At 70.7% G+C, this 57,553-nt stretch carries 45 protein-coding genes, 3 pseudogenes and 2 CRISPR repeat arrays (1 of these 50 cut by a window edge); of the genes and pseudogenes, 28 read left to right on the top strand and 20 right to left on the bottom strand.

What is annotated here, in order from left to right:
* The 7 genes in view from ACZ60W_RS23105 to ACZ60W_RS23075 are tightly spaced (at most 1 nt apart) and all read right to left on the bottom strand, a layout consistent with a single transcriptional unit that may run on beyond the window.
* A protein-coding gene (locus tag ACZ60W_RS23105) for a CBS domain-containing protein (protein ID WP_469757237.1) crosses the window boundary here: on the bottom strand, window positions 1–376 show its 5' portion. 305 nt of this gene lie to the left of the window's left edge; the window shows 376 of its 681 coding nt (coding positions 1–376); the start codon lies at window positions 374–376; its stop codon lies off the left edge, out of view.
* Complete coding sequence (locus tag ACZ60W_RS23100) at window positions 376–645, bottom strand: phosphopantetheine-binding protein (RefSeq protein WP_469757236.1); 270 nt, start codon at window positions 643–645, stop codon at window positions 376–378. Before ACZ60W_RS23100 ends, ACZ60W_RS23105 begins: the two co-directional genes overlap by 1 nt.
* Window positions 642–2,036, bottom strand: coding sequence for a 2-oxo acid dehydrogenase subunit E2 (locus ACZ60W_RS23095; protein ID WP_469757235.1), 1,395 nt, complete (start codon window positions 2,034–2,036; stop codon window positions 642–644). The genes ACZ60W_RS23100 and ACZ60W_RS23095 overlap by 4 nt, the downstream gene beginning before the upstream one ends.
* A 1-nt stretch (window position 2,037) precedes the next feature.
* Window positions 2,038–3,048, bottom strand: coding sequence for an alpha-ketoacid dehydrogenase subunit beta (locus tag ACZ60W_RS23090; protein WP_469757234.1), 1,011 nt, complete (start codon window positions 3,046–3,048; stop codon window positions 2,038–2,040).
* On the bottom strand, window positions 3,045–4,109 hold the full coding sequence (gene pdhA, locus ACZ60W_RS23085) for a pyruvate dehydrogenase (acetyl-transferring) E1 component subunit alpha (protein WP_469757233.1): 1,065 nt from the start codon (window positions 4,107–4,109) through the stop codon (window positions 3,045–3,047). Before pdhA ends, ACZ60W_RS23090 begins: the two co-directional genes overlap by 4 nt.
* Window positions 4,109–5,911, bottom strand: a complete 1,803-nt coding sequence (gene acsA / locus ACZ60W_RS23080; protein ID WP_469757232.1) for an acetate--CoA ligase — start codon at window positions 5,909–5,911, stop codon at window positions 4,109–4,111. The genes pdhA and acsA overlap by 1 nt, the downstream gene beginning before the upstream one ends.
* Window positions 5,908–6,585 carry a CBS domain-containing protein gene (locus ACZ60W_RS23075; RefSeq protein WP_469757231.1) on the bottom strand — a complete coding sequence of 226 codons (678 nt, stop codon included), beginning with the start codon at window positions 6,583–6,585 and terminating at the stop codon, window positions 5,908–5,910. Before ACZ60W_RS23075 ends, acsA begins: the two co-directional genes overlap by 4 nt.
* Before the next feature lie 214 nt (window positions 6,586–6,799).
* Here ACZ60W_RS23075 and ACZ60W_RS23070 point away from each other — a divergent pair, with 214 nt between their 5' ends.
* The 3 genes from ACZ60W_RS23070 to ACZ60W_RS23060 all read left to right on the top strand — a co-directional run bounded on the left by ACZ60W_RS23070 (window position 6,800) and on the right by ACZ60W_RS23060 (window position 8,923).
* Window positions 6,800–7,084, top strand: coding sequence for a DUF1918 domain-containing protein (locus ACZ60W_RS23070; protein ID WP_469757230.1), 285 nt, complete (start codon window positions 6,800–6,802; stop codon window positions 7,082–7,084).
* A gap of 224 nt (window positions 7,085–7,308) precedes the next feature.
* Complete coding sequence (locus ACZ60W_RS23065) at window positions 7,309–8,232, top strand: universal stress protein (protein WP_469757229.1); 924 nt, start codon at window positions 7,309–7,311, stop codon at window positions 8,230–8,232.
* On the top strand, window positions 8,216–8,923 hold the full coding sequence (locus ACZ60W_RS23060) for a helix-turn-helix domain-containing protein (RefSeq protein ID WP_469757228.1): 708 nt from the start codon (window positions 8,216–8,218) through the stop codon (window positions 8,921–8,923). Before ACZ60W_RS23065 ends, ACZ60W_RS23060 begins: the two co-directional genes overlap by 17 nt.
* Before the next feature lie 62 nt (window positions 8,924–8,985).
* Here ACZ60W_RS23060 and ACZ60W_RS23055 read toward each other — a convergent pair whose 3' ends face one another.
* Entirely contained in the window at window positions 8,986–9,849 is an 864-nt protein-coding gene (locus ACZ60W_RS23055) for a universal stress protein (RefSeq protein ID WP_469757227.1), read from the bottom strand.
* A gap of 230 nt (window positions 9,850–10,079) precedes the next feature.
* Between ACZ60W_RS23055 and ACZ60W_RS23050 the strand changes: the two genes are divergently transcribed.
* The 6 genes from ACZ60W_RS23050 to ACZ60W_RS23025 all read left to right on the top strand — a co-directional run bounded on the left by ACZ60W_RS23050 (window position 10,080) and on the right by ACZ60W_RS23025 (window position 18,760).
* A complete protein-coding gene (locus tag ACZ60W_RS23050; RefSeq protein WP_469757226.1) occupies window positions 10,080–10,985 on the top strand; it encodes a universal stress protein in 906 nt (301 codons plus the stop codon).
* A 698-nt stretch (window positions 10,986–11,683) separates the two neighbouring features.
* Entirely contained in the window at window positions 11,684–14,086 is a 2,403-nt protein-coding gene (gene ppsA / locus ACZ60W_RS23045) for a phosphoenolpyruvate synthase (protein ID WP_469757225.1), read from the top strand.
* 62 nt (window positions 14,087–14,148) lie between these two features.
* The gene (locus tag ACZ60W_RS23040; RefSeq protein ID WP_469757224.1) at window positions 14,149–14,562 is read left to right on the top strand and encodes a CBS domain-containing protein; all 414 of its coding nucleotides are present in this window, start codon (window positions 14,149–14,151) and stop codon (window positions 14,560–14,562) included.
* 218 nt (window positions 14,563–14,780) lie between these two features.
* Window positions 14,781–15,242: an Hsp20/alpha crystallin family protein gene (locus ACZ60W_RS23035; protein WP_469757223.1), complete on the top strand. Its 462-nt coding sequence runs from the start codon at window positions 14,781–14,783 to the stop codon at window positions 15,240–15,242.
* Between the two features lie 181 nt (window positions 15,243–15,423).
* Window positions 15,424–16,011, top strand: coding sequence for an Rv1733c family protein (locus ACZ60W_RS23030; protein ID WP_469757222.1), 588 nt, complete (start codon window positions 15,424–15,426; stop codon window positions 16,009–16,011).
* Window positions 16,004–18,760 (top strand): cation-translocating P-type ATPase, encoded by a 2,757-nt coding sequence (locus ACZ60W_RS23025; RefSeq protein ID WP_469757221.1) that lies wholly within the window; start codon window positions 16,004–16,006, stop codon window positions 18,758–18,760. Before ACZ60W_RS23030 ends, ACZ60W_RS23025 begins: the two co-directional genes overlap by 8 nt.
* On the opposite strand, the pseudogene ACZ60W_RS23020 reads toward ACZ60W_RS23025, so the two are convergent.
* From ACZ60W_RS23020 to ACZ60W_RS23005, 4 genes and pseudogenes are all read right to left on the bottom strand, one after another.
* Window positions 18,730–18,855, bottom strand: a pseudogene (locus ACZ60W_RS23020) (DUF4389 domain-containing protein); the annotation flags it as partial. The gene ACZ60W_RS23025 and the pseudogene ACZ60W_RS23020 sit on opposite strands and share 31 nt — an antisense overlap.
* A 215-nt stretch (window positions 18,856–19,070) precedes the next feature.
* The gene (locus ACZ60W_RS23015) at window positions 19,071–19,724 is read right to left on the bottom strand and encodes a CBS domain-containing protein (protein WP_469757220.1); all 654 of its coding nucleotides are present in this window, start codon (window positions 19,722–19,724) and stop codon (window positions 19,071–19,073) included.
* A gap of 36 nt (window positions 19,725–19,760) precedes the next feature.
* Window positions 19,761–21,119, bottom strand: coding sequence for an MBL fold metallo-hydrolase RNA specificity domain-containing protein (locus tag ACZ60W_RS23010; protein ID WP_469757219.1), 1,359 nt, complete (start codon window positions 21,117–21,119; stop codon window positions 19,761–19,763).
* Between the two features lie 218 nt (window positions 21,120–21,337).
* Entirely contained in the window at window positions 21,338–22,060 is a 723-nt protein-coding gene (locus ACZ60W_RS23005; protein WP_469757218.1) for a CBS domain-containing protein, read from the bottom strand.
* A 248-nt stretch (window positions 22,061–22,308) separates the two neighbouring features.
* Here ACZ60W_RS23005 and ACZ60W_RS23000 point away from each other — a divergent pair, with 248 nt between their 5' ends.
* Genes ACZ60W_RS23000 through ACZ60W_RS22985 form a run of 4 tightly spaced genes read left to right on the top strand, consistent with a single transcriptional unit; the run spans window position 22,309 to window position 28,484 of the window.
* On the top strand, window positions 22,309–23,211 hold the full coding sequence (locus tag ACZ60W_RS23000) for a universal stress protein (RefSeq protein WP_469757217.1): 903 nt from the start codon (window positions 22,309–22,311) through the stop codon (window positions 23,209–23,211).
* Entirely contained in the window at window positions 23,208–24,068 is an 861-nt protein-coding gene (locus tag ACZ60W_RS22995; protein WP_469757216.1) for a universal stress protein, read from the top strand. The genes ACZ60W_RS23000 and ACZ60W_RS22995 overlap by 4 nt, the downstream gene beginning before the upstream one ends.
* A gap of 7 nt (window positions 24,069–24,075) precedes the next feature.
* Window positions 24,076–26,697 carry a cation-translocating P-type ATPase gene (locus ACZ60W_RS22990; protein WP_469757215.1) on the top strand — a complete coding sequence of 874 codons (2,622 nt, stop codon included), beginning with the start codon at window positions 24,076–24,078 and terminating at the stop codon, window positions 26,695–26,697.
* 50 nt (window positions 26,698–26,747) lie between these two features.
* On the top strand, window positions 26,748–28,484 hold the full coding sequence (locus ACZ60W_RS22985) for a sensor histidine kinase (protein WP_469757214.1): 1,737 nt from the start codon (window positions 26,748–26,750) through the stop codon (window positions 28,482–28,484).
* A gap of 5 nt (window positions 28,485–28,489) precedes the next feature.
* On the opposite strand, the gene ACZ60W_RS22980 is transcribed toward ACZ60W_RS22985, so the two are convergent.
* Together ACZ60W_RS22980 and ACZ60W_RS22975 are read right to left on the bottom strand one after the other, a co-directional pair.
* Complete coding sequence (locus tag ACZ60W_RS22980; protein WP_469757255.1) at window positions 28,490–29,167, bottom strand: response regulator; 678 nt, start codon at window positions 29,165–29,167, stop codon at window positions 28,490–28,492.
* Window positions 29,168–29,294: 127 nt separating this feature from the next.
* Entirely contained in the window at window positions 29,295–29,753 is a 459-nt protein-coding gene (locus tag ACZ60W_RS22975) for a Crp/Fnr family transcriptional regulator (protein ID WP_469757213.1), read from the bottom strand.
* A 575-nt stretch (window positions 29,754–30,328) separates the two neighbouring features.
* Between ACZ60W_RS22975 and ACZ60W_RS22970 the strand changes: the two are divergent.
* Window positions 30,329–30,888 (top strand): annotated as a pseudogene (locus ACZ60W_RS22970) (GAP family protein).
* A 374-nt stretch (window positions 30,889–31,262) separates the two neighbouring features.
* Here ACZ60W_RS22970 and ACZ60W_RS22965 read toward each other — a convergent pair.
* Window positions 31,263–31,667: a RidA family protein gene (locus ACZ60W_RS22965; RefSeq protein ID WP_469757212.1), complete on the bottom strand. Its 405-nt coding sequence runs from the start codon at window positions 31,665–31,667 to the stop codon at window positions 31,263–31,265.
* Window positions 31,668–32,780: 1,113 nt separating this feature from the next.
* Here ACZ60W_RS22965 and ACZ60W_RS22960 point away from each other — a divergent pair.
* Window positions 32,781–32,918 (top strand): hypothetical protein, encoded by a 138-nt coding sequence (locus ACZ60W_RS22960; protein WP_469757211.1) that lies wholly within the window; start codon window positions 32,781–32,783, stop codon window positions 32,916–32,918.
* Window positions 32,919–33,029: 111 nt separating this feature from the next.
* Here ACZ60W_RS22960 and ACZ60W_RS22955 read toward each other — a convergent pair whose 3' ends face one another.
* Window positions 33,030–33,521 (bottom strand): MFS transporter, encoded by a 492-nt coding sequence (locus tag ACZ60W_RS22955; RefSeq protein ID WP_469757210.1) that lies wholly within the window; start codon window positions 33,519–33,521, stop codon window positions 33,030–33,032.
* A 9-nt stretch (window positions 33,522–33,530) separates the two neighbouring features.
* On the opposite strand from ACZ60W_RS22955, the gene ACZ60W_RS22950 reads away from it, so the two are divergent.
* The 10 genes from ACZ60W_RS22950 (at window position 33,531) to cas2e (ending at window position 48,710) form a co-directional block, all read left to right on the top strand.
* On the top strand, window positions 33,531–34,307 hold the full coding sequence (locus tag ACZ60W_RS22950) for an FG-GAP repeat domain-containing protein (protein ID WP_469757209.1): 777 nt from the start codon (window positions 33,531–33,533) through the stop codon (window positions 34,305–34,307).
* A 323-nt stretch (window positions 34,308–34,630) separates the two neighbouring features.
* Window positions 34,631–34,870: a hypothetical protein gene (locus ACZ60W_RS22945; RefSeq protein ID WP_469757208.1), complete on the top strand. Its 240-nt coding sequence runs from the start codon at window positions 34,631–34,633 to the stop codon at window positions 34,868–34,870.
* A 250-nt stretch (window positions 34,871–35,120) separates the two neighbouring features.
* Window positions 35,121–38,139: direct repeats of the CRISPR family, unit length 29 nt; unit sequence CTGCTCCCCGCACGCGCGGGGATGGTCCC.
* A gap of 1,216 nt (window positions 38,140–39,355) precedes the next feature.
* Window positions 39,356–42,205 carry a CRISPR-associated helicase Cas3' gene (gene cas3 / locus ACZ60W_RS22940; RefSeq protein WP_469757207.1) on the top strand — a complete coding sequence of 950 codons (2,850 nt, stop codon included), beginning with the start codon at window positions 39,356–39,358 and terminating at the stop codon, window positions 42,203–42,205.
* Complete coding sequence (gene casA / locus ACZ60W_RS22935; protein WP_469757206.1) at window positions 42,198–43,901, top strand: type I-E CRISPR-associated protein Cse1/CasA; 1,704 nt, start codon at window positions 42,198–42,200, stop codon at window positions 43,899–43,901. The genes cas3 and casA overlap by 8 nt, the downstream gene beginning before the upstream one ends.
* Complete coding sequence (casB, locus tag ACZ60W_RS22930; RefSeq protein WP_469757205.1) at window positions 43,898–44,545, top strand: type I-E CRISPR-associated protein Cse2/CasB; 648 nt, start codon at window positions 43,898–43,900, stop codon at window positions 44,543–44,545. The genes casA and casB overlap by 4 nt, the downstream gene beginning before the upstream one ends.
* Before the next feature lie 68 nt (window positions 44,546–44,613).
* On the top strand, window positions 44,614–45,810 hold the full coding sequence (gene cas7e, locus ACZ60W_RS22925) for a type I-E CRISPR-associated protein Cas7/Cse4/CasC (RefSeq protein ID WP_469757204.1): 1,197 nt from the start codon (window positions 44,614–44,616) through the stop codon (window positions 45,808–45,810).
* On the top strand, window positions 45,807–46,586 hold the full coding sequence (cas5e, locus tag ACZ60W_RS22920) for a type I-E CRISPR-associated protein Cas5/CasD (RefSeq protein WP_469757203.1): 780 nt from the start codon (window positions 45,807–45,809) through the stop codon (window positions 46,584–46,586). The genes cas7e and cas5e overlap by 4 nt, the downstream gene beginning before the upstream one ends.
* Window positions 46,586–47,365, top strand: a complete 780-nt coding sequence (gene cas6e, locus ACZ60W_RS22915; protein WP_469757202.1) for a type I-E CRISPR-associated protein Cas6/Cse3/CasE — start codon at window positions 46,586–46,588, stop codon at window positions 47,363–47,365. Before cas5e ends, cas6e begins: the two co-directional genes overlap by 1 nt.
* Complete coding sequence (cas1e, locus tag ACZ60W_RS22910; RefSeq protein ID WP_469757201.1) at window positions 47,362–48,351, top strand: type I-E CRISPR-associated endonuclease Cas1e; 990 nt, start codon at window positions 47,362–47,364, stop codon at window positions 48,349–48,351. The genes cas6e and cas1e overlap by 4 nt, the downstream gene beginning before the upstream one ends.
* Window positions 48,348–48,710 (top strand): type I-E CRISPR-associated endoribonuclease Cas2e, encoded by a 363-nt coding sequence (gene cas2e / locus ACZ60W_RS22905; RefSeq protein WP_469757200.1) that lies wholly within the window; start codon window positions 48,348–48,350, stop codon window positions 48,708–48,710. The genes cas1e and cas2e overlap by 4 nt, the downstream gene beginning before the upstream one ends.
* 109 nt (window positions 48,711–48,819) lie before the next feature.
* A CRISPR array of direct repeats spans window positions 48,820–49,640; the repeat unit is 29 nt; unit sequence CTGCTCCCCGCCCGCGCGGGGATGGTCCC.
* Window positions 49,641–49,762: 122 nt separating this feature from the next.
* Here cas2e and ACZ60W_RS22900 read toward each other — a convergent pair.
* The 3 genes and pseudogenes from ACZ60W_RS22900 to istA form a co-directional block, all read right to left on the bottom strand.
* Window positions 49,763–50,539 (bottom strand): hypothetical protein, encoded by a 777-nt coding sequence (locus tag ACZ60W_RS22900; RefSeq protein WP_469757199.1) that lies wholly within the window; start codon window positions 50,537–50,539, stop codon window positions 49,763–49,765.
* 83 nt (window positions 50,540–50,622) lie between these two features.
* Window positions 50,623–51,420 (bottom strand): IS21-like element helper ATPase IstB, encoded by a 798-nt coding sequence (istB, locus tag ACZ60W_RS22895; RefSeq protein ID WP_469757198.1) that lies wholly within the window; start codon window positions 51,418–51,420, stop codon window positions 50,623–50,625.
* A pseudogene (gene istA, locus ACZ60W_RS22890) lies at window positions 51,417–53,068 on the bottom strand (IS21 family transposase). Before istA ends, istB begins: the two are co-directional and overlap by 4 nt.
* A 448-nt stretch (window positions 53,069–53,516) precedes the next feature.
* On the opposite strand from istA, the gene ACZ60W_RS22885 reads away from it, so the two are divergent.
* The 3 genes from ACZ60W_RS22885 (at window position 53,517) to ACZ60W_RS22875 (ending at window position 56,785) form a co-directional block, all read left to right on the top strand.
* Entirely contained in the window at window positions 53,517–54,395 is an 879-nt protein-coding gene (locus ACZ60W_RS22885) for a sporulation protein (RefSeq protein WP_469757197.1), read from the top strand.
* A 136-nt stretch (window positions 54,396–54,531) separates the two neighbouring features.
* Window positions 54,532–54,912, top strand: coding sequence for a hypothetical protein (locus ACZ60W_RS22880; RefSeq protein ID WP_469757196.1), 381 nt, complete (start codon window positions 54,532–54,534; stop codon window positions 54,910–54,912).
* 319 nt (window positions 54,913–55,231) lie between these two features.
* A complete protein-coding gene (locus ACZ60W_RS22875; protein WP_469757195.1) occupies window positions 55,232–56,785 on the top strand; it encodes a hypothetical protein in 1,554 nt (517 codons plus the stop codon).
* Between the two features lie 174 nt (window positions 56,786–56,959).
* Here the strand turns inward: ACZ60W_RS22875 and ACZ60W_RS22870 are convergent, their stop codons facing one another.
* A complete protein-coding gene (locus tag ACZ60W_RS22870; RefSeq protein WP_469757194.1) occupies window positions 56,960–57,475 on the bottom strand; it encodes a hypothetical protein in 516 nt (171 codons plus the stop codon).
* Window positions 57,476–57,553: the final 78 nt, after the last annotated feature.

The raw sequence follows: 57,553 nt of genomic DNA, 5'->3' as shown, positions 1-57,553 counted from the left end.
CGTCGACGACGACGAGCCGCTTCACTCTCTGGACCTCCATGAGGCGTGCCGCCTCGGCCACGGTCCACTCCGGGCGGGCGCACACCGCGGGGGCGGACATCAGCTCTTCGGCGCGCGTCCCTCCGGCCTTCGCCCGTTCCCACGCCTCCAGGTCCGGAACGGCCGGCCTGCCATTCGGCGCGGCGGCCTGGTCGGCGGTCTTGCGCAGCAGATCGCCCTCCGACACCACCCCGACCACCCGGCCCTCGCCGTCCACCACGGGTGCAGCGGTCACCCGGTGCTCCGAGAGCGTGCGGACGATCTCCTTGAACGCGGTGTCGCCGCGGACGCTCACCACCTCGCGGGTCATCAGCTGGTCGATCCTGCGATGGCGCATCATCCGCTCCTTCCTCGTCCGGACGCATGGGCCTCGGCCACCAGGCGATCGGCGCAGCCGTCCCAGGTGTCGAGGGCCGGATAGTCGTCCTCGGTGAGTTCCGTGCCGCTGAGTTCGGCGAGGGCTTCGACGAACTCGAGGAAGTCCAGCGAATCCAGCTCGAACGTGTCCCGCAGGGATGCGCCGGGATCGAGCCCGGCGAAGTCGGCGTCGGGTACGACACGCTGCACGGCGTGCCGGACGAACGCCTTCGCCTGGTCGTGGTTCACAGTTCCTCCGGTCGTTGCAGGAGCTTGTCCAGCGTGGTCAGGAGGCGCGCGCCGGTGACGCCGTCGGCAGCTCGGTGGTCGGCGGACAGTGTGGCCGTCACCACGGGACGCACTCCCAGCAGGCCGTTCACGGCCACCGGCCGCTCGACGACGCGACCGACGCCGACGAGCGCGACCTGCGGTGGGTAGACGACGCCGAACACGGCCTCGACGCCCTGGTCGCCCAGGTTCGTGACGGTGAGACTGGGGTCGGCGGTCTCGGACGCCCGGAGCCGTCCGCTCCTTGCCCGCGCCGCCAGGTCCTTGAGCGCGGCCATCACCTCGGCCACGGAGAGCGTGTCGGCGCGGGCGAGGGACGGTGCGGCAAGACCGCCGCCCCGAAGGGAGACGGCGACGCCCAGCCGCACCTCATCCGCCGGGACGAAGCCGTCGTCGACCCAGTGCCCGTTGAGCTCGGGCACGCTCCGCGCCGCCCGTGCCACGGCCTTGAGCACGAGTGCTGCGGGGACCAGACGTGCGGACAGCGGCAGTTCGCGATTGCGGGCGCGCATCCACTCCAGGGCCGCTGCCATGTCCACGGTCGTGGAGAGGTAGAAGTGGGGGATCTCCCGCTTGGACCGGCTCATGAGGCGTGCGGTCGCCGCCCGTGCCGCCTTCGGGACGGCCGGCCGCGACGCGCCCTCGGCTGCTGCGGCGGAACGGACGTCCTCCGCACGGACGGTGCCGCCCCGGCCCGTGCCGGTCACCTCGGCGAGGTCGACGCCGAGCTCCGTGGACAGCCGCCGCGCGAGCGGTGAGGACCTCACCGGCCGCGGAGCCCGACGCTTCCCGGCAGGGTCGTCGGTGCGCGCCGGTCTCGGCGGCCGTGTCGTCGGCGCCGTCTCCTTCTCTGGCCGGGAGTCGCTCCGCTGCCGTCGCGCCGGCTCCGTGCCCGGCTGTCGCCTGGTGGCGGTGCGCGTGGACTCCGCCGGGCCGGCGGTCCCGTCGTGCTCTGATGCTTGTGCGGGTTCCGGTTCCGCGTGCTCCACGTCCGCGCGGGTGATCCTGCCTCCCGGGCCCGAACCGTGGACGACGGCGAGGTCGACGTGCCGGTCCTGGGCGAGCCGGCGGACCAGGGGTGTCGACGGGGGCCGGTCCGCTGGGGGAGTGCGGTCGACGGTCCTGCCGATGCGAGCGAGCGGGGTGCCCACGGGCACGGTGGTGCCCTCGTCGACGAGGAGCGCGTCGACCGTACCGCTCTCGAAGCACTCCACCTCGATCGCGGACTTGGCGGTCTCGACGACCGCGACGACATCGCCGCGTGCCACCTGGTCGCCGGGGTGCACCAGCCACTGGGAGAGCGTGCCCTCGTCCATGTCGGCGCCGAGGGAGGGCATCGTGAACTCGGCCATCTCAGTTCACCACCCGGTGCGCCGCCGCCACGATTCCGGCCGGCTGGGGGAGTGCTGCCTCCTCCAGCCGTCGGGCGTAGGGGATGGGGACCTCCGCGCTGCACACCCGCTCGACGGGCGCGTCGAGTTCGAAGAACGCCTGCTCGCAGATGCGCGACTCGATCTCGGCGGAGAGACTGCCGCTGCGCCAGCCCTCGTCGACCACGACGGCCCGGTGGGTCCGCCGGACCGAGCCGACGATCGTGGCGTCGTCCAGGGGCCGTAGCGTGCGCAGGTCGACGACCTCCGCGCTGATCCCCTCGCCCGCCAGTCGCTCCGCGGCTTCCAGGGCCTTGGAGACGCAACCGCCGTACGCGACGACCGTGACGTCGGTGCCCTCGCGGCGGATGGCCGCTCGGTCCAGGTCGACCCGGTCGACCGCCGGGTCGAGCGTTCCGGCCGCGCTGTACAGGCTGCCGTGTTCGAAGAGCAGCACAGGCTCGGGGTCGGCCAGCGCGGCGGAGAGCACGTGGCGGGCGTCGTCGACCGTGGCCGGTGCCAGGACGCGGAGGCCGGGGATGTGCGCGTACCAGCCTTCGAGACTGTGGGAGTGCTGGGCGGCCAGCTGCCGTCCCGCGCCCGTCGTCATGCGGATCACCAGTGGCACCCCGAGCTGTCCGCCGGACATGTGCCGCAGGGTGGCGGCGTTGTTGAGGATCTGGTCGAGGGCGAGCAGGCTGAAGTTGACGGTCATGATCTCGACGACGGGCCGCAGCCCGGCCAGGGCGGAGCCGATCCCGGCGCCGACGAACGCGGACTCCGACAGCGGTGTGTCCCGGACACGATCGGGTCCGAACTCCTCCAGGAGACCGAGGCTCACGCCGAAGCAGCCGCCGTATCGGCCCACGTCCTCACCCATCAGGAAGACCCGGTCGTCCGATGCCAGCGCCTCGCGCAGTGCCTCGCGCAGGGCCTCCCTGTAGGTGATGGTGTCGTCGTCGGGATGTGCCCGCGGTCGCGTACGGGTGCTCATGCCTGCGCCTCCTCGTATCGGCCTGTGACATGCAGCAGCAGATCCTCGGGCGGCTCCTCGGGGGCCTGTTCGGCCGCCCGGACGGCTTGGTCGATCTCCTGGGCGACCTGGTGCTCCACGTCCTCCAGCGTGGCGGTGTCGAGGAGTCCGGCCGTACGCATGCCGTCGGTGAGACCGGTGACGGGGTCGTGCCGCTTCCACTCCTCGATCTCGTCCTTCGGCCGGTACCGGTCCGGGTCGTACATGGAGTGCGCGCGGAACCGGTACGTGCGCATCTCCAGGAAGTGTGGTCCGCTGCCGGCGCGCATGGACTCGACCGCTCCGCGCGCCGCCTTCTCCACGGCGTGCACGTCCATGCCGTCGACGGCCCAGGCGGCCATGCCGTACGACGCCGCCCGCATCGCCAGGTCCGTCTGGGCGTGTTCGCGTGCGAGGGCCGTTCCCATCGCGTAGAGGTTGTTCTCGCAGACGAAGAGCACGGGCAGTCCCCAGAGCGCCGCCAGGTTGGCGGTCTCGTGGAACTCGCCCTCGGCGAAGGCCCCGTCGCCGAAGAAGCAGCAGGTGACCCCGGGCTCACCGCGCAACCGGGCCGCGAGCGCCAGGCCCGCCGCGAGCGGCAGTCCGCCGCCCACGATCGCGTTGCCGCCGTAGAAGCGGCGATCGGCGTCGAAGAGGTGCATGGACCCGCCTCGGCCGTGGCTGCACCCGGTGGTCTTCCCGTACATCTCCGCCATCACGGCCTCGGGCGGTATTCCACGGGCCAGGGCGTGGCCGTGCTCGCGGTACGTGGAGACGACCGCGTCCCGTTCGTCGAGCGCCTGGTGGACGCCGACCGCCACCGCCTCCTCGCCGATGTAGAGGTGGACGAAGCCCCGGATCGCCGCTGCGCTGTACAGCTCGACGCACCGTTCCTCGAACCGCCTGATGAGCAGCATCCGCCGCAGCAGGTCCAGGTCGTGGTCCGACTGCGGTGTGCGGGCAGGCGTCGAGGGACGGTGTGCGCGACGCGTGCGCTTCGCCTTCGGTGTTCCGGCGGACGTACCGCCCTGTGCGGTGGGCATCACGACTCCTTCTCGGAGGGTTCGGCCGCCCCTGCCGGGTCGGGTGTCTCCAGCGTCGACACGTCGCCCTCGGGCAGGCCCAGTTCGCGCGCCCGCAGAAGGCGGCGCATCACCTTTCCGCTGCGGGTGTGGGGCAGATCCTCGACGAACTCGATCTCCCGGGGTGCGACGGCCGGGCCGAGGCGTCGGCGGGCGAACGCCATGACGTCGCGCCGTAGTTCGGGGTCGGGCGGACACTCGGGGCGCGGCAGCACGAAGGCCTTGACGATCGCACCGGCCATCGGGTCGGGGCGCCCGACGACACCGGCCTCGGCGACGGCCGGATGCTCCATGAGTGCGCTTTCCACCTCGAAAGGCCCGATGAGGTGCCCCGCGGACTTGATGACGTCGTCGGCGCGGCCCACGAACCAGTACCAGCCGTCGGCGTCACGGCTGACGAGGTCGCCGGTCAGGTACCAGCCGTCGGCGAAGCACGCCTCGTATCGGTGCGGTTCGTTCAGGTAGGCCCGGAACATCGACGGCCACCCCGCCCGCAGGGCGAGCTCGCCCTGAGCGCCCGACTCCCGGAGGACCTGGACTCGCCCGCCGGTGATCGCGGCCCTGCCATCCTCTCCGCATGCCAGTACGGCGGCCTCGACGCCGGGAATCGGTCGGCCCATCGAACCGGGCCGCACCGGATCGGCCGCGAAGTTGGCGATCATGATGGCACCGGTCTCGGTCTGCCACCAGGTGTCGTGGACCGGTAGTCCGAGCGACTCCCGGCCCCACTGCACGGCCTCCGGGTTCAGCGGCTCACCGACGCTCGCGACGAACCGGAGCGAGGAGAGGTCGTGCCGCGCGGCAGGCGCCGACTCGCCGCCGCGTGGTGTGGCCCGCATGAGCATGCGCAGCGCAGTGGGCGCCGTGTACCAGACGGTGACGTGCTGATCGGCGAGGATCCGGTACCAGCGATCGGGGGCGAAGTCCCCCTCGTCGACGACGGTCGTCACCCCGTGGGTGAGCGGGGCGATGACGCCGTACGACATGCCGGTCACCCAGCCGGGGTCCGCGGTGCACCAGAAGACGTCGCCCTCGTGCAGGTCCAGGGCGTAGGCGGCCGTGACGTGATGGGCGAGGACCGCCTCGTGCACGTGTACCGCGCCCTTGGGCGTCCCGGTGGTGCCGCTGGTGAAGTGCACCAGTGCCGGCTCCGCCGGATCGGTCGGGCCCACGGTGTACGCGTCCGGCGCGGCGGCGGTGAGAGCGGGGAAGGAGAGGGTGTGCGGGGGCGGGTCGGCACCCGGGTCGAGGAGCAGGACGTGCCGCAGGTGCGGAAGGCGGGACCGTACGGGGGCCACCTTGCGTTCGTACAGCGTGCGGGTCGTGACGAGCACCCGGGCGTTGCCCAGCTCCATGCGGAGGGCGACGGGTTCGGGTCCGAAGGCGCTGAACAGGGGGCACAGGACTCGTCCGGCCCGCAGCGTTCCGAGGACGGTGCTGTACAGCTCGAACCGGCGGCCGAGAAGAGTGAACACCCGTTCGCCGCGCCCCACTCCGAGCGTCTCCAGCACGTGCGCGAAGCGCGAACTCTCGGCCGCGAGCCCGGCGAAGCTGACCGTCCTGACGGATCCGTCGCGGGCGATACAGCGCAACGCGACCCGTTCGCCGTGGCCCTCGCCCAGGTGCCGGTCGACGGCCTCGAACCCGATGTTGACGCCGCCGTCCGGCAGCCCGGCGAGCCGGGACCGTTCCCGTCGCCAGGAGAAGACGGCCCGCGCGCTGTCATAGTCGGGCATGACCGGTGCGACCCACAGGGCGTTCATCGCGGTGGCTCCACGTCGAGCGCGAGGTTGTCGTAGCCGTACTCGATCGACTCGTGCAGGGCGACGACTCCGTCGACCGAACGGCAGAGCCGCACGATGACGCGGATGTCGGCCCGCTCGTCGACCCGGCCCGTCAGGCTGACGACTCCGTCGTCGACGGTCACGCGGATCGTGTCGGGGGCCAGGCGCAGCGTGTCCGCGAGGACGTCATGCTCGATCTCGTCCCGGATCGCGGTGTCACTGCGCAGGAAGGGCCGCAGCAGGTCGCTACGGCTGATGATCCCGACGAGTCGACCGGTCTCGTCGGTCACCGGAAGTCTCTTCACCGCCTTGCGCTGCATCGTCCGGGCCGTCTCGACGAGGTTCCAGTTCGCCTGCGCCGTGACGGCCGGCGAGGTCATCAGCTCGGAGGCCGTCTCCGCATCGGGAAGGCCCCGTTCCCGGGACAGCAGCCGGACACCTGCCCAACGGCCCTCCAGGTCGGGGAGCTCTGCTGTGGAGCGCAGCAGATCAGCCTCCGAGACCACACCGAGCAGGCGTCGATCGGCGTCGATCACCGGGACGGCCGAGACGTCGTGGTCGGAGAAGAGCCGGGCGATCTGCTTGAACGGGGTCTCCGGGGCGGCGGTGACCACCTCGTGGGTCATCACCTCGAAAACCGTGCGATGCTGCATGACGGTCCTCCTTCACAGGATGCGGCCGCCCCCGTTCTCACTCTGCTGTGCGAAGCCCCCGCGGGGCAGTGCCGAACGGTCCCCATCCGGGACTGTTCGCCCCTATGACGACCGGCCCGCCGGGACACACAGTGGAGAACGCACAGAGGAGAAGGCGAGAGCGCCCGTCTCGGGAGGACCGCGGCGGGGCGATGGTGCCGGGAGGCGAGAACCCATGACCGCGACCGGAGCACGACAAGGCCAGGAGAAGCCCCGCGCCGGGTTGTGGGCTCGCGTCGGCGACCGGCTGATCGTCGGCGGTGCCACGGTCGGGGACGAAGGACGTGACGGCGAGATCGTCGGGCTGCACCACCCGGACGGCACTCCGCCTTTCGACGTCCGGTGGTCGGACACGGGCCGGGTCACCGAGGTGTTCCCGGGCCCGGACGCGCGGGTCCAGCACTTCCCGCCGCACGGCACGAGAGCGGCCGGTCCCGCGAAGGCCGCCAAGCGGTCCTGACTCCGCCGCGGCCATCGCACCGGGTGTCGAGGACCTCCGGTGTTCCGAGTACCGCGCGATCAGGATCCGCGAACGCGGATGGCCCCTCGTCCCGTCGCGTCTCGCCGCCACCACACCTGGTCCGGGCGGGCCACGCCCGGGACCGACCGGCCCTACCCCGCCCCTTCCGTCCGGTGCGAGCGTGGCAGCAGGCCGACCCCATGACCTGGAAGGCGGTGGGCACGATGGAATCGCCCCTGGTGGTAGGAGTGGTGGGAGTCGACGGGTCCGACGCCAGCCTCACGGCCGTGGACTGGGCCGCCGACGAAGCGGTACGGCACGGGATCCCGCTGCGTATCGTCCACGCCTCCCTGTGGGAACGGTACGAGGGAGTCGTGCCGACATGGAGCACGGACCGTCCCTCCGGTCAGATCCTCGCCGAGAATATCGCCGCCATCGCGGCCGAACGCGTCGGCCGTCGTGCACCCGACCTCCCGCTCACCACGGAGATCCTCGCCGAGGACGCGTCGCAGGCCTTGCTCAGGGAGGGGCGGGAGGGCGCGATCCTCGTCGTCGGGTCACGCGGTCGCGGCGACTTCGCCGACCTCCTGCTCGGATCCGTCAGCCTCATCGTGGCCGCTCGTGCCCTCTGCCCGGTCGTCGTCGTCCGAGGGGACCGGCAGGCCCTGGAAGCACGCCACGGACGCGTCCTGCTCGGGGTGGGCGAGCACGACCTGGATTCGCCGGCCGTGCGGTTCGCCTTCCGCGAGGCGGCCGTCCGGGGCGCGGAGCTCGACGTCGTCCGCGCCTGGCGACGGCCCGCCCATGAACCGGCCGACCACCTGCTGATGAGACGCGCCGGGGCGGCCTACTTCACGGAAGGGGCTTCCGAGCTGCTCGACAAGGCCCTTGAGTCCGCGGCCTCCGATCATCCCCAGGTGCGCCTGCGCAGGAGCACCGTCGAGGGCCCCGCCCACAAAGTGCTGACCGAGCGCTCCGCCGCCGCCGACCTGCTGGTCGTCGGCGCCAGGCGCCGGGACCGGCTCGTCGGCCTGGAACTCGGCAGGGTCGCCCACCGAGCCCTGCACCACGCCATGTGTCCGGTCGCCGTCGTCCCTCAGCGGCGCCCGGTGACCACGGAGGAGACCAGTGATGAACACGCCCGGTGAACCGCATTCCCCGCACGCCCGAAGCGACCTCGGCCGCCGCGTCGCATCCAGGCGCACCCGGCTCGGCCTGTCCTGGGAGGACGTGGCCGAACGGGCCGGCTCCACACCCGGCTTCATCGCCTACGTGGAGGAGAACGCGGCCACCCCGGGGATCGAGTTCCTGGTCCGGCTCGCGAACGCGCTGGAGACCACCGTCCAGGATCTCACCGGGTACACGGCCGACCTCCCGCCCGGCGGAGCCCGCGCCGGGTACCGGGCACGGATGGAGGAGATCGGCGAGGCCGAGTGCTGGCAACTGCTCGACGGCCATGGCGTCGGCCGGGTCGCCGTCCAAGGACGGGACGGGCTGATGGTGATCCCCGTGAACTACCAGGTCGTCGGCGGAGAGATCGTCTTCATGACCGCTGCGCACTCGACCCTCGCCCGCGCCTCGACGTCCGGCGTGGAGGTCGCCTTCGAGGAGGACCACCTGGACGACGCCTTCAGTCAGGGCTGGAGCGTGCTCCTCGTCGGTCCGGCACGCACGGTATCGGACGAGACCTCGATACGGAGGATCAAGGACGCCGTCCACTCCGAGCCGTGGGCCGGGAGCGGGCGGGACACCGTGGTGACCCTCTTGCCGCGCCGAGTGACCGGACGGCGCATCCGGGTCCCGGGCGCGCCCGGCGCGCCGTCCGGGCCTGCTGGCTAGCCGTCCGGGCCTGCTGGCCAGGGGAACCCGTCGACACCGTGCGGCACGGAGGTGCCGTCCGGTCAGGTCAAGGGGACGACGGCGACCGGCGCGGGACTGTGGTGGATGACCGCATGGGCGACATGGCCCAGGTGCGGGCCGAGGGGGACGTTCCGGCTCCGGCGTCCCACGATGACGAGTTGCGCGGTCTGCGACGCCTCGACCAGCTGGAACGCGGGCGAGCCCACCACCGGCTTGGCCTCCGCCTCCACACCCGCGTACCGCTTCCGCCAAGGCTCCAGCAGGTCCTCCAGGCCGGCGAGAAGGTGGCTGCCGAGGTCCTCCCCGACCGCCGGGTCCATGATGGCCGCGTGGCCGTAGGAGGCGGGAAGCGTCCAACTGTGGAGGAACCGCAGCGGAGTGCCCTGACGCGCGGCTTCGGAGAAGGAGAACGCCAGCAGGGCTTCGCACGGGTGGTCGAGGTCGATGCCCACCACGATGCCGCCTTCCGGGGCCTCCCGGTCGTCCGTCGCGCGTACGAGGACGACCGGCCGTCGGGCCGCGCCGACGACGGCAAGGGAGACCGAGCCCACGAGGAAGCCGCGGACGCCGCCGAGTCCGCGTGAACCCAGGACTGTCAGATCCGCCTCGTTCGCGGCGGCCGTCAGTTCCTCGGCTGCCCGGCCGTGCGCGTACTCCGTGATGACCTCCAGATCGGGATAGTCCTTCCGCGCTCGGTCCGTCGCCTCCCGCATCAACCTCGCCGTCTGCTCGTCGTGGGCACGTGTGCGGGCGTACGCCATGGGCACCTCCGGCATGCTCGGCCACTCCTCCACGTGCACCAGCCTGAGGGGCACTTCGCGGAGCACTGCTCGCGCCGCGGCCCAACGGGCGGCGGCGAGGCTTTCCGCAGAGCCGTCCAGACCGGCGGTGACCTGGGCTGACATGGCGTGCCTCCCTCGTGGAAACCTTTCCGCGCGGCCCGGCCCGGACTCCGGACCGGACAGGGCGTCTCACCTTTCAGGCTGGTGCCCCGTCGCCTTCCGGCAGCAGGGCCGGGCAGGTCACGATCGGGGCCGAACGGCCCATCCCATGGAGGCCCGCCACGATGCCAGTGTGGGAGATGTCGCCCCTCGGGACGCGCTCCCGAGCCTCGGGTGTTCCCGGAGGAGGAGCCATGACCAGCGAGACCCCCGCCCGACCGGAGCTCGGCAACATCGTCGTGGGAGTCGACGGGTCCCCCTCCGGGCGCGCTGCCGTACTCTGGGCCGCCGAGGAGGCGGACCGAAGGGGGCGGCCTCTGCATCTCGTCCACGCCGCCGACACCGACCGCCGGGCGATCTTCTCCGACGCGGAGACGATCCAGGCCGTACGCGAAGCGGGTCGCGACCTGCTGACCGAGACCGCGAGCGCGGTCCGTGACCTCTTTCCGGACCTCGCCGTCACCAAGGAACTGAGCCGCCAGGAGCCGGTCGCCGGTCTCCGGGCGGCCGCCGGCCACCGGGGCACGATCGTGGTGGGCAACCGGGGGCTCGGCGGCTTCTCCACCCTCATGCTCGGATCCGTCGGTCTGGGCGTGGCGGCCCGCGCCGAGGTTCCCGTGATCGTGGTCCGAGGTGACCGCGAACGGCCCGCGTCGGCCTCGGTGACGGCAGCCGTGCACGGCGCTTCGGATCTGGGCTGGCTGCTCGTCGCGGCCGCCGAGGCCGACGCCCGCAAGGCCGCGTTGCGGCTGGTCAGCGTCTGGAACCTGCTCACCCACGTCGGCAGTGTCGCGACCATGCTGGACGACCTCGACGGGATCGCGCAGCAGCGGGTGCACGAGATCAAGTCGCTTGCCGACGTCGCGCGTGAGTTCTATCCCCAGCTGATCGTCAGCCATCACGTCGAGACGGGCACGAGCACGCCAGGGACCCTGGTGGAGGCGAGCGCCCACACCGATCTGCTGGTGATGGGCAGAGAACACCGCGCCCTGGGTGTAGGCCCCTCCCTGGGGAGAGTCGCCCACGTCCTGGTCCACCACGCCCACTGTCCGGTGGAGATCGTCCCACCCGCCTTCGCCACCAGGGTCGAGGAGACGTGAACGAGGTACCGCTCGGTGTCGACCCCCGGGAGTCGTCGGTCCCCGATCTCGTCTGGGTCGCCGACGAGGCCGTACGAAGAGGACAGGTGCTCCGGCTGGTCGCCGCCGTACCGCCCGCCCACGACGGACTGCGGTACGACGCGCCGGCCCGTCAGCGTGCCCTGCGCATCCGCACGCAGTCGGCGATCGTCAACGCGGAGGAGCTCGTCCGGGAACTGCGCGACGATCTGAGGATCGCCACGGACCGCGTGGGTTGCCCTGGTCCTGGCGTCCCAGGACTCCCTCTCCCTCGTGGTCGGGCGCCGAGCCCGTGGAGGCCACTCCGGCATGCGGTCGGACTCGACCGTTCACGGCCTGCTGCACCGCACCCCGCGTCCGGTGACCAGCATTCCCCTCCCGCAGGGCGAGCGCCGGACAGGCGACCCGGCACCGGCCGACCGGTCCCGTTCCGGTGTGGCCGGCCGGCCCGTGCGTGCTGCCCCGCTCGGCACTGGGACGCGACCCCCGTCACGCGGGACGGTGGGGCGAGAGGACGCCTCCGGTCCATCGGCCGGTTCCGCGGAGAGGTGAGCAGCATGAAGCGCATCCGGATCAGCCCCCGGCCGGGCCACGCCCGCAAGCCCACTCCCCTCGACCTGCGCACACCCTCCGGCAGGCCGCTGCCGTACTGAGGAGGCCCGAGAGCCGTGGAGGAGACCATGGGACCGATACGACACGTCGTACCGTTCACGGAACTCGGGCGGCACGATGTCGGCCGAGCGGGTGGCAAGAACGCCTCACTGGGTGAGATGACCACCCGGCTCGGGGGTGCGGGCGTGCGAGTCCCTCCGGGATTCGCCACCACCGCCGAAGCGTACGAGGAGCTGCTCGGTTCCCGAGACCTCCGCCGTCGTGTGGAGACACAGATGGACAGACTGCACGCGGGTGCGCCACTCGACGGGGTCGGGGCGGCCATCCGGTCCCTCTTCCTGGCGGAGCCGTTGCCCGTACCGCTGCGGGACGCCGTGCGCGCGGCGTACGAGCGGCTGGCCGAGGAGATCGGCCGGGAGTCGCCCGAGGTGGCGGTGCGCAGCAGTGCGACGGCGGAGGACCTGCCCGAAGCGAGTTTCGCCGGGCAGCAGGAGACATACCTGAACGTCAGCGGCGCCGACGCGGTCCTCGAGGCGTGCACGCGCTGCTACGCCTCCCTGTTCACCGCCCGGGCGATCGACTACCGCGAACGGATGGGCTTCGACCACCTCGCCGTCGCCCTGTCCATCGGCATCCAGGTCATGGTCCGCTCCGATCGCGCCGGCGCCGGAGTCGTCTTCACCCTCGACCCGGAGAGCGGCTTCCCGGACGTGATCGTGGTGAGCGCCGCCTGGGGGCTGGGGGAGACCGTCGTCAGCGGCCAGGTCGATCCGGACGAGTACACGGTGTTCAAACCGAGCATGAAGGACCCGGCGCTCGACCCCGTCATCGACGTGCGGATCGGAGCCAAGCGGTTGAAGGCCGTGTACGCGGACACCGGGCTGACCCGTACGGTCGACACACCCGACGATGAGCGGAGCCGGCGAGTCCTCGACGACGCGGAGATCCGCACGCTCGCCGGCTGGGCGGCGGCCGTCGAGGAGCACTACGGCTGCCCCATGGACATCGAATGGGCCAAGGACGGCCTCACCGGCGAGCTGTGGATCGTCCAGGCCCGCCCCGAGACGGTCCAGTCGCGTCGGCTCCCCGGCACCCTCACGCGCCGCCGGCTCACCGCCACTCCCGGCGAACCGCTCGTCGAAGGCATCGCCGTCGGCGAGGCCATCGGCCAGGGCCGCGTCGTGGCGCTCGACGCGCCCGTCGACCTCGACCGCTTCCCCCGAGGCGGCGTCCTCGTCACCGGCGTCACCGACCCGGACTGGGAACCCGTCATGAAGAGGGCCTCCGCCATCGTCACCGACCACGGGGGCCGTACCTCGCACGCCGCCATCGTCAGCCGCGAACTCGGCGTCCCCGCCGTCGTCGGAACCGGAGACGGGACACGGATCCTGCGTGACGGGCAATCCATCACGGTCTCCTGCGCCGAGGGAGGGAGCGGACGTGTCTACCGAGGGATGCTCCCGTACGAGGAGACCCGGACCGACCTCGCGGAACTGCCCACCACCCGAACCCGGGTGATGCTGAACCTGGCCGATCCCTCAGCCGCGTTCCGCTGGTGGCGGCTTCCCGCGGACGGAGTGGGACTGGCGCGCCTGGAGTTCATCGTCGCCCACCAGGTGAAGGTCCACCCCATGGCCCTGCTGCATCCTGAGCGGCTCGACCCCCACGACCGGCATGTCGTCGAGCGGCTCACCGAGGGCTACCTCGATCGGAGTGACTACTTCGTCGACCTGCTGGCCCACGGCATCGCCCGGATCGCGGCCTCGCGCTGGCCGGCGCCCGTCGTCGTACGCACCAGCGACTTCAAGACCAACGAGTACGCCAAGCTCCTCGGCGGCCGGCCCTTCGAACCGGACGAGGCGAACCCCATGATCGGCTGGCGTGGCGCGAGCCGGTACTACAGCCACGGCTACCGCGAGGGCTTCACCCTCGAATGCCGCGCACTGCGCCGGGTCCGTGACGGAATGGGGCTGACGAACGTGGTCGTCATGATCCCCTTCTGCCGCACTCTCGGCGAGGCCGACCGCGTACTGGAGGTGATGGCGAGGGAGGGACTGGTGCGGGGTGGGAACGGTCTGAAGGTCTACGTCATGGCCGAGATACCGGCCAACATCATCCTGGCCGGGGAGTTCGCGGAACGCTTCGACGGTTTCTCGATCGGCAGCAACGACCTCACCCAGCTCACCCTCGGCGTCGACCGCGACTCCGAGGCCCTCGCCCACGTCTTCGACGAGCGGGACCCCGCCGTCGTACGGAGCATCCAGACCCTCGCCGGCCGCGCCCACGCGGCGGGCCGGCCGGTCGGACTGTGCGGGCAGCGGCCCAGCGACGACCCGGCGTTCACCGCGATCCTGGTAGAGGCGGGCCTCGACTCGATCTCGGTGGCACCGGACAGCTTCGCAGCGGTCAAGGGGCACGTGGCCCGCGCGGAGACGACGTGCGAGAACGGCACCGCAGGAACGGAGGAGTGACCAAACCGACCCGTGACGGATCGGCTGGTTCTGAGCAGGGGGGGCGGAAGGAGGACGCGGCCATGACGACCGCACGGGACGTCATGCATGCCGGTGCGACCTGCGTGCAGGAGAACGAGAGCCTGATGGATGCCGCACGCCGTATGAGCGAGCTGGATCTCAGCGCGCTGCCCATCTGCGGGCCGGACGACCGGCTGCACGGCATCATCACCGACCGGGACATCGTGGTGAAGTGCCTTGCCAAGGGCAAGGACCCCCACCGGATGACGGCGGGGGACCTCGCCCAGGGCAAGCCGGTCACCGTGGACGCGGGCGCCGACAGCGAGGTGGTGCTCCGCACGACGCAGGACCACCGTGTCCGTCGCGTGCCCGTGATCGACGACCACCGCATGGTCGGCATGATCGGTGAGGCGGACCTGGCACGGCACCTGCCGGAGGAACGGGTGGGCCATTTCGTCGAGCAGGTCTGCCGCTGACAGCACGGGCGCTGTGGCGCCATGGGCCGAGCGGCCCCTTCCTGGTGGGGCTCGTTCGGCCCTGCGCTTCAGCCCCCTCGGACACTGCGCCAGACGACGTCGCGGGTGGAAGGTGGGCTACGGAGTCGGACCCGGCTCCGCCACCCGACCCGCCGCCTGTCCCTACTCACCAGGGTCCACGGCGACCGTCCTGGGCCCCGTACACGAGGAGCAGAACAATGGCCGGAGGCAAGCTGGAACGCAGGCACAGCCTCTTCCCCGACTTCGACGACTGGTTCAACCGGGAGTTCCCCGGGCTGCCCGGATGGCACCCCGCGACGGCCGCCCACTCCATCCCGGTCGAGATGACCAGCGGCGCCGGCGTGTACGTCCTGCGAGCCGAACTGCCGGGCATGGACCCGGACGACGACATCGCCATCACCGTCGACGACAACCTCATCACGATGAGCGCGGAGCACAGCGAGAGCAAGGAGGAAAAAGAGCACTCGGAGTTCCGCTACGGATCCTTCCGCAGGACCGTGCGCCTCCCGGCGACCATCCCCGCCGACCAGGTCGAGGCGTCGTACGCGGACGGCGTCCTCACCGTCCGCATCCCGATGCCCGACGACGAGGACACGACGTCGGTCCGGACCATCCCGGTGAAGCGGGCCGGAGGATCGGCCGAGGGCGCGGAGTCATGAACACCAAACGCGTCCTGATCGCCTACGGCAGCAAAGCCGGCGCGACCGCCGGGATCGCCGAAGAGACCGTCCGGACGCTCCGGCCCGGGCCTGGGCCCACCACATCGGAACGGAACTCGACGCCACCCCCTGAATCGGGCCACCGACAGGTCGGCGAAGCCACCCCGACGGGAGGTGCGGCATGCTCCACCAGGAGCCGGGGAGCGGGGCCGACCCGCCCAGGAGACCCCCAGGGCGGGCCGCCCTGCTCTGCGTGCTGTTGATCGCTGCCATCTGCGGTGCCGTGGCCGCCGGGAACCTGTGGTCGGCGGGCTCCAGGGCCGACCGTGAACTCGCCGTGCACCGGCACCAGGTGACCGCGACCACCACCGGGCCGGCCGAGGAGCCACCCGTCGCCACCCGGTACGGCTCCAAGCCGCAGGCCGTCGCGCCCGCCGTGTGGGAGCAGCCACACAACGTCCGCCGGTCCGGCAGTATCCACGTCCCGTCCCGGACACCGGAGGGACGCGCCGTGACGATCTGGGTGGACGACGCGGGGTCACCCGCCCGGCCTCCCGGCAGTGCCGCCGACCGCGCCCTGACCTCCTTGTCGGGCGGTGTGGCGGCGGCGGGCGTCACCGGCGTGACAGGCGCCGCGACGGTCCTGCTCGTACGGCGGCGGACCGAAGGCCACCGGCTCGCGGCCTGGGAACGCGAGTGGGAGCAGGTGGAGCCCGTATGGTCCGGCCGGCTCCGCCGGGGCAGCGATGCGGGGGACGATGATGACTGACCGTGTCGGCAGCCGCGCCGGCCCCGAGCGGACCCCTTCCTCCACCCGGGCGCTGCCCTTCGACCCCAGTGAACCGCTGCCCCGGCTGCGTCGTGAACTCGCCACGGGCCCGGATGGCCTCTCGGCCCGCGAGGCCGCCCGGCGCCTCGCCGTCCACGGACCGAACGAGGTACGGCGCAAGGTGCGCTCCTCCTTCGCGCGTGAGCTGGTCGGGCAGCTGGTCCACCCCTTGGCCTTGTTGCTGTGGGCCGCCGCAGCCCTCGCCTTCGTCGCGGACCTCGCGGTCCTCGGTTGGGCGATCCTCGCGGTCATCGCCGTCAACGCGGCTTTCGCCCTGCTCCAGGAGCGGCAGGCGGAGCGGGCGGTGGAGACACTCGCCCGCTATCTGCCCGAGCACGCCCTCGCCGTACGCGACGGGCAGCCCCACGTCCTGGAGGCCCGCGACCTCGTACCGGGCGACCTGATCCTCCTGGAGGAGGGCGACAAGGTACCCGCCGACGCGCACATCGCCGAGGGTGGTGTCGAGGTCGACCTGTCGATGCTCACGGGCGAGTCCGTGCCGGCCGAACGGATCGCCTCGGCCGGTGTCCTCGGCGCCCCGCTGCTCGAGGAGCCGAACCTCGTCTTCAGCGGGACGACCTGCGTCGAGGGTCAGGCCCGGGCCGTCGTGTTCGCCACCGGAAACCACACCGAACTCGGTCGGATCGCCGCACTCAGCCAGCGGACGCGGCGCGAGGCGAGCCCTCTGGAACGGCAGGTCAAGAGGGTCGCGTGGCTCATCGCCGGCGTCGCGACCGGCATGGGCGTCGTCTTCCTCGTCCTCGGGGTGGCGGTCGGACTCCCGGTCACCGACTCCCTGACGTTCGCCATCGGGCTCCTCGTCGCCAACGTCCCCGAGGGACTCCTTCCGACCATCACGCTGGCCCTGGCCGTCGGCGTCCGCGCCCTGGCCCGCCGGGGTGCCCTGGTCAAACGGCTCAGCGCCGTGGAGACCCTGGGTTCCACGAGCGTGATCTGCACGGACAAGACCGGCACGCTCACCCGCAACAGCATGCGTCTCAGGGCGCTGTGGACGGTCGACCACGGGTCGGAGCCGGGGCCCTGGGCGGAGGAGTTGGCGACGGCGGGCGCCCTGTGCACCACCGTCACGCGAGAAGCCGACGGCGAACTGCACGGCGACCCCACCGAGGCCGCCCTCGTCGCCGGCGCGGCCGACCACGGGGCTCCTCTGGACCTGGGCCGGCGCGACGCGGGACGCCGGGCGCTGTTCCGCTTCGATCCGCGACTGCGACTGATGTCGGTCGTGCAGGGCGGCGAGACATGGGGAGAGAAGCGGCCGGGCGGGGAGCGGTCGGGCGGGGAACCGCAGGGCCCCGCACGGATCGTGGTCAAGGGAGCGCCCGAGGCGGTGTTGGACCGCCTCCTGCCCGGAACCGCGGCGCGGTCGGCCGGCGCCGCGGCCGAGGAGCTGGCCCGGGACGGCATGCGAGTCCTGGCCGTCGCCGTCCGTGACCTGCCCAGTGGTGCGGAGCTGCCGTCACGTCGCCAGGACGCGGAGTCGGGGCTGACCCTGCTCGGGCTCGTCGGGCTGTACGACCCGCCACGCCCCGAGGTGGCGGAGGCCGTGCGCCGCTGCCACGAGGCCGGGATCCGGGTACACGTCGTCACGGGCGACAACGGCGCCACCGCCGCGGCCGTCGCGCGGGAGGTCGGCATCGGAGTACCCCGACTGCACGTGGTCGCGGCGTCGGAGTCGCTGGGCGACGATGAGCTGGACCGGCTCCTCGTGGAGGGCGACGACGAGATCGTCTTCGCCCGCTCCTCGCCCGAGACGAAGCTCAAGGTGGCCGACACGCTCCGCGAGCACGGCCGGATCGTCGCCATGACGGGTGACGGCGTCAACGACGCCCCCGCGCTGCACCGCGCCCACATCGGGGTCGCGATGGGACGCTCCGGCACCGACGTGGCCCGGGAGGCCGCGGCGATGGTGCTCACCGACGACGACTTCGCCACCATCGTGACCGCTGTCGAGTCGGGGCGCCGCGTCTACGACAACGTACGCAAGTTCATCGTCTACATCTTCGCCCACGCGACTCCGGAGATCCTTCCCTTCCTCGTCTTCGCGCTCTCCGCCGGCGCGGTACCGCTCCCCCTGACCGTGCTGCAGATCCTCGCCATCGACCTCGGCACCGAGACCCTGCCCGCCCTCGCTCTCGGCAGGGAACGCTCTGAGCCCGGCGTCATGCAGCGGCCTCCGCGGCCCCGGCACCAGGGCGTGATCTCCCGCGACATGCTCATACGGAGCTGGGGATACCTGGGGCTCACATCGGCGGCCCTCGTCATGGCGGGCTACTTCTACGTGCTGTGGCGCGCGGGCTGGCAGCCGGGAGACCCCACCGGCACCGGCAGCCCCTTGCATCACGCCTACGTGACAGCCACCACGGCCACCTTCGCCGGCATCGTCACCTGCCAGGTCGGCACGGCGTTCGCGGCCCGCACCGACCACGCGGCGCTGCGCGACATCGGAGTGCTCTCGAATCCGCTGCTGCTCGTCGGCATCGCCTTCGAACTCGCGTTCACGGCCGCCCTCGTCTACGCACCCCCGTTCCAGCACCTCTTCGGCACGGCCGCCCTTCCTCCGGACGTCGTCCTGCTCGTCGCGACGTTCCCGGTGCTGGTGTGGGGCACGGACGAGCTGCGGCGCGCCAGGCGGCGCCGTCAGCGGGCGTCGGCCGTCCCCGGTTCGTGACCGCCCTGGTCGAGGCGGAAGGGCGGGTAGGCGTCCGTCATGAGGCTCGCGTACGCGGCGACGCGCAGGACCCAGTGGTTCAGTCCGACGATGAGGAAGTCGAGGGCCGGTTCGAGCCCCGCCGCGACGAGGAATCCACGACCCCAGGGGAGGTCGCGGACGAAGAGACCGCAGCTGGCCGGAGCCTGCATGTCCTCCCGCAGTCACGAGAGCACCATCGTGACCTCGTACAGGTCGGTGCTGGTCACCGGGGACATGCGTCGAGCAAACGCGGCGGCCCCGAGAACCGCACCCGAACGGCCGGACACGGCTATGTCCGCCCATGGGCGGTGAGCTCGCACCGTACGTCCACCACGCCTTCGACGGCGCGGGCCAGGCGGGCTGCGAGCGGGATGAGCGCGCGGTCGCGGACCTCGCCGGACAGCGTCACGACTCCGGCGTCCACACGGACGTCGACCCTGCGCTGTGAGAGCGGGAAGAGGTGCTCGACGACGTCGCGGCGCACTTCGGCGGCGAGATCCTCGTCGGGGCGGAGGAACACCTTGAGGAGGTCGGACCGGCTCACGATGCCCTGGACGACGTCGCTCGCGTCGACGACCGGCAGTCGTTTGACGTGGTGGGAGGCCATGAGGCGGGCGGCCTGAGGCAGGGACGCCTCGGGAGTGACAGTGACTGCGGGCGCGGTCATCAGCTCCTCGGCCCGGCGAGAACCGGCCTTGGCCGTGGCGTCGAGCCGTCGCATCTGCTCGACGAGGCCGAGGCGGTGGTCGTGGAACTCCTCCTTGAGGAGCAGATCGGCCTCGGAGACCACCCCGACGACGCGGCCCTCGCCTTCGACGACCGGAACGGCCGTCACCTTCCACCGCTCCATGGCGGCGACGATCTCCTTGAACCCGGCTCCGGGCTGGACGGCGACCACCTTCCTGGTCATCACGTCGGCGACGGTGAACGGGTGCGTTGTCATCGCTCTTTCCTTGCCTGAGGGACCGAGGGGACCGGGTCAGCGGACCAGGACGGCCTCGCCGGAGCGGGGCACGACGGCCGTCCAGCCCAGTTCGCGGTCGATGCGGTCGCGCAGCGCCTCGGAGGCGGTCGGTTCGCCGTGGACGAGGTAGGTGGTGTGCGGGGGAGGGGCGGCGCGCAGCCAGTCCACGATCTGTCCCGCGTCGGCATGGGCCGAGAAGTGGGGCACGTCGGCGACCTCGGCGCGTACGGGCACGTACTCGCCGAACATCTTCAGCGTCCGGACCCCGTCCACGAGGTCCCGGGCCCGGGTCCCCGCCGCGGCGAAGCCGACCACGACCACGGCGTTGCGAGGATCGGGGAGAAGGCGGTGGAGGTGGTGCAGGACCCGGCCGCCGGTGGCCATCCCGGCCGAGGAGACGATCACGGCGGGCCCGTGCGTGCTGTTGATGTCGATGGACTCCTGCACCGTGCGCGCCGCGAGGAACGGTTCCGGGCTCAGCGCGCCCTCTCCCCGTGCGAGGATCTCGGGCCGCAGCTCGGCGGAGTGCTCGCGCACGGCGTCCTGGTAGACGTCCAGCGCGGCGAGGGCCATGGGGCTGTCCACGTACACGGGTACCGACCGAGGCAGGACGCCCGTGTCGCGCAGGCGGCCCAGTTCGTGCAGGACGACCTCGGTACGGTCGATCGCGAAGGCCGGGATGACGACGGTGCCGTTCCGTGCGAGGGCACGCGCGATGACGGAGGAGAACGCCGACCGGGCGTACTCCTGGTCGTGGTGCCGGTCGCCGTAGGTGGACTCCATGAGGAGCACGTCGGAGCCCGAGAACGGCTCCGGCGGCAGCAGCAGCGGGTGCCCCGGGCGGCCCAGGTCTCCGGAGGTGGCCAGGGTGTGGCCGTCCTCCAGTGTGAGGCGGGCCCATGCGGAGCCGAGGATGTGCCCGCCGTGGTGGAGCGTCAGCCGGGTGCCGGCCATGATCTCCACGTCCTCGCCGACGGCCACGGGGTCGAAGAAGGCCAGGGTCTTCTCGACGTCCGAATCGTCGTAGAGCGGCTTGGCCGGGCGGTGTTTGGACCAGCCGTGCGCGTTGGCGTGCCGGGCGGCCTCCATCTGGAGCCGGGCGCTGTCGCGCAGCACGATCCCGGCGAGCCGGGCGGTGTGGGCGCTGGTGAGGATCGGTCCCCGGAAGCCCTGCCGCACCAGGCGGGGCAGATAGCCGCAGTGGTCAAGGTGGGCATGGGTGACGACCACGGCGTCCACGTCCGCGGCGTCGCGGGCGAACCGCTCCCAGTTGCGGTGCCGCAGCTTCGCGAAACCCTGGAAGAGACCGCAGTCGAGGAGGATCCGCGCATGGTCGCTCTCGACCAGGAACTTGCTGCCGGTGACCGTTCCCACGCCACCGAGGAAACTGAGCAGGGCCGGCCGCGCGGGCGTGGGAGCGGTATTCGGGGCTGCCTCGGACATGGCCGTCCCTCCTTCGGAAGGTGAACCGGCTTCCAGCCTCGCATCGGGACCCGGACCGCCCCGAGAGTCCTTACGGGCACATCGGTGGCCCGACCGGCCCATGCATCGCCCCGACGAGTCGACGCCGTCACCATCTGCGGCACGGATCATCACATTCTGAAGACGCGGCGGCTTCGGCCTCGCCGTCGCTGCTCGGCGAACTGCCTGCGACCGTCTCGTACTGCCTGCGGGGCACCGGTCACGATTGGACGCGCAGCAGCCTCGTGCACGGCTGGGTGCCGGCCCGGCAGGAGGGCTCCGACGCCTGGCGCTCCTGCGAGGAGGCCCTGCTCGCCGACGCCGTCGACCTCCTCGGCGAGTCCGACGAGCATCTGGGCCTGGCTCTGCCGCCGGACGCGGCCGCCCAGCGTCACCACGCCGTCCAGGACGTGCACGTCCACGGCGTCCCCGGGCAGGTCCAGGACATCAGTGAGAACGTCCTCACGGATGCGCTGCCGTATCTCCGCGTCCGGACGGAGATAGACGCGGAGCAGATCGCGACGCGTCACGATGCCGACCATTCGTTCCTCCTCGTCGACCACGGGTAGGTGCTCGACCCCGCGACGCACCATCAGCCGTGCCGCCTCCGCCACCGTCTCCTCGGCCTGGACGGTGACGGCCGGTGTGGTCATCAGATCCCGTGCGGTCAGCTCGTCGCGGGCCAGGAGGTCGCTCTCGGAGACGACACCGATGACATGGTCGTCCTCGTCCACGACGGGCACTCCGCTGATGTCGTGTTCGGCCAGCGACTTCGCCACGTCCCGGAACGACGCGGCAGGGACGGTGGAGACCACGTCGTCGGTCATCAGAGCGCCGACCTTCATGTGTTTCATCACCGTGGCTCCTGTCCGAGGGTCCGGCCGGTGTGCTGTCCCGTGTCACCACCCTCCGCCGCACACTCGTGGTCGGCGAGGGCCGAATGGTCCGGCCTCAGGTCCGAACGGGCTCGCCGGTGCCGGTCCGCGCGAGGTCTCGCCCGAGTGGGACCTTCGGTCCCGGCATTGACCCCAGCGGCCCTCCGGCCGCTCGGAACCACCTGCCAGGGTGGAAGGAGTCCCCTTGGACCGCCTGAGGAGGAGCGATGGACGGAACCACAGCCCGTCCCGGCCTCGGCAGGGTCGTCGTCGGCGTCGACGGATCACCGTCGGCCTACACGGCGGTGGTGTGGGCGGCAGCGGAGGCGACGCTGCGGGGCAGCACCCTCTTCCTCGTCCATGGAGCAGAGACGGACCGACAGGCCCCGTTTCCGTCCGAGGCGGAGATCGGCAGGAGTCGGCTGGTGGGAAGAGAACTGCTCGACCGGACCGCCGAGACGATTGCGGATCGCCACCCGGAGCTGCCGGTCGTCAAGGAACTCACCGATGGCGGGGCACCGGACGGTCTTCGTCGCGCCGCCGCCCAGACGGGCACGATCGTCGTCGGACACCGGGGTCTCGGCGAGTTCACCTCTCTGCTGCTCGGTTCCGTCGGCCTTCAGGTCGCGGCCGGCGCCACCACACCCGTGGTCGTGGTGCGCGGTACCGCGGAGCCCGACAAGGCGGGTGTGGTTCTCGCTGCGGTGCGCGACGAGGCCGACGTGGGGTGCGTCCGCGCGGCGGCCCGCGAGGCCGTGCTGCGGAAGGTGCCTCTGCGGCTCCTGCACATCCGTGATGCCGGACGGTCCGCCCGCTCACGGGCTGCCTTGCACAACGGTGACGACGAGGTCGCCCACGACCCGGTCCGCGTACTGTCCTCGCTCGCGGACCGGGTCCGAGAGGAATTCCCGGGACTCACCGTGCACACCGAAGGTCGGCAGAGCCGAAGCGTGCCCGGGGCGCTCGTGGACGCGTCGCACCGCGCGGACCTTCTGGTCGTCGGGGGTCGGCGTTCGCCCGGATACCTCGGACCCACCATCGGCCGGACCACGCTCAGCCTGCTGCAGCACGCAAACTGCCCGGTGGAGCTCATCCCCCGGCAAGGGCCCGGACACGGGAGGACCTCATGACACGCACCATGGACCGCCGTGACATCGTCGTCGGTATCGACCCGGCCAGGAACTGGCACCTGGCCCTCGCCTGGGCCGTGGACGAGGCTCATCTGCGAGGAGTGGGACTGCGCCTGACGGTTGCCGTACCCCCGCAGCACGACACCCAGCATGTCGACGACACTCCTCGTCACGTGGCCCAGCGGCAGGCCGGCTCGGAAGCTCTGGGTACGGCACTCGCCTGGGCGCACGCCCGGCAGCCGGGCACCAGGACGACCTCCTCTCTCCTTGACGGGTTCCCGGCGGCAGCTCTGGCCGCTGTGTCGGACGAGGCCGGCATCATCGTGCTGGGATCCCGGCACCTCAGCCGTACCGAGGAGTTCCTGAGCGCCGGTTCCCTGGTCGTCCCGGTCACCGCGAAGGCACGCTGCCCGGTCGTCGTCGTCGGCGACGCGGAACACGTCACCCAGGAGACGCCCTATCTCGTCGTCGGTGTCGACGGCAGCGAGTCCTCTCGCGCCGCGCTGGCCTGGGCGTTCGAGGAAGCGGACCTCCGGCGCTGCGCCCTGCGTGCCATCGCCGTCTGGCAGCCCCCCGTCTTCAGCCTGCATAGTGGTGACACGCCGTTCCACACCGAACGCCGCCTGCTCTCGGAGACCACCGCGGGCTGGGCGGAGAAGTACCCCGACGTCCGGCTCACACACGAGGTCCTCATCGGCTCGCCCGTCGAGAACCTCGCGGACGCCGCCGAGCACGCACTGGCCGTCGTCGTCGGCCGCAGGGGCCGGGGCGGGTACAGCGGGATGCGCGTCGGCTCCGTCGTCCACGGGCTGCTCCACCGCGCCCACTGCCCGGTGATCACCGTCCCTGTGAGGTGAGCGGGCCATGACCGCGTCGCAGGCGGACCGGGCCCCCGCCCCGGTGCGGGACACCACGGGACTCAGTGAGGCGGAGGCCGCCCGTCGGCTGGCCCGCACGGGCCCCAACGAGGTCACCGCGCGAAAGCCCGTACGGCTCCACGACAGGATCCTGGCCCAGCTGACCGACCCGCTGATCATGGTGCTTCTCGGGGCCGTCGCACTGACCCTCGCGATCGGTGACCACCCCGACGCGATCGTCATCGGGACGGTCGTCCTCGTGAACACGACCGTCGGTGTGGCACAGGAGATCAGGGCCGACAACGCCGTCGCCGCTCTCTCGGACCTCACCGCGCCGCACGCGCGCGTGCGGCGCGACGGCACGGTCCTCGACCTCCCGGCGGCATCGATCGTCCCCGGTGACGTCCTCCTGGTCGGTGAGGGCGACATCGTCGCCGCCGACGCCGAACTCGCCGAGGCATCCGCGGTCCTGGTGGACGAGTCCATGCTCACGGGGGAGTCCGTGTCCGTGGAGAAGGAGCCCGGTGCGAGGCTGAGCGCGGGCACGGTCGTCGTCCGCGGCCGAGGCGTGGCCGTGGTCTCGGCGACCGGTGCATCCAGCGCGCTCGGCCGTATCGCTGCTCTCCTCGACGAACGCCGCGAGCCGACCCCGCTACAGCGCCGGCTCGCCGCCCTCGGGCGCATCCTCGCGGCCGTGACGCTCGCCCTGTGCGTCCTGGTCTTCGCCCTCGGCCTGGTGCGGGGGCTCCCGCTGGGCACGATGGCGGTCACCGCCATCAGCCTGGCCGTGGCGGCGGTCCCCGAATCCCTTCCCGCCGTCGTCACCCTGGCCCTGGCGCTAGGAGCCCGCCGCATGGCCGCCCGGCACGCTTTGGTGCGGCGGCTGCCCGCGGTCGAGACGCTCGGCTCGGTGTCCGTCCTCGCCACCGACAAGACCGGCACCCTGACGGAGGGCCGCATGGTTGTCCAGCGCCTCTGGACACCGCGGGTGACCGCCGAGCTCTCGGGGGTGGGGTACGAACCCGAGGGCACTGCCCTTGTCGCCGGGCGACCGGCGCAGGCGGACGAGCTCGAACCGCTGACGGAGCTGCTGACCGTGACCGCCCTGTGCAACGACGCCACGCTGCGCCCACCGGACGACGGAGCGTCCGACAGCCGTTGGACAGCCCTTGGCGACCCCATGGAGGCCGCCCTGCTGGCGGCCGCTGCCAAGACGGGCTGCCCGGAGCAGACGGAACTGGCGGTGACCAGACCCCGCATCGGGGAAGCGCCGTTCGACAGCCTCCGCAGACGCATGACCACCCTCCACAAAGCCGATGAGGACCGGGTGCTCGTCTGTCTGAAAGGCGCTCCCGAAGCAGTCCTCACCCCCGAAGTCCTGCGAGATCCTCCCGACGTGCTCGCGGCGGCACACCAGGAGGCCGCGCGCCTGGCCGTCTGCGGATACCGCGTGCTCGCCGTCGCGTCGGGCGTGCGGAACGACCTCCCGACACCGGTCACCGAGGCGGAGTCGGGGCTCAGGCTCCTCGGCCTCGTCGCGCTCAGCGACCCGCCGAAGCCGCACGCTGCCGAGACCCTCGCCTCCTGCCGTGCGGCCGGGATCACGCCCGTCCTCATCACCGGGGACCATCCGGCGACCGCTCGGGCGGTGGCCTCCCGCGTCGCTCTCCTGGGCGACGGCGGCGAGACCGACGGCCGCGTCGCGACCGGGGCCGACGTGACCGCGGGGCGCGTGGCCGACCTGACCTCGGTGCAGGTCTTCGCCCGAACGGACCCCCAGCAGAAGCTGGACATCGTGGAGGCGTGGCGAGCCGGGGGAGCGGTGACCGCCATGACCGGCGACGGCGTCAACGACGGCCCTGCCCTGCACCGGGCCGACATCGGCGTCGCCATGGGCGCACGCGGCACGGAGGTCGCACGCCAGGCCGCCGACCTCGTCCTCACCGACGACGAGCTCTCCACGGTCGTGGCGGCCGTCGAGGAGGGAAGACGTGTCTACGACAACATCCGCCAGTTCCTCGTCTACGGGATGGCCGGCGGCGCGGCAGAGATCCTCGTGATGCTCATCGGGCCGCTGCTCGGGCTGCCGCTGCCCCTCCGCGCCGGCCAGATCCTGTGGATCAACCTCCTGACACACGGCCTCACCGGCGTCGCCATGGGCGCCGAACCCGCGTCCCCGGGAGCCATGCATCGCCCGCCGCGCCCACCTGACCAGCACATTCTCGGCGGTGGCGCCTGGCAGAGGCTGCTCCTGCTCGCGGCCGTCGTCACGGCGGCCTCCCTCGGCGCGGGCCTCGCCGCCCAGGCACTGGACCTGGCCTGGCAAAGCGTGCTCTTCCTCGCCCTGCTCGCCGCGCAGCTGGGCGTGGCCCTGGGACTGCGCACCCGACTTCTCACCCGGGAGAACCCGTTCCTCCCTCTGTCCGTCCTCGCCTCGGCCCTTCTGGCGGCGGCAGCACTGTACGTGCCGCTCCTGAACTCGATCCTGGAGACCGAGCCACTCGGCTGGGCGGGCGCCGGGATCGCCCTCGCATGCGCGCCCGCCGGATTCGTCGCGGCCCGCGCGGTACGGACCGCCTTCCATCCGGGGGGTCCGACAGGAACAGGCGGTTCATCCGGACTACCGTGAAAGTGCACGCCTCGGGTGCGGCCCGTGCGCTCGATACTGCCGGAGGTTCGATGGGCCGGGAAGACGGCAAGCCCGCGGGTACACGGCTGCCACGGCTGCGACTCGACGAGCTGCTCGACGAGGTCCAGGTGCGTATCGACGAGGTGCGCGGCACCAGGGACCGGCTCAACGGGCTGCTCGAAGCCGTCATGTCCGTGGGCCGTGAACTCGACCTGCCTCAGGTGCTGCGCGGCATCGTGGAGTCCGCTGTGACCCTGGTGGACGCCGAATACGGAGCCCTGGGCGTCATCGGTGACGACCGGAAGCTCTCGGAGTTCCTCCCCATCGGGATCGACGACGAACTTCGAGAGCGCATCGGCGCGCTGCCGTCCGGACACGGCATCCTCGGCGAACTGATCCGCAACCCCCAGCCGCTGCGCCTCGCCGAGCTGTCCGAGCACCCGGCCTCGTACGGCTTCCCCGCCCATCATCCGCCGATGCGCACGTTCCTGGGCGTCCCCATCCGGGTCCGCGACGAAGTGTTCGGAAACCTCTACCTCACGGAGAAGCGCGGAGAAGCCGAGTTCGACGCCGAGGACGAGGCCGTCGTGGCGACCCTGGCCGTCGCGGCCGGCATCGCGATCGAGAACGCCCGCCTCTACGAGGAGGGCCGGCTCAGGCAGCGGTGGCTGGCCGCGAATTCGGACCTGACCAGCGCGCTCCTGTCCGGCGCGGAGGAGCCCCAGGTCCTCGACGGGATGCTGGAACAGGCTGTGGACATCGCAGGCGCCGACATGGGGGTCTTCTATCTGGTGGGTGAAGGCGGTGAGCTGCGGGGCTCGCTGGCCTGTGGTGAGGGGGCCGACGCCCACCGGGGCGTTGTCCTTCCGAGCAGTGAAGGAACCCTGGTCGAGGCCGCCCTGGCGCAGGAGGGCCTCGTCACGGTCGTCGATGTCCAGAACGAACCGCGCATCACGGTGCAGCCCGAACGGTGGAAGGGGTTCGGACCTGCGGTGGCCGTCACGGTCGGCACCAAGGAGCGGCTGACCGGTGTGCTGATCCTCGCCAGGCGGCACGGGCGACACCTCTTCTCGGCTGCCGAGGTCGCCGCTCTTCCGGGATTCGCGGGGCAGGCGGCCCTGGCGCTCGAACTTGCGGACCGTCGGCGGGACGCGGAGCAGGTGAGCCTTCTGGAGGACCGTGACAGGATCGCCCGGGATCTCCACGATCTGGCGATCCAGCGCCTCTTCGCCACGGGGCTGACGCTGCAGAGTGCGCGGCGCTTCGTCGAGCATCCGGAGGCCGTGGACCGGCTGACCCGGGCGATCGACGACCTCGACTCCACCATCAAGATCATCCGATCGACCATCTTCGGCCTCCGTGAACACGACGCTCCGGGAACCGCCCCGAAGCTGCGAAGCCGCTTGGTCAAGGCCGTGGATACGGCGGCATCGACGCTCGGATTCACCCCGGCGCTGCGTATGGAAGGCCTGATCGACACCGACGTACCAACGGAAGCGGCCGAGGAGGTGCTCGCCGTCCTCGGAGAGGCCCTCACCAACGTGGCACGGCATGCCCGCGCCGGAAAGGCGGAGGTGTCCGTTGTGGCCGACGACGGCGTGCTGGCGGTGACGGTGAGCGACGACGGAGTGGGCATCCCGCACGGAGGCAGCCGCAGCGGGCTGCGCAACCTGTCCGAACGGGCTCAGCGGCTGGGCGGCACACTCGCGGTCCACGCTCGGGCGGCGCCGGGCGGCGGCACGGTCCTCGAGTGGCGGATCCCGCTCACGGCCGGGCAGGACGGGTGAGCTGCCTACGTGGCTTCGGCGTCGTGCTCCTGGACCTGCGCGGCGATGACGGCCGCCAGTACGCGGCGTTCCACGCCGAGCTTGCCGAGCAGCCGGGAGATGTGATTCTTGACGGTCTTCTCCGACAGATAGAGCCGCTTGGCGATCTGCCGGTCGGTGAGGCCCTCGCCGATGAGCTCGAGTACCGACCGCTCCCGGTCGGACAGCGCCGCGAGCCGCTCGTCCTCCGGCGGCTCCGCCGCCCCGGGGTCGCGCTGCGAGTGCATCAGCCGGGCCGTCGTGGCGGGGTCGAGCATCGACTGCCCGGTGGCCACCGTCCGCACCGCCGCCACCAGGTCCGACCCCTTGATCTGCTTCAGGACGTACCCGGAAGCCCCTGCCATGATCGCGTCGAGGAGAGCGTCCTCGTCGTCGAACGACGTCAGCATCAGGCACGCGACGTCAGGCATCCGTGACCGCAGCTCCCGGCACACCCAGATGCCGTCCATGTCAGGCAGGCGCACGTCGAGGACCGCCACGTCCGGCCGAAGGGCGGGGCCTCTGGCCAAGGCATGGTCGGCCGTCGCCGCCTCGCCGACCACTTCCATGTCGGGCTCGTCGTCGAGCAGGTCGCGGAGGCCCCGGCGTACGACTTCATGGTCGTCGACGAGGAATACCCGCGTGCGAGTGGTGCCTGCCGACAGATCGGACTTGGCGACCCCTGCGATCGGTGGGTTCGTACCCGCCCCCACAAGGATGGTCCGTGGTCAAGACGTCGCTGACGGTGTCATGCGAGGCGGGCACGACGTTCTCCAGGAGCTGCGCGAGGGTCTACAGGCCGCTGCCGTGTGGTGCGTAGAGATCGAGCAGTCGCGTCCGGGCGGAGACGAGGCGACGGGCGAGGGTCTGCCCGACGAGGTGCCCGAGAGCGGAGCCGAGGACCGGATCGGCGACCATCAACCTGCGCACGGCCCCGGCGTCGAACTCGTACGCCCGCACCCGCGTCATGGCCTCCGCCCCGGAGTGCCAGCGATACGGGGTGTACAGCCATGACCATCCGAGCAGCTCACCCGCGTTCACGGTGTCGATCACCGCCGATCGCGTGCCAGGTACCGAGACGTCCAACGTCACGGTGCCCGTCCGAAGGATCCAGAAGCGCTGGGCGGGATCGCCTTCTTCGAACAGCCGCGTGCCTTCGGGGAGGTCCACAGGGCGGCCGCATGTCATCAGCCGGTCAAGTTGTTCGGCGGACAGGGCTGACGTGAGCCGAGGGGAAGGGAGAGGACTCATCGGGGACCTCCTCGTCGGTGTCCGCCTCCAGTTTCCGCTCCCCGCCAGGGGGAGCGGGAGGGCCGTATGGCCCTCTCCCCATTGCCGACCGCGCCCTCGCCGTCGGGGGCGCACAGGTCGAACACGGCTTCGCCCACCTGGGGAACCGGCGGATCCACACCGAATTCCGCACCCGTCCAGCTCACGCCATCCGCCCTGTCCGCCCTGTCCGCCCTGCTTGTCCTGACCGATCTGGCAGTGGGCGGGAGGCGGACGGCTGTATCAGCCTCCCTTCAGGTCCTTCGTGCAGGTGACGTCGGCGGGTCCGGAAGCCACCAGAACTCCTGCTCGGGCAGTATCAGGAGCCCTGAAAGCATGGCGCCGCAGCGCTTCACCGAGCCTGGCTGCTTCCGCGGCAGCCCGGTGGGGCCCTTGAAGAGGGCGTGCTGATCCGTGCTCCGATCGAGCCATGGGGGATCAGGTGCTCATCCAGGCGGTAGGGCCATGATGTTGGCGGCGCCGGCGGTCGCGCTCAGCCCCTCCCCTGTGATGGCGATCGTCCTGTTCCTGTCCGGGGCGCAGGGCCGCCGAACGGCCTGCTGTTCACCGCCGGGTGGATCACCGGCCTGGCGATCACGGCGACGCTTGTCGCGGTTCTCTTCGGCGCGGCCGACGACCCCGGGAGCGCGTCATCGGCGAACGCAGACTGGGGCCGGGTGGTTGCCGGAGGAGCTCTCATCGTCCTGGGGGTACGTAAGTGGTTGAAGAGCCCGCGCACGGGTGAGCAGGCAGAGCCACCACGCTCGATGCGTCGCTCGACGACGCCACGGCCGGCGGGGCGTTGCACCTTGGTGCGCTGCTGTCGGGCGCCAATCCCAAGAACCTCGCCCTGACTGCATCGGCCGCAGCCTCCATCGTCGAGGCAGGCGCCCACGACGTCGGCCCCGCCGTGGCAGGCGCCGTACTCGTGCTCGTCGCCTCCTGCACCGTGCGGGGAGCCGTCCGTCTGCGTCTCACCGGAGGGCGGCGCTCCGCGACGTTCTTGGACAGCGTCAGACAGTCCATGGTCACGAACAGCATCGTGATCGCGGTGCTCGTGCTGCTTCTTCTGTGCGCAGACATCCTGGGTCACGGGCTTTCCGGTCTTTGCCGCTGAGACTTCTCCGCGACCGCCGTCGAAGTCCGGGACCTGTCCTCCTGCCACTGCTCGGGTATGTCACAGGCCGACGAATCAGCGGCGAGTGGTCGGGTCACGCGTGATGCGGCCCGGGTGGTTCCTCCAGGACGCTCCAGGCGATCTGCCCCAGCAGGTCGGTCAATCGCTGGAAGACTGCGGGGCGAGCTCGCGTGGTGGGTGGCGAGCAGCCGTGCGACGGACCGCAGTACGTCGTCGACAGCCGCGCCCTTCTGTACGAGCAGCGACAGGCGGCGCTCGGTCGGCACGCGGCGCATCACCACGTGAGGCTCGGACGCCTCCGTGTCCGGGGCCCGGAACTCGCCTCGTGGACAAAGCCAGGCCGGCCTTTTCAGCTACAGCTTTACGTCGAGACGTACGAGGGCGCAGATCTCCACGAGTTGGTCCGGCAGGGCCAAGTCGGAAACGCCCATGACCGTGCTGGTGGGCCGGTGCTCCCCGAAGTATTCGGCGTGGAGGCGTGCTGTCGCGTCGAAGTTCTCGCGCAGGTTCCTCACCAGAACCGTGGTCTCCACTATCTGGCTACGCCCGGCCCCGAACTGCCTCAGCACCAAGTCCAGATTCTCCAGCGTGGTGCGGACCTGCAGCTCGAAGTCGCCGGTACCCACGAAGTTGCCATGAGGGTCATGCGACAGCTGCCCCGACACGTAAACCGTGTCACCGACCTGGGTGGCCTGGCTGTACCCGTACAACGACTCCCACGGCATGCCGAACCCGAATGCCTTCACCTGAGAACTCATGACTCACTCTCTTGATAAAGCGCGTGGGGCGCAAGTGCAGGCAGGCCCCTTGCGTGAAGAAGTTACGGGTCCAAACAAGCGATGCTTGTCTGGTAGCGCCGCCCGAGTGTTCTCTGCACGCACAAGATTGGCTGCAGTGGGCTCCCCAAGCGCCGGTGTGAAGAGTGGAACCATCGCGCCGACGACAAAGGCTCTGCCTCCTCACCGCACCCGTCGGCCAGCCCGCCTCAGAATGAAAGGGCCCCATGCAGCCCTCTCGCGCGGCACAGCGTCCTCCCGCCCCCACTGTCCCGGCAAGGGCGTGGCATCCGGGTCCTTACCAGGCCGCCGCGATCCACCGCCCCGCCCAGTCAACGGCAACATGCGCCCCTAGGAACGCCGGTCCATGCTGCTCGCAGCGGCCCGACAGCGCCTTCCGGGCCCAGAACCGGTAAACAACGCGCAAGCGCCACGGAGGACCCATGCTCACCTACCCGCCCGAGCTCACTACCCACTGCAACCAGTGCAGCACCTCCATCAGCGGACCCGACATCGCCTGCAACCTCACCTGGGACATCCCCTCCGGACACCTCGAACCCCTGCTGCTCCGCCGGATTTTCTGGTGCGCCGCCTGTCATCAGAGCGCTCTCTGTCAGTGCGATGAGTAGCGCCATCACCCCACCAGACTCTGACGGTCTTCCCCGCGGGGTCGCCGGAGGGTACTCCCGCCGCGGGACCATCCCCGCGGGCGCGGGGAGCGGTCGCTGTCCTCGAAGACGATCGAGAAGAGGACGGGAACATCGAGGAGACTGGGCATGCGGGCGGCGTCTCCGCCGTCGCCCCGGTGCAGCGCCAGATGCCCCTCCACCGCCCGCGAGCGAACGACCCTCCAGGACAGTTCCCGGCGCGCGACCCCCTGCCGCCGCTCTGGGCATCGACATCCCCAGAGATGCTCCACGTCCATCACGGTGAGCGCCCATCCGTGCGCAGCCTGTACGACCTCCCGAGAGCCGAGCATCAGCAGCCCTTCGTCGGCCGCAGACCGTGTGTCGGCGGCGTCGACCGAGGTCGAAGAGGTGGCGTAGGTGTGGCGGGGGGAGGGGGGCCGGCCAGGAGGAGCGGGATGGGGCCTCGGTGTGCGTTGAGGAGGGTGGAGTCAGCGGCGTCACCCCCACCCCCTACTGCGTCGACCACGGGCGCATGGTCGAGCCGGTCATGGAATGGCACCCGGCCGACTGCGTCCGCTGCACCACCCTCCGCCACGCCCGCTGAGACCGAACGCCGAAGGGGTGGCTCTGTGTACGAATTCCTCGTGAACAGAGCCACCCTGGCAGATGCCGGGGCCCACGGGTGTCGGTTTTTCGTCGTGTTGCTGGGGTGGGCCTACTTCGGCTCAGGTGTGTGGTGGCCTCGGGTGAGGGTGGTGAAGCAGGTGAGTGCGAGTGCTGCTATGAGGGTCCGGATGAGGGCCATGGGGACGGCGCTGCTGGTGAGGCCGGCCAGGGGAGAGACGAGGGCGCCGATGAGGAAGCTGGAGGAGCCCAGGAGGGCGGAGGCGGCTCCGGCAGCGTGTGCAGTGCGGTTCATGGCCAGGGCGTTGGCGTTGCCGATGAGCAGACCGAGGCTGGAGGCGAGGACGAACAGCACCGCGCAGACGGCCGGGAGACCAGGGTGTCCGAGGAGGCCGGTTGCGAGGGCGAGCATCGCAAGGCTCGCCAGCAGCAGGCCGAGTCCGGCGGTGACGATGGTGTGGACGGGCAAGCGGCGGACCAGGATGCGGCCGTTGAGCTGGCCGGTGGCGATCCTGCCGGCGGCGATCAGGCAGCCGGTGAAGACGCGGTCGGCAAGCAGGCTCCCCATCTGTGCCACGCCCATGCCCCGGGTGTGGCGCGCGGCTCCGGCGGCGCACCGGACCTGATCGCCGTCGACACCACGGGCGCCCTGTACGTCTATCCGGGTGACGGCCGGGGCGGGGTCACCTCGAGCCACTACCAGCTCGGCAACGGCGGCTTGCTCGGCGCCTCGGTCAGCCACCGGGGCGACTGGACGGCGACAGCCACGAGGACGTCGTCGCCCGGTCGGCACCCAACTGCCCGTGTACCCGGCGGCATGGACGGTCGGCTGAGGCCCCCGGTCGCCCTGGGGTCGGTGGCGGCCGACGCACAGGTGGTCAACGTCGGCGACATGACCGGCGACGGTCGTACGGACGCGGTCGGCGCGGCGGAGAACAAGCTGTGGCTGTACGAGAACAACCTGGCAGCGACCGGAGCCCCCGCCGTGAAGGCCGCCCGTGAGATCGGCAACGGCGGCTGGGACCCGATGACCCTCACCGCCCCCGGCGACGTCAGCGGCGACAACCTACCCGACCTCCTTGCGCTGGACACCCGGGACGGTGTCCTGTACCTCTACCGTGGCCGCGCCGACGGCACGTTCGGCAACCGCACCACCTACGGCACCAACTACACGACTGCCAACCGCCCGCTGATCGCAGGCAGCGCCGACGCCGACCGTGACGGCACCGCCGACATGTGGACGACCACCGCAGACGGCACCGGCACCCTGCGGTTCTACAAGGGCGGAACGTCCGGCACGACCCCGGTCGACGGCCCGAGCACTGTGGTCGGTGCCAGCGGCTGGAACACCATCACCACCATGAGCTGACCCAGAGCCTCCGCCTCCACCCGTCCGTCGCCCTCACCGTCCGGCAACGGCTCCGAACCATGCGGAACCGTTACCGGACACAGGCGTACACGCTCGTCTCCGCACTCAAACCGCCCGATCTTCCGCATCGATATCACAAAAGGTCACCGCCGAGCAGTAGAGGAGGCCGTCGGCGCCGAGACATTCGTCGTCTCCCTTGAGCCTGCTCCCCGCGCCCGCGGGGGATGGTCCCGACGTCTGGAAGAACGCACCGGTGTCGCAGGTCTGCTCTCCGCACGCGCGGGGATGGTCCCGGCCGCTACCCGGCCCCCGACACTGGCGCATTGTGTCGCGAAGTCTGCGCCGCGGTGCCCCTGTCCCTGCCCGGCCGCGCGGCCTGCATCGCCCTGTCCCTGCCCGCCCACCGCCACGCACAGCTCCTGAAGACAGCCCACGCCCTCAGCCAACACTCCGCCGGCCTCCTCCTGGCCGACACCGCCCACAGCAGCCCCACCACTCGACCTGCCCAGCCCAACACGACTGCCTGGCAGACCGACGGCACTACCGCCATCGCTCTGCCCTGACAGGCACTGCATACAACTGGAGCGGCCCGGAACCGCCTCCTCCCTGCGCCCGCAGGGACGGTCCCGTCACGGGCGACGCTTTACTCCAGCCTCGGAGTCCTGCTCCCCGCGCTGGGGGATTGCCCCCGGCGACCCCGTTGCGGCTGCTGCTCTGTGCTTCAGCTGGGAAGGCGCGATGAGCGTTTTGTCTGTTTCGGTGAAAGTGGTGTGGTGCGGCCCTGGGGCGCCGTAGAGTCGCAGGTCACGCAGTCTGCTCCCCGCACGCGCGGGGATGGTCCCCTTGGCGTCGGTGCGGTCGTCCAGCTCGAAGCCTGCTCCCCGCACGCGCGGGGATGGTCCCCACGCCAACGAGTGAACCCCACCCCGTACTTCCTGCTCCCCGCACGCGCGGGGATGGTCCCCTCGCACGCGGGGGTGCGCACCTGGTCCGCCACTGCTCCCCGCACGCGCGGGGATGGTCCCTTCGTCGCCGGGATCACCCTGCTGACCGAGCACTGCTCCCCGCACGCGCGGGGATGGTCCCCACGATCTGTCCGAGCTTCCCGACGACCTGAACTGCTCCCCGCACGCGCGGGGATGGTCCCCACTGGCCCCACTTCTCCTGGCCGACCGTGTACTGCTCCCCGCACGCGCGGGGATGGTCCCGCACGCCATGCCTCTTCCTCCATCACCTTCCGCTGCTCCCCGCACGCGCGGGGATGGTCCCATCCACGTTGCGCGCCGCTCGGCCGCGTCGATCTGCTCCCCGCACGCGCGGGGATGGTCCCGACTGGATGTTGCCGATGACGTCGTTGAACGCCTGCTCCCCGCACGCGCGGGGATGGTCCCGTGTAGCCCCTCGGCGTGTTCGCAGGCATATCCTGCTCCCCGCACGCGCGGGGATGGTCCCCGACGAAACCGGGGGCGGTGGCCGCAGGGTCGCTGCTCCCCGCACGCGCGGGGATGGTCCCTCGGCCGACCCGTCGCGCTTGATGCTCCATCCCTGCTCCCCGCACGCGCGGGGATGGTCCCGCGCGCTCGCCGTACTGGCGCCCGGACTGGCACTGCTCCCCGCACGCGCGGGGATGGTCCCTGGATCATCGAGTTCCCGCACAGGTGGAACTGCTGCTCCCCGCACGCGCGGGGATGATCCCCACACGCTCTTCGAGCTCGTCGAGGCGGCGCTCTGCTCCCCGCACGCGCGGGGATGGTCCCACCCATGGCCGAGACCGAGAAGCACGAGCCCGCTGCTCCCCGCACGCGCGGGGATGGTCCCGCGGACCGGACCAGTTCGAACGGGGAATGGGTCTGCTCCCCGCACGCGCGGGGATGGTCCCACCGAGACCGACTCGGCCGACCTTCCCGTTCACTGCTCCCCGCACGCGCGGGGATGGTCCCCACCCACGCCTCGTTCTCCTGGATCCCGCCCGCTGCTCCCCGCACGCGCGGGGATGGTCCCCCGCCGGCCGACAACGAAGCCACCATGGACGGCTGCTCCCCGCACGCGCGGGGATGGTCCCTTCTGGCCGCCGCGGCACTCCGCACTGGAGAACTGCTCCCCGCACGCGCGGGGATGGTCCCAGCAGCCGGCCGACGATCGTGCGCAAGGCGCGCTGCTCCCCGCACGCGCGGGGATGGTCCCCTGAGGTTGCCGGGGGTCGCTGTGTGGGGGCTCTGCTCCCCGCACGCGCGGGGATGGTCCCTACTCCTTCGCCTACGTCCTCGGCGCCAGCGTCTGCTCCCCGCACGCGCGGGGATGGTCCCGCCCCCGCCGCCCGGGTCGAGACCCCCGGCGGCTGCTCCCCGCACGCGCGGGGATGGTCCCATCACCCGCGCCGCGGACCTCACGATGGTCGGCTGCTCCCCGCACGCGCGGGGATGGTCCCGAGTGGGAGACGATCTTGTCCGACTAGAGGTGCTGCTCCCCGCACGCGCGGGGATGGTCCCGGGTCGGTCGAGCTGCGCGGCACCGTCGAGAAGCTGCTCCCCGCACGCGCGGGGATGGTCCCAGCGAAGAGCTCGCCCGCAAAGTGTCCGTAGTCTGCTCCCCGCACGCGCGGGGATGGTCCCCCCTTCGCGCCGCCCTGGCGCCAGGGATTTCACTGCTCCCCGCACGCGCGGGGATGGTCCCGAAGGAGGCGGCGCGCTTGGTGACGGTGTCGACTGCTCCCCGCACGCGCGGGGATGGTCCCGTCTCCGTCGCCGCGGCCCTCACCACGGCCACCTGCTCCCCGCACGCGCGGGGATGGTCCCCCCTTCGTCTCAGACTCACCAGCGGGCCGAATCTGCTCCCCGCACGCGCGGGGATGGTCCCGGCTTTCGACTGCACACCGGGCTTCACCGCGTCTGCTCCCCGCACGCGCGGGGATGGTCCCTGCAGGGACTGCCCGTTGGTCAGCGTGATCGACTGCTCCCCGCACGCGCGGGGATGGTCCCCGCCTGGGCGGCCTGGACCACGGCGAGGATCTCTGCTCCCCGCACGCGCGGGGATGGTCCCGAGAAGGGCGTCAACGTCATCCGGCCCGTGCCCTGCTCCCCGCACGCGCGGGGATGGTCCCCGGCAGGCCCTGGTCGCCGTCTTCAGCGAACTCTGCTTCCCGCACGCGCGGGGATGGCCCCGCATGGGCAGGGTGGTAGCGGTGGCGGCCGGACTGCTCCTCGCACGCGCGGGGATGGTCCCTACTACGCCGCGGACTCCACGGGCATCTACCGCTGCTCCCCGCACGCGCGGGGATGGTCCCGAGCAGACGACCATGGGCCGCAAGACCCTGGTCTGCTCCCCGCACGCGCGGGGATGGTCCCGAGGGCATGGTGAAGACGACCGCCACCGTGATCTGCTCCCCGCACGCGCGGGGATGGTCTCCCGAAGAAACTCCAGACCGGAGATCTGTCCGCTTGCTCCCCGCGCCCATGGGGATGGTCCCGTGCTGGGCATCGCCCGGAACATCGCCGACTCCTGCTTCCCGCTCCGGCGGGGATGGTCCCACCGTCGGCCGCCCCCAGCAGGGCGAGGGCAACTGCTCCCCGCACGCGCGGGGATGGTCCCGGCCTGCTCGATTCCGAGTACACCCTCGACGGCTGCTCCCCGCACGCGCGGGGATGGTCCCCGGTACCAGACCGGCACGTCCAGGGGCGCCGTCTGCTCCCCGCACGCGCGGGGATGGTCCCACGGACTTGGTGCAGTTCGGTCCCTTCTCCGACTGCTCCCCGCACGCGCGGGGATGGTCCCAGATCCACCTGCCGGGACAGCGGACGGTTCGACTGCTCCCCGCATGCGCGGGGATGGTCCCATCCCGAACCGCAGGCTGGCCGCGTCTGGGCGCTGCTCCTCGGATGCGGGGGGCCTGGTACCGCCCCCGCTGTGCCGGTGGCGCTCTGGTTTTGCGGATTTGATAAGCGGCCTTGTGGTTGGGGTGGTGAGTTGCTTCCGTGTGGGCTGGCCGACTGTGTCTTGTCGGCCCTATCCCCGGCGTGGCGGGGAGCATGGTGGGTTCTTTCTGGGTGGTGGGGCCATCCCCGTGGGTTTGGGGAGCGGTGTGGGCGTCCGTGGGGCTTAACGGCTTGCTCGTGGTCGAGGTTATGCCGGCAAGGCCGGAGGATCTCCCTCTTTCTGTGTGGTGTTCCTTGATTGGGCGTGTCTTCTGGCTCCCCCTGCCGTTGAGTGAGCTGGCTGTCCACGGTGGACGAGACGGGGTGAACGTGGAGCAGTGTCGAATCCGGTTTCGGTGGCGGGTCGCCGTGGCGGCTGAGGGGTTTGGTCCTCAATTACGTCGGGACGGTTGCTTGGCACCGAGTCGGGCTGTTGGGCTCGCCGTTGTCTTGCCTGCTCTGCGTTCCGTTCTGCTGGACGTAGCGGAGTAGGGGCTGGACTTGACCTGTGTCATTTCGGCAACGGCTTGTGTACGCACATCTCAGGGGGAAGTTCTGCATGGCTCATTCGAACCGGCCGTTGGTGTGCGTCGTTGCTCCTGGTGTCGGCGGTCTGGCCCTGGCTTTGACAGGTGCCCCTTGGTGGCTTGCCGGACTTGCTTTTGCCTGCCTGGCGCTCGGTGTCATCCTCGCCGGCCTTCAATCGGTCTTCCCGCAGGACTCCGAGCACCGACTCGCATGGTGGCGCTCCCGCTGGAGCCGGCCGGTGCGCCGTCGATAGCCCGATGGGTCGGTTTCGGGGCTCTCGCTCTCCTGCGGTTGGGGGTAGTTCCTTCATGCTCGGCGTCCCCTCTCGCGTGGTGGGCCCGCACGCTACCCGCAAGTAGGGCCTGGGTGGAAATTTTCCTATGATACGTCGTTGATTTCTGGTGTGTGTGATTTTCGTATAACTCGGCAGGTGGTTTGGCTTCTTGTCTTGTTCGGGGCATCGCGTTCCCGGTTGCCGTGTATGTATCTGTCATGGCTGATGTGGGGGAGGGCCGGTTAGGTCTTCGGGGCAGGCTTGTGGGTCCGGTTCTTGCGGTGTGGGGGAAGCATGATCGGGATTCGGATGGGTGGCTGCCGTTGTGGCAGCACATGGATGACAGTGCGGCTGTGGCGGGGTTGTTGTGGGATGAGTGGGTTCCCGCGCAGGTCCGACGGTTGATTGGTGAGGTTCTGCCCGGCGGGGAAGTGGACGGGCGGCGGTTGGTGAGGTGGCTGGCCGGGGTGCATGACGTGGGGAAGGCGACGCCGGCGTTTGCTTGTCAGGTCGAGGTATTGGCCGACGGGATGCGGGATGTGGGCCTGGCGATGCGGTCGTTGCGGGAGATGGGGCCTGATCGCAGGTTGGCGCCGCATGCTCTGGCCAGTCAGGTGTTGTTGGGGGAGTGGCTGGAAGAGGCCTGTGGCTGGGCGCCTGAACAGTGTGATCAGTTTGCGGTTGTCGTGGGCGGCCATCACGGTGTGCCGCCCGAGCACGGGCAGATCAGTGCGTTGGACAACCGTGGGCATCTGTTGCGCTCGACTGGGCCGAGCCGGTCGTTGTGGCGGCGGGTGCAGGGGGAGCTGTTGGAGGCGTGTGCGGAGGAGTTCGGTGTGCGCGACCGGCTGGAGTTGTGGAAGGCGGTGCGGCTGCCGCAGCCGGTGCAGGTGCTGGTGACCGCGCTGGTGATCGTCGCGGACTGGATCGCGAGTAACCCGGAGCTGTTCCCGTACTTTCCGCAGGATGTGCCGCGCAGTAGTGCTGAGCGTGCGGTGGCCGCGTGGCGGGGGCTGGATCTGCCGGCGCCGTGGCGGCCTACGGAGCCGCCCGCGGAGGTGCAGGAGTTGTTCGGCTCCCGGTTCATGCTGCCTGAGGGTGCCGGGGTGCGTCCGGTGCAGGGGGCTGCGGTGGAGTTGGCCAGGTCGATGGCGGCGCCGGGGTTGATGGTGATCGAGGCGCCGATGGGGGAGGGCAAGACGGAGGCTGCGCTGGCGGTGGCGGAGATCTTCGCCGCCCGCTCCGGAGCCGGCGGGGTGTTTTTCGCGTTGCCGACCATGGCGACCGGCAATGCGATGTTTCCCCGGCTGTTGAAGTGGCTGGAGAGGCTGCCGTCGTTGGAGGGGGGCCGTCATTCGGTGCTGCTGGCCCATTCCAAGGCTGCTTTGAACGATGAGTTCACCGACTTGATGAAGGGGGCCGGCAACGTCGCAGCGGTGGACCTGGATGCCGAGCCGGAGGCCCGCCGGCCGGTGCCGGGGGTGCGGGAGGCTGCGGCGGAACTCGTCGCGCACGTGTGGCTGCGGGGCCGGAAGAAGGCGATGCTGTCGTCGTTCGTGGCCGGGACGGTGGACCAGCTTCTTTTTGCCGGGCTGAAGAGCAAGCATCTGGCGCTGAGGCATCTGGCGGTCGCGGGCAAGGTCGTCGTCATCGACGAGGCGCACGCCTACGACACCTACATGAGTGTCTATCTCGACCGTGTCCTGTCGTGGCTGGGTGCCTATCGGGTACCGGTGGTGATCTTGTCGGCGACTCTTCCCGCGGCCCGCCGCCAACAGCTCGTCGAGGCCTACGCCGGTCCAGGCCCAGGCCCAGGCGCGAAGGCGGATACAGGTGCGGGTGCGGGTGAGGAGGGGTGCCGGGAGGAGTTTGAGGCTGTCGCGGCAGCGGGGGAGTATCCCCTGCTCACGGCGGTGGCCGTCGGTCACGCTCCCCTCATGCGGCGCCCCGGTGCGTCGGGCCGCGGCATGTCCGTACGCCTGGAGCGCATCGATGACGCTCTGGAGGTTCTTGCGGACAGGCTGGAGGAGGAGCTGCGCGACGGCGGGTGCGTGCTGGTGGTACGCAACACCGTGACCCGGGTCCTGGAGACGGCACGGGCGCTGCGGGAGAGGTTCGGCGACGCCGACGTCACCGTGGCACACGCACGCTTCCTCGACCTGGACCGTGCGCTCAACGACAAGGACCTTCTGCGAAGGTTCGGGCCGCCGGGCGAGGCGACCGGCCGTCCCCAGGGCCGGCACATTGTGGTGGCGAGCCAGGTCGCCGAGCAGTCCCTGGATGTCGACTTCGACCTCCTGGTCACCGACCTGTGCCCGGTGGACCTGTTGTTGCAGCGTATGGGGCGGCTGCACCGCCACCCGCGCGGCGAGGGTCAGGCGGAGCGTCCCGCTGGTCTGCGCGAGCCACGGTGTCTGGTGACCGGAGCCGACTGGACAGGAGCGGTACCCGAACCGGTGCGGGGTTCGGCCACCGTGTACGGAAAATATCTCCTCTTGCGCTCGGCCGCGGTCCTGCTCCCGCACCTGCAGGGCCAGGCCCCTGCCCTGGTCCGTCTGCCGCAGGACATCAGCCCGCTGGTACAGGGCGCCTACGCCGCCGGGCAGATCCCGCCCGAGGGATGGGCGGAGGCGATGGACCAGGCTCGGGCCGGACATGAGGCGTACTGCGCCGACCAGGCCAGGCGTGCGGCGACCTACCGTCTGGAGGAGGTACGCAAGGCCGGCCAGCCGCTCATCGGTTGGGTGGCCGCCGGCGTGGGGGAGGCGGATGACACTCCTGAGGGGCGGGCGCAGGTTCGTGACACCCGCGACGCACTGGAGGTCGTCGTCGTTCAACGGCGCGGCGACGGGACGATGACCACCGTGCCCTGGCTGGGTGAGGACCGGCGGGGCAGAGCGTTGGGCGCACTGGCACTGCCGTGGGATCAGGTACCGCAGCGGCTGGCCGCGAGGACGGCGGCGGCGTGCGCCGTGCGGCTGCCGGTGCAGTTCTCCTACCAGGAGGTGATGGCCCGGGCGATTGCCGAGCTGGAGGAACTGTATGTACCGGCCTGGCAGTCCAAGGACAGTCCCTGGCTCGCCGGCCAGCTGATTCTCGCTCTGGACGAGGAGTGTCAGACCCAGCTGGCAGGCTTCTCGCTCCGGTACTCCAAGACCGAGGGACTTGAGGTGACCCGTGTCTGAGACCAGTGGGACGAGCCAGGCGGGCGTGAGCCCGCTGTCGTTCGACCTGACGGACCGCCCGTGGATCAAGGTGCTCCAGCACAGCGGCCAGGAGCACGAACTTTCGTTACGTGACGTCTTCGCGCACGCGGCCGGCATCCGCAGACTCGCCGGTGATCTGCCCACGCAGGAGTTCGCTCTGCTGCGGCTGCTCCTGGCCCTTGCTCATGACGCCCTGGACGGTCCGAGAGACATCGAGCACTGGGCACGGCTGTGGGGCGACACGGAGTGCTTCGCGCCCGTGGGGGACTACCTCGACCTCCACCACGACAGGTTCGACCTTCTGGACGCTCAGGCGCCGTTCTTCCAGACCGCCGGGCTGAGAACGGCGAAGGACGAAATCTCTTCGCTCAACCGGATCGTGGCGGACGTGCCCAACGGCGAGCCGTTCTTCTCCGCACGCCCCCGGGGCGTCGAACGGCTCAGCTTTGCGCAAGCCGCCAGATGGGTGGTGCACGCCCACGCCTATGACACCTCCGGCATCAAGAGCGGTGTCGTCGGAGACGAGCGCGCCAAGGGCGGAAAGGTCTATCCCCTGGGCGTGGGCTGGGCCGGGAACCTGGGCGGGGTGTTCGTCGAAGGGCGTGATCTGCGCGAGACGCTGCTGCTCAACCTCATCGCCGCAGACACCCCGGGGCTCGCCTCCGTCGCGGACGACCGGCCGGCGTGGAGACGGGAGCCGACCGGGCCCGGGGGCGCGCAGCGTGCCGTGACCGGGCTGCGCGACCTGTACACCTGGCAGAGCCGACGCCTGCGGCTGCACGCCGATCCCGACGGCGTCCACGGCGTCGTCTTAGGCTATGGCGATCCGCTTCCCGCGCGCGACATGCATCCGCACGAGCCGATGACGGCCTGGCGCCGCAGCCAGGCACAGGAGAAGAAACACGGCAGCAAGGCCCCGATCTACCTGCCGCGCGAGCACGATCCCGCCCGTTCGGCATGGCGGGGAGTCGCCTCCTTGGTCGCCGACCGCCAGCAGGCGAAAAAAAGCCCGGACGGTGTCCTTGTGTCCTTGCGACCGGGCATCCTCGAATGGGTCGCCCGCCTGGTGACCAGCCGGAAGCTGCGCCGCGGCTTCCTCGTGCGAGCCAGGGTCATCGCCACCGTCTACGGCACGCAGCAGTCCGTCGTCGACGAAGTGGTCGATGACCATCTGACGATGGACGTGGTCCTGCTGGATCAGCAGGACCGCGAGTACGCACAGCAGGCCATCGACGCGGCCGGCGACGCCGACGAGGCGGTCAAGACGCTCGGCGACCTGGCGAGCGACCTGGAACGTGCGGCCGGCTCGGAGAACGAAGGCCGCCGTGACACCGCCCGCGACCGCGCCTTCGCCGAGCTCGAGGGCCCCTACCGGACGTGGCTTGCCGCCCTGGGCTTGGCCGACGACCCCCACGAGCAGCGCCTGGCATGGCAAAAGACGGCCTACGAGATCGTCCTGCGACTCGGTCGGCAGCTGGTGGCCGACGCGGGAGACCTCGCCTGGGCGGGCCGCACCATCGCCTCCAGACAAGGCAGCCTCTGGCTCAACTCCGCCCTGGCCGAACGATGGTTCACCGCACGCCTTCGCACCTGCCTTGGCCAGACTTCCCCGTCCGACAGCCCGTCCGACCCGGCCGCGGCGCAGGAGATTCCTTCAGAGGTGCATGCATCATGACCACCACCACGACCCTGCTGCCGGTGCACCAACTGGTCTCCGACTTTGCCCATCAGCGCATCAGCGCCTGGCAGCGCGGCTACACCACCGACCAGTCCAAGGCCGTCGCCGCCCGCGCCCGCCTCAGCCGCGAAGCGGGTAAGAGCGCGACGCAGGTATTCGACCTGTGGGACCTGATCGACCTCGACGCCCTGCAACACGCCCACCCCCAGGCACGCCCTCTGAGGGAAGCGGAGCTGGAGCGGGCCGAAGAAGCCCTGCTCATGGCCTTCACCCTGTGGGCTCTGCACCAGCAGTCACGCAGCACAGGCGTCCACCAGCCGAACAAGAACGGCTCGCCCCGGGGCCTGGGCGCCGCGGTGCGGCGCCTGATGCCGGCCGGCGAGATCGACGACACGCTGCTCAAGCGCCTCGTACAGGCAGGCAAAGCATCCGACCTGCCCACCCTTGCCAAGCGACTGCGCGACATCGTCCTGCTCCTGCGCCGTGCCGACGTGCCGCTGGACTACGCCCAGCTCGCCGGCCAGCTCTACCAGTGGCAGTGGCCCGGTGGTGCTGACGCGGTCCGCACCGCCTGGGGCCGCTCCTTCCACGCCTGGCGCGAGAAGGACGACAAGACGGCCCAGCAGCCGCAGACCGGTTGAGCCAAGGCCAAGGCCACCACTGCTCACGCCGCCCCGACCCCCTCTCGACTCACTGACAAGGACGTTTCGTGAACCAGCTCTTCCTGGACGTACACGCGCTGCAGACCGTCCCGCCCAGCAACCTCAACCGGGACGACACCGGCGCCCCCAAGACCGCCGTCTATGGAGGAGTGCCGCGCGCCCGCGTGTCCAGCCAGGCCTGGAAGCGCGCCACGCGGGAGTACTTCGAGGACAGGCAGCTGCTGGACCCCAGCGAGCTCGGTGTCCGCACCAAGAAGATCGTCGAGGTACTGGCCGACCGGATCGGGTCCCTGGAGACATCCCTCAAGGGCGAACAGGCCGAAGCGCTCGCCGCAGACGTCGTCCAGGCCGCCGGTCTGCAGATCGCGGTGCCCAAGCGCAAGGCGGAGAGCGCGGCGAAGAACGGCGGCCCCGACCCCCTGCCCGAAGCCAAGTACCTGCTTTTCCTCAGCTCCCGCCAGCTGGACGGCCTGGCCGCGCTCGCCGTGGAGGGCGCTACCGACGCCAAGGCGTTCTTCAAGGACAAGGAGAACAAGGCCCGAGCCAAGCGGCTGGCCGACACCCGCCACTCCGTCGACATCGCGCTTTTTGGCCGCATGGTCGCCGACGTCACCGACATCAACGTCGACGCCGCCGTCCAGGTCGCCCACGCCATCAGCGTTCACAAGGTCGACAACGAATCGGACTACTTCACGGCCGTCGACGACCGCAACGAGGAGGACGAACCCGGCGCCGGCATGATCGGAACCGTCGAGTTCAACTCTGCCACCCTGTACCGCTACGCCGCCCTGGGCATCGGTCAGCTGGCCGAAAACCTCGGACAGGGACTGCAGGAGGACGAGCCGCACACGACACCGGTGCGCCGGGCCGTCGAAGCCTTCGTCAACGGGTTCATCCACTCCCTGCCCCAAGGCAAGATCAACACCTTCGGCCATCACACCCTGCCCGACGCCGTGATCGTCAAGCTCCGCACCACCCGCCCCTTCAGCTTCGTCTCCGCCTTCGAAGAACCGGTACCCAGCGGGCAGGGCGGCCACCTCCGCACAGCCGTCGAGCGTCTCGCCCACTACATCCCGGACATCGAGAAGGCATACGGGAACGACTCCACGACCCTCACCTGGGTCCTGCGCGTCGGCCCCAACACCCAGCAGCTCAGCGGCATCGGCACCCAGACCCAGACGCTGAGCGAGCTGGTCGCGGCCGTCGGCCAGGCTGTCGCGGAGCACCTGGAGACGCCCGCATGAGTGTGCTGACCCTCAAGCTCGCCGGCCCTCTGCAGTCGTGGGGGGCCGCGGCCCGGTTCGCCCGCCGCACCACCGAGGCCGCCCCGACCAAAAGCGGCGTCATCGGCCTCCTCGCCGCAGCGAAAGGCATCCAGCGAGGCGACGACCAGCAGCTGGCGCTCCTCGCGGCCCTGCGCTTCGCCGTGCGGATCGACCAGCCCGGCACGCGAATCCGCGACTTCCAGACCGCCCACCACGGCGACACCGACAAGGCGATGCCACTGTCCGAACGGTTCTACCTCGCCGACGCCGTCTTCGTCGCCGCACTCGAGGGCGACCACGACATCCTCGCCGACCTGCACACCGCACTGAAAGCACCGGTGTATCCACCCTTCCTCGGCCGACGCTCCTGCCCCCCGGCCCACCCCGTCGAACTGAGCCTCCACCCGAAGAAAAACCTCCACGAAGCCCTGAACACCGAGCCGTGGCAAGCCTCCCGGTGGTACGCCAGGCGCCAGAACAACAAGCCCACCGTGCCCCTCACCGCCCTCTACGAGACGCCCGCAGACGACCCGGCCGCGGACCTCATCCGTGACCAGCCCATCAGCTTCGCCTCCGAACACCGCCGCCACGCCCTGCGCGCCACAGCGCGACGTGACGTCCAGGCCCCCAACCCCCACGCCCACCCCACCCCGCGAAGGACCGCAGACCTCCACCAGCACGCCCGCTCGGCCCCCGGCCCGCGCGTGCCCCACCAGCACGATCCGATGGCCGCCGTGGCGGAAGTGAGCGACTGATGTACCTGACCCGCTTCCGGCTCAACACCGCCCGCACCGGCGCCCGCCGCCTGCTGTCCTCACGGCAGGCCATGCACGCCGCCGTCATGGCTTCCTTTCCCGCTCTGCTGCCCACCGACCAGCCCACCCCTGACACCCCCCGGGTGCTGTGGCGCCTGGACCACAACGCACCGGCCGAAGTGTTCCTCTTCCTCGTCAGCCCCACCGCCCCCGACCTCACCCACCTGGTCGAACAGGCCGGATGGCCGACAGCCATCGTCGACGGCCCCGGCTGGCAGACCCGCTCCTACACCCCCCTCCTGGACCGCCTGGCCCAAGGAGGCCAGTGGGAGTTCCGTCTGACAGCCAACCCGGTGCACCACATCCGCCGCACCGACGACGAGCCGCGCAAGCGGACCGCCCACCTGACCGCCTACCACCAGATGGGCTGGCTGCTGGACGAAACCCGGCAGGAGCGCGGCGGATTCCGCATCCTCGAAAAGCCCAAGGACAAGCGCCTGCTGCCCGCAGGAACCACCCATCAAGGGCGCGAACACCACGGCGACCGCTACGAAGTGATCGTCCGCGACCACCGCTCCCACGCCTTCGACAAGACCCGCGCCTCCGGCACGAAACGAGGCAAGCCGGTCACCCTCGTCACCGCCACCTTCGACGGCCGTCTCGAAGTCACCGATCCCGCACTCATGCGTCGCACCCTCACCCAAGGCATCGGCAAGGCCAAGGCATACGGCTGCGGACTGATGACCCTGGCACCGCTTTCACCGGGAACGCTCCGTTGACCACGGTCTCCCAGCGCCGCGCACTCACCCCGCGTGAGCTGACCCGCGCCGGCGAGCGCGTGTCCTTCCTCTACCTGGAGCGCTGCACGGTCCACCGGGACGCCAACGCCATCACCGCCACGGACGCCGACGGCGTCACCCACATTCCCTCCGCGACCATCGGCACACTGCTGCTCGGCCCCGGCACCCGCGTGACGCACCAGGCCATGAGCGTCCTGGGCGAAACCGGCGCCGCCGTGGCCTTGGTAGGGGAGCACGGCGTGCGCTGCTACGCCAGCGGACGGGCCCTGACCCGCTCCGCCGCCCTCGCCGAAGCCCAGGCCGTCCAGTGGGCCAACCAGCGCTCACGCCTGGCTGTGGCCCGCGCCATGTACCAGCTGCGCTTCCCCGACGAAGACCCGGCCGGCCTGACCCGCCGCGAACTCCTCGGCCACGAAGGCGACCGCGTCAAAGAGTGCTACCGAGCCGAAGCCACCCGCACCGGCGTCCCCTGGCACGGCCGCAAATACATCCCCGGCGACTTCGCCGCCGGCGACGCGGTCAACCAGGCCATCACCGCAGCAGCCCAGTGCATGTACGGCTTCGCCCACGCCGTCGTCACCTCCCTGGGCTGCAGCCCCGCCCTCAGCTTCGTTCACTCGGGCCACGAACTCTCCTTCGTCCTGGACATCGCCGACCTCTACAAAACCGGCCTCGCCATCCCCCTCGCCCTCGACGTGGCCGCCGAAGGCGACGAAGACGTCGCCTCCCGCACACGCCGCGCACTGCGCGACCGGATCCACGAGACATCACTGCTGGACCGATGCGTCAGCGACATCAAGCGGCTCCTCCTCGGCACCGACGACACTGGGACCGCGGACCTCGAGGGCGCGCAGGACATCGTCACGCTCCAGAGCGACAGCGGCACGCGAGTGGCGGCAGGACGCAACTACGGTGACGCAGACGGAGCGGAAGACCGCTACGAGGAAATGGCGCTGACCTGGTGACCGTGATCGTCCTGACCAACTGCCCGGCCGGCCTGAGAGGTTTCCTCACCCGCTGGCTCCTGGAAATCTCCGCCGGCGTCTTCATCGGCAACCCATCCGCCAGGATCAGGGACGTCCTGTGGAACGAGGTCCAGCAATACGCCGGCCAGGGCAGAGCCCTACTGGCCCACACGACCAGCAACGAGCAGGGCTACACCTTCCGCACCTTCGACCACGCCTGGAACCCGATCGACCATGAGGGCCTGACCCTCATCCACCGCCCCGCGGCAAACGCCACCAACCCGCTGCCCACGAGCAACAAGAAGGAAAACCCAGGATGGAGCAACGCATCCAAACGACGCCGCTTCGGACGCAAGTAGGCACACGCACGATGATGTATCCCTGATGCGCCTAGCGGGCGATTTGCCGGTTTCGGCGAAGCTGGTTCAGACAAGGCAAAGCGCGATGTAAAACCGCAGTTCAGGAAGTCTGCTCCCCGCCCGCGCGGGGATGGTCCCCACCATGCCGGTCGCCACGAAGACCCGCCCGACTGCTCCCCGCCCGCGCGGGGATGGTCCCCAGCCGCCGGATTCCCGGCGTCAGACAGGGGGCTGCTCCCCGCCCGCGCGGGGATGGTCCCGTCACCACCTCCGGCCTGCGCGCCACCCAGGACTGCTCCCCGCCCGCGCGGGGATGGTCCCTCGCCTGCCGGGGTGTCGACGAGGTCGAACCGCTGCTCCCCGCCCGCGCGGGGATGGTCCCCTGGGCATTCGGGGACCCCTTGCAGCGTGGCTCTGCTCCCCGCCCGCGCGGGGATGGTCCCGGCTCGTAGGCCGGCGCGGGCGTGGTGGTCTTCTGCTCCCCGCCCGCGCGGGGATGGTCCCTCGCATCCGCACCCGGTGCAGATCTTCACCAGCTGCTCCCCGCCCGCGCGGGGATGGTCCCGGGCGCAGCAAGCCGCGGCCACCCGGCCCCCCTGCTCCCCGCCCGCGCGGGGATGGTCCCCGCCGCACGCTCGTGTGGTGCGACGAAATCGGCTGCTCCCCGCCCGCGCGGGGATGGTCCCACGAGCGGCACGGACAAGTACCCGCACCCCAACTGCTCCCCGCCCGCGCGGGGATGGTCCCGACAGCCTGGTCAACCTGCTGCGTACCGGTGACTGCTCCCCGCCCGCGCGGGGATGGTCCCGTGACCGTCGCGAACCTCGTCATCTGACACCGCTGCTCCCCGCCCGCGCGGGGATGGTCCCGCAAACAACGCAGAGAAACCCAAGAAGAACGCCTGCTCCCCGCCCGCGCGGGGATGGTCCCAACCACGCCTGGCTTCGTTCACTTCTAGGGGCAGCGTTTGTCCGCCAGTTTGGGCAGCAGTTGCGGATCTTGAGGCCCGTGAATGTTCATGAGAAATAGCAGCGCGAGCGTCGCGCGGTGCGTCACTGCCCGGCGGGTGCTCGGGTGAGTCCGATTCCGACCTTGGTCAGCATCTGGCCGAGGAGGTGGAGGGCTCGTGGCCGGGCTGGCACTCCGCGCGCTGTTCCCGTCCAGTAGGCGTCAGTGAGCTTCTCCGTCGCCGTGAGGATCTGGTCGTCATTCTGGGTGGCCAGGACGAGGACGAACCGCACGTAGTCGCCGATGTCGGTGCCATGGGTGTGCTGGTGCGTGAACGTTTGCAGGCGCGGGGTCAAGGCGGGCAGGGTGCGGTCCGTCGGGAAGACCACGGCGAGTCCGGCGAGGGCGAGGCGAACCGCTGGGCATTCTGCCGACCAGCGGGCCAGCAGAGCTGGAAGGTGGGCCTGGACCGCGTTGCGGGCCCGGGCCTCGCTGTCGGGATCGGCATGCTGTGGGGTGGCCGGCCAGGTCTCGGCAAGATGGCGCTCAGCGACGGTGGCAGCCCTGAACAGCAGGTCGACGGCTTGGAACCGGTGCCGGGCGGGAATGCGGTCGTCGACTGCGAGGGCCGTGACCAGGGCGAGGCCGTCAGCGGTGGTCGGCTGGCAGGTGTCCTGGTGAAGGATCTCGCTATAGAAGTCGCCGAGGAAGCTCCGGTCGTCCCAGCAAGGGTCGACCTCGCCGTCGAACAGCATCGCGGCCTGGGGCGGCCTGGGGCTCTGCATGCGGTCGGCAATGACGTCCCGGAACAGCTGCCGGATCGGCGGACCAGCAGCGTTCGTGGTGTGCCGGGTCTGCTCGGGTTCGGCGTTCGTATCCATGGCCAGCGCAGCCTACTGGAGCGACTCGGGCCGACGGCCCGTCGCCTGGATGGGGCGGGCAGTCGGCCCTGAGTCTGCCGCGGTCAGCCGGCTTTGGCCGATTCCTCGGCTCGGGCTCGGGTGGAGGCGAGGCGGTAGGAGTCGCTGCCGGTCTCGATGATGGTGCCGTTGAACGTAAGCCGGTCGACGATGGCCGCGCAGAGCCGGGGGTCGGTGAAGGTCTTGGTCCAGCCGCCGAACGACTCGTTCGAGGCGATGGCGACGCTGTTCTTCTCCTCCCGCTCGGTCAGCACCTGGAACAGCAGCTCGGCGCCGTGGCGGTCGAGTTCCATGTAGCCGAGCTCGTCGATGCAGAGCAGGTCGACGCGGCCGTAGCGGGCGATGGTCTTGTTCAGCTGCTTCTCGTCCGCGGCCTCGACCAGCTCGTTCACGAGCTTGGTGGCGAGGGTGTAGCGGACGCGGTAGCCCTTCATGGCGGCCTCGGTGCCCAGGGCGATGAGCATGTGGGACTTGCCGGTGCCGGAGTCGCCGATGAGGCAGAGGGGCTGGCTCTTCTTGATCCACTCGCAGCTGGCGAGGGTGTGGATGGTGGCAGGGTCGATGTGGGGGTTGGCGTCGAAGTCGAAGCTCCGCAGGGACTTCTCCCGGGGGAAACCGGCCGCCTTGATCCGCCTCTCCGACCGGCGACGGGCCCGGTCGTCACACTCGGCCATCAGCAGCTCGGCGAGGAAGCCGCGGTAGGTCATCTGGTCCTTGGCGGCCGCTGTTGCGATGTCGGGGAACTCGGCCCGGATCGTCGGCAGCCGCAGGAGACGGCAGGCGGTGTCGATGGCGGCGTCGGCGGCCTGCTCGGTCATGTTCCGTTGGCGGGGCAGGGTCACTGGGCTTCTCCCTCACGGTGGTTGCCGCCACTGGCGCGGTGGCGGCGGAGCAACTGGTCATAGGGGGTCACCGAGGGCAGCGGCCTGGTGTCCGGCGGAAGGTGCGCGAGCCGCCACTCGTGCAGGGACGTGATGGTCGCTGACGGCTGACCTGTCGGGTGCGGAGCGCGCGGGGCGGGGACGGTCGTGGGTTCTTCCTCGGTCTGGGCGGCCTTGCGGGCCTCCAGGGCAACGGCGCGGTCAGAGCTCCAGCCCGCAGGGCCGTGGCCAGGCCGGCGACCAGGTGTTCGTGCGCGATATGCCGGCCCAGCAGCAGCACTTCGATCAGTGCTCGGGTGCCGTCCCTCTCGCCGTGGACCTTGCGGGCGGCGGCCCACCAGGCGTCATGCACCGGGGTGAACCTCCCCGCCGAGCGGGCCTGCTCCAGGGCGGTAGCGCCGGGGAAGGCGCCCGGTTTGCGGACCAGTGCCTCCAGGTAGTGGTCCAGCTCCAGGCGGATTCCGCACTTGGCGATCAGACGTTCGTGCCGGGCCACTTCCACGTTCTGGTCGTAAACAACCAGGTGAGAAGCGTGCAGCATGACCCGGACCTTCTTTCCGATCAGACGGACGGGGACCGAGTAGCGGTTGGTCCGGACCGTGATCTGGCTGTAGCGGTCCACCCGCGGCGTGAACAGCCGGCCGGTCTCGAACGGCTCGTCCGGCAGGGGCGCCAACAGCGGCTGTTCAACGGCGAAGTACTCGTCGATCGTGCGGGGCCTGGCCCCGATGCGTCGGCGTCCGTCGTGGAGGTCCCACTGATCGACCAGTTCGTTCAGCTCCGCGAGCGAGGCGACCTCGGGAACGGGCGTGAAATGGTTGCGACGGAAGTAGCCGATCTGCCCCTCGACCCCGCCCTTCTCGTGAGCGCCCTCGATGCCGGGCCGGCAGTAGAAACTCTCGATGCCGAAGTGGGAGCGGAACGCGATCCAGCGGTCCGTCTCCACCCTGGCCCGGCTCAGGCCCAGGACCTGGGCGACGGCGGACTTCAGGTTGTCGTAGCGGACCTTGGTCCGCGGGACGCCGCCCAGCGTTTGCAGCGCGTGCACGTGGCCTTCGAAGAACGCCTCCTGGCCGCAGGAGGCGAAGACGCGGTGGACGGCCTTTCCCGAGTAGGACAGCCGGAAGGAGAACAGGTAGCAGGTGACCAGCTCCCCGGCCAGCAACACCTTCACGTCGCCGAAGTCGACCTCAGCCTCCATGCCGGGCTGGTGGGACTGAGGGACGAACGCCTCCACTGGCGCCTTCCCGGACGCCGCCAGGATCTCGGGCTTCCGGTCAGCAACGTAGCGTCGGACCATCTGGTAGGAGACGTCCTCAGCACCGTTCTCCTCGACGAGCCGGTGAAAGATCCGCGTGACCGTGTGCCGCTGCTTGCGCGGCGCATCCAGGTCCGCCCGCAGCATCTGGTCGATTGCGAACTTGTACGGATCGAGCGCGGTAGCACGCGGCGGGAGCTTCTTCCGCGGCTCCGGCCAAGCGGAGTTCACCGCCTTCCGCACCGTCCGGTACGTCACCCCGTACTTGCGCTCCAGGGCTCGCATCGACGTACCAGCACGGTGGTCACGCCGGATCGCCGCATACAGCTCGACCTTCGACATCTGCGGCATGACCAGCACCTTTCACCAGGAGCATCCCGATGCTGCCCTGGCAAGAAACGCAGTGCTGTCAAAACTCGTGAACATCACCCGACCGTGGATCGGGGTGCCTCCCAAACCCGTGAACAACTGCTGTCGCTACCCGTGAACAAAGCCATGCATGGCCTCTGCAAGGTCAAGGAACCCTCCTTGGACGATTACGCGTGGGAGCACTGGACGATCAAACGCGCCCCTGAGATCGGACTTCTGGGCGATTGAGCCTCGATTCTGGCCTCACAGCTGTGGAGCCGACGCTGAGGTGCTGCCCGCCGCGTAACCCCGTCAGGCATGGGTGAGCGGGGCAGGGCGCGGAGAAGGACGGGCGAGAAGAGGTGCTTGTGGTGGTAATGCGGCATAGAGGATGCCCGGAGTTGTCCGCTGGCGAGTCTCTGACGGCCCGGCTGCGGCTACTGTGCGGATCATGGTGTTCAAGCGACTGCTCGGCAGTGGAAGCGGCGGCAAGGCGGCAGACGGCATACCGCTGGAAGTCGACACACTCCTCCCGGACGAACCGGTGCGCCCCGGGGAGATCCTGCGTGGCGAGGTGGTGTTGCGCGCGCCCGACCGCGACGTGCGGATCCGGACGGTCAACGCGCGCCTGGTCGCCAACGCAGCCTCCGCCGCCGTCACCAAGAGCACGACGACGGACGTCAACACGGACACCGGCGTCACTCTCGCCCACTTCGAGGTGACGAGCCTCTTCACCATCCCGAAGGGCGAAGAGCGCCGGGTGCCCCTCCGGTACCGGTTGAAGTGGGAGACCCCGGTGTCCGAGGTGCGCGGGTTGCCGCTGGCCGGGATGCGGATCGGTCTGTACACGGAGGTCGATGCCGACGGCATCGCGGACCGCACGGACGTGGACACGGTCCGCATCGAGACGACACCCCTGCACGAGACCCTCCTCGATGCCTTCGCCGCGGTCGGGTACACCTGCCGCAGCGCGTGGGTCGACCCCGAGTACATTCCGCGTACTGAGCGGGAGATCCTCTACAGCCGACAGGGGTTCCATCTGGCCGCGGCCGACGCGGCCCACCCGCGGAGCGTGGAGCTGTACCTCCACTCCAACGCGGTCGGCGCCGAGATCTACCTGCGAAGGGCCGCCTTGGCGGAGAAGGACTGGTGGGGCAAGCCTCCGGCTCTTCGGTACGTCGCCGCCCACCACGAGATCGGCGACGTGGACTTCACGGCCAAGGCTCGGCAGTGGATCGACGAGGTCGCCGCACTGCCCGACACCGCCGTCGATGACCGCGAGCGAGTCGACTACCACCTGGACAGCCCGCGATGGTGGCGCGATACGTAAACGGCAGGAATCGTCCCGGCTGCCGGCGCGGAGGCGGCCGGGACGGCTTCGGAAGGCCCAGCCGCGTATCCGGGACGAAGTTCAGGACGCCCTCCCGGCTGACCGGCGCGATCCGCGCCGGCGCCACCAGACAGAGGTGAGCGAAAAGAAGACCAAGGGTGCGCTGGCGTTGATGGAGAGCATGGCCGCCGACTGCCTGGACGACCTCGGCGAGGCTTTGACCGACCGCTGCACCGAAGCGCTAACCGAGGTGATCAGCGCGAAGGCCGAGCATCGCGAGCCCGCCGCGCCCGAAGGAGAGGAGAGGGCCGCGGCCCCCGTGGCCGAGCTGATGGCCGCGCTGGAGACGTCCGTGGCCAAGGTGAAGGAATCCCGTGGCGAGAGTCCCAGGCCGGCCACCGTGCACGAGATGCCGGCACCGAAGAAGAAGGCCGCATCCAAGATGGCGGCGAAGAAGGCACTGGCCAAGAGGACGCCGGCGAAGACGACTGCCGCTCGGCGCCGGAACTCTGCCTGACCCTCATATGGTGCGGTGCCGCCTGCGGGAGGGGGAGGTACCGCAGGCGGCACATCAGCCGCTGCCGTCGTCCACGACTCGGGGGGATGACCGCGGACGACGACGCTTCCGCCCGTCTGCCCCACGAATCCCACACCAAACCAGACTCTTCCGGCGCCAGGAAGTGCGGATCGAGATAGCCCAGCTCCAATGGACCCGCAGGCCGATCGGCCTCCGCCTGGTCTACGAGCCCAACGTCTCCCGGATGTAGGTACAACCCTCGTCCCGTCCCGGAGGTCTTGGTCGCGTCAGGACTTCTGCCACGAGACGAGGTACATCCATGAGACGGGGATCGGCACTGCGGTCCGTCGCGACCGGTACGGCGGCCCTGCTGAGCCTGTTCGCGACGGGCCCGGCGGACGCGGCGGAACAGGTACGCCTCGACATGCGCGTGGAGCGCTCGTTCTTCGTGCCGTCCGCCCCCGACACGGGCGGCGCGAACTTCTGGATCGACTTCTCGGCGACCGTCGGGGAGTCCGGCATCGGCCGGGCCGAGGGCGTCACGACGGAAATCGACCTCTCCTCGCTCAAGGGGAAGGTGGTCATCAGCGAGCCGGGGCACGGATGCACGCGCCAGGACTTCGTCCTCACCTGCCCCCAAGGCGTCGTCTACGGCAGGGCACGCCAGCACGGCCTCCGGATGACCGCGGTGAAGGGCGCTCCGACCGGGGCGCTGGGCACCGTCACGACCAAGGTCACCAGCTCCGGCGCGGGCACTTCCACCGCGACCACGACGGTCTACGTCGGCAGGGTCGAGACCCGCCTGGGCGGGCACGAGCCCTACGTCATCCCGGAGTCCGAGCGCGGCAGCGCGCCGCCGATCGTCCCGGCCTTCGGCAACAGCGGCCGCGTGACGGTGCCGGGCGTGCTCCTGCGTCTCCAGGCCGAGCACGCGAAGCTCGACGGCGTCCGCTACGACAACTGCTACTACTCCGACCAGACCGTGTACTGCGAGTTCCCCGGAGACCTGGGGCCGGGACAGGCGTACGCGACGGACGGCCCCTTTCATGCCTCGATGACGGCCGATCCCGAGGCCACCGGTTCCTACCGGTACTGGATCGAGCCCCTCGGCGCCCTGGGCGGTGACATCTCCGTGGACTACCGGAACGAAGCCTCCTTCACCCGAGGCGACGGCAGGACGCTCGGACTCGCTCCGGTGGGTCTCTCCACCCTCAAGGGCGGAGGCTTCCAGTCGTTCGCCACCGGCAGGACCGTCGCGGACGTGGCGGCGAAGGGCTTCACGATCCGGGGAAAGGTCGGCGAGACGGTGACGACCTATGTCCCGGCATGGCAGGCGGCGCGGGTGACTCTGCCGGAGGGCGTCTCGTCCGTACCGGTCGAGCCGGGTTCCTACCCTTCCGAGGAGGACGTCTGCCGCGCCTCCGGCTCCTCCCCCCGGGAGGTCGTCTGTCCCGCCTACAACTTCGTGTTCCTGCGAACCCGCATCGACCGGAAGGTCGACGGAGCGGAGGGCACCCTGACGCTCCTCCACGACACCGGGGTGACCGACGCCGACCCGTCGAACGACACCGCCCCGGTCAAGCTGGAGATCACCGGCGCCGCCGGCACGTCCGGCGGGACGACCTCGGGCGGCACCGCTTCGGCCGGCGCCTCCTCGGCAACGTCGGGCGCGGCGACCGCCGGTTCGGGCACGATGGGCGCGTCCAGTGGCACCGGTACTGCTGGCTCCCCGGCCGCGGGCGGCGGTCAGGGCGGAGCCGGGGGCGGTCTGGCCGACACCGGCGCGACGGCGGTCCCGCTGCTCGCGGGCGCAGCGGCGCTGGTCACGGCCGCCGGGGTGGTGCTGGTCGTCCGGCGGCGCCGCTCCGTCTGACCTCGAGGGCGTCTCACGGCAGAAAGTCTGCGGCGCTCCGGCCTGCCCCAGGTCGTCTCGGCGGAGGCGACGCACCTCCGCCGGGCGGGGCTTGGGTTGACTATGCCGAGGCATAGTCAACCAGTACATGATCTCGATTCGGCTGGCCGCCGACGGATCCGCAGGCCTAACTTCTCAGTTGTTCACGGAACTCCCGTCAGAGCCGTTTTCAAAGAGCGCCATCACCGCCTCACCTCGCCAGGCCGGAGGCGTCATCCGCCACGCACGCCCTACCTCGCGCCCCATCACATGGTGCCGCTGCACACGCCGTACCTGCGGCGGCGTCATCCCCACCCCCCACTGCGCGGAGCACGGCCGCGCCGTTGAGCCGGTGATGAAATGGCACCCCGCCGATGGCATCCGCTGCACCGCCCTCCGCCACGCAGGCTGATCGGCCCGGCCCGCGCACCCGCTCACCCTTCGCCCGGCCCCTGCGCGTCGCCGATGGGTGACGCGCAGGGAATGCACGCCTTTGAGGACGTCGACGATCGCCTCTTCCACGCCGCCCAGCGCGGCCCGGGTGCCTTCCACCTCTCCGCGCTCGTCGTGGAGCTGGGCGGCGAGCGCGAAGGTGGCCGCGATCACGGCGGCGAACGACGCCTCCCGCCCCGGGGAGGACTTCTCCTCGTCCGCCTCCGTCACGATAAGCAAACAGTCACTTTCCGTCACTTCCCAACCTCGTCCCGCTGAGCCTTCCCGAACTCAGACGCCTGATCCACCGGCTCACCC

This window comes from Streptomyces sp. NPDC104202 (assembly GCF_055584185.1).
The sequence above is the reverse complement of the archived record's forward strand: the minus strand, read 5'-3'. Positions and strand labels throughout refer to the sequence as shown.

Bases quoted from the DNA above. Each gene is read 5' to 3' on its own strand.
- ACZ60W_RS23095 (WP_469757235.1), bottom strand. From the start codon at position 2,036: ATGGCCGAGTTCACGATGCCCTCCCTCGGCGCCGACATGGACGAGGGC.
- ACZ60W_RS23090 (WP_469757234.1), bottom strand. From the start codon at position 3,048: ATGAGCACCCGTACGCGACCGCGGGCACATCCCGACGACGACACCATC.
- pdhA (WP_469757233.1), bottom strand. From the start codon at position 4,109: ATGCCCACCGCACAGGGCGGTACGTCCGCCGGAACACCGAAGGCGAAG.
- acsA (WP_469757232.1), bottom strand. From the start codon at position 5,911: ATGAACGCCCTGTGGGTCGCACCGGTCATGCCCGACTATGACAGCGCG.
- ACZ60W_RS23075 (WP_469757231.1), bottom strand. From the start codon at position 6,585: ATGCAGCATCGCACGGTTTTCGAGGTGATGACCCACGAGGTGGTCACC.
- ACZ60W_RS23070 (WP_469757230.1), top strand. From the start codon at position 6,800: ATGACCGCGACCGGAGCACGACAAGGCCAGGAGAAGCCCCGCGCCGGG.
- ACZ60W_RS23065 (WP_469757229.1), top strand. From the start codon at position 7,309: ATGGAATCGCCCCTGGTGGTAGGAGTGGTGGGAGTCGACGGGTCCGAC.
- ACZ60W_RS23060 (WP_469757228.1), top strand. From the start codon at position 8,216: ATGAACACGCCCGGTGAACCGCATTCCCCGCACGCCCGAAGCGACCTC.
- ACZ60W_RS23055 (WP_469757227.1), bottom strand. From the start codon at position 9,849: ATGTCAGCCCAGGTCACCGCCGGTCTGGACGGCTCTGCGGAAAGCCTC.
- ACZ60W_RS23050 (WP_469757226.1), top strand. From the start codon at position 10,080: ATGACCAGCGAGACCCCCGCCCGACCGGAGCTCGGCAACATCGTCGTG.
- ppsA (WP_469757225.1), top strand. From the start codon at position 11,684: ATGGGACCGATACGACACGTCGTACCGTTCACGGAACTCGGGCGGCAC.
- ACZ60W_RS23040 (WP_469757224.1), top strand. From the start codon at position 14,149: ATGACGACCGCACGGGACGTCATGCATGCCGGTGCGACCTGCGTGCAG.
- ACZ60W_RS23035 (WP_469757223.1), top strand. From the start codon at position 14,781: ATGGCCGGAGGCAAGCTGGAACGCAGGCACAGCCTCTTCCCCGACTTC.
- ACZ60W_RS23030 (WP_469757222.1), top strand. From the start codon at position 15,424: ATGCTCCACCAGGAGCCGGGGAGCGGGGCCGACCCGCCCAGGAGACCC.
- ACZ60W_RS23025 (WP_469757221.1), top strand. From the start codon at position 16,004: ATGACTGACCGTGTCGGCAGCCGCGCCGGCCCCGAGCGGACCCCTTCC.
- ACZ60W_RS23015 (WP_469757220.1), bottom strand. From the start codon at position 19,724: ATGACAACGCACCCGTTCACCGTCGCCGACGTGATGACCAGGAAGGTG.
- ACZ60W_RS23005 (WP_469757218.1), bottom strand. From the start codon at position 22,060: ATGAAACACATGAAGGTCGGCGCTCTGATGACCGACGACGTGGTCTCC.
- ACZ60W_RS23000 (WP_469757217.1), top strand. From the start codon at position 22,309: ATGGACGGAACCACAGCCCGTCCCGGCCTCGGCAGGGTCGTCGTCGGC.
- ACZ60W_RS22995 (WP_469757216.1), top strand. From the start codon at position 23,208: ATGACACGCACCATGGACCGCCGTGACATCGTCGTCGGTATCGACCCG.
- ACZ60W_RS22990 (WP_469757215.1), top strand. From the start codon at position 24,076: ATGACCGCGTCGCAGGCGGACCGGGCCCCCGCCCCGGTGCGGGACACC.
- ACZ60W_RS22985 (WP_469757214.1), top strand. From the start codon at position 26,748: ATGGGCCGGGAAGACGGCAAGCCCGCGGGTACACGGCTGCCACGGCTG.
- ACZ60W_RS22975 (WP_469757213.1), bottom strand. From the start codon at position 29,753: ATGAGTCCTCTCCCTTCCCCTCGGCTCACGTCAGCCCTGTCCGCCGAA.
- ACZ60W_RS22965 (WP_469757212.1), bottom strand. From the start codon at position 31,667: ATGAGTTCTCAGGTGAAGGCATTCGGGTTCGGCATGCCGTGGGAGTCG.
- ACZ60W_RS22955 (WP_469757210.1), bottom strand. From the start codon at position 33,521: ATGGGCGTGGCACAGATGGGGAGCCTGCTTGCCGACCGCGTCTTCACC.
- cas3 (WP_469757207.1), top strand. From the start codon at position 39,356: ATGGATGACAGTGCGGCTGTGGCGGGGTTGTTGTGGGATGAGTGGGTT.
- casB (WP_469757205.1), top strand. From the start codon at position 43,898: ATGACCACCACCACGACCCTGCTGCCGGTGCACCAACTGGTCTCCGAC.
- cas5e (WP_469757203.1), top strand. From the start codon at position 45,807: ATGAGTGTGCTGACCCTCAAGCTCGCCGGCCCTCTGCAGTCGTGGGGG.
- cas6e (WP_469757202.1), top strand. From the start codon at position 46,586: ATGTACCTGACCCGCTTCCGGCTCAACACCGCCCGCACCGGCGCCCGC.
- ACZ60W_RS22900 (WP_469757199.1), bottom strand. From the start codon at position 50,539: ATGGATACGAACGCCGAACCCGAGCAGACCCGGCACACCACGAACGCT.
- ACZ60W_RS22885 (WP_469757197.1), top strand. From the start codon at position 53,517: ATGGTGTTCAAGCGACTGCTCGGCAGTGGAAGCGGCGGCAAGGCGGCA.
- ACZ60W_RS22875 (WP_469757195.1), top strand. From the start codon at position 55,232: ATGAGACGGGGATCGGCACTGCGGTCCGTCGCGACCGGTACGGCGGCC.